Source organism: Sphingobacterium psychroaquaticum (genome assembly GCF_900177625.1).
GTDB lineage: Bacteria > Bacteroidota > Bacteroidia > Sphingobacteriales > Sphingobacteriaceae > Sphingobacterium > Sphingobacterium psychroaquaticum.
This window is the reverse complement of record NZ_FXAU01000001.1, coordinates 674,644-732,314: the sequence shown is the minus strand read 5'-3', so window position 1 is coordinate 732,314 and position 57,671 is coordinate 674,644. Positions and strand designations below refer to the sequence as shown.

Sequence of the window (57,671 nt, the reverse complement as noted above, 5' to 3'; positions counted from 1 at the left end):
AGATACAATCTCTAGTCTAACGGATTCTTCCAACAATCGTCTTTTAGCAGCTCTCCCGTGGAATGACTTTTTTGTAGACCCTGCCTTGAAAACACTGATTACCGATGCCGTTGCCAAGAACAACCAGTTACAACTCGCGCTTAAAAACCTGGAAATTGCACGGTTACAGTGGACGAAAGCCAAATGGGGCAATGTGCCGGAGGTACAGCTTGGCGTGCAGGCCAGCAGCAACAGTCCTTCTGAAAACAGCATGTTGGGCGCCAATCTCAACCAGGCGCTCCAACGTAGCCATATCGAGGAATATGCCCTCAACGTAGGCCTCTCCTGGGAGGCCGATATCTGGGGCAAGATCAAGAATCAAAAGCGCGTTGCCGAGACCAATTACCTGCAAACCGATGCGGCCAGAAAAGCGGTACAAACGGCATTAATCGCGGAAGTAGCACAGGGCTACTACAACTTGCTGATGTTGGACTACCAGTTGAATACGGCGAAGAAAAATGCAGCATTAACGCTACAGACACGAAAACTTATCGAATGGCAGTTCCAATCGGGACAGGTGAGCGCTTTAGCCATTGCACAGGCTGAAGCCCAACAGCTAAATGCAGAAAAGCTGATCCCGCTGTTCGAACAACAGATTACCGTGCAAGAAAACGCCTTGAGTATTTTGGCAGGTTCCTTTCCGAATGCAATCCAACGCAGTGTAGGGCTTGCTGTGCCAAGCACCAAAGAGAACCTATCTACAGGCCTACCATCGGCTTTGGTTGCCAACAGACCGGATGTTAAACAAGCCGAACTGGCTTTGACGCATGCAAATGCGGAAGTAGGTATTGCCAAAGCAGATTTTTATCCGGCATTGCGCATTGGTGCTAGTGCGGGCGTCAACAGCTTCGAACTAAGTAATTGGTTCACTCTACCCGCCTCGCTCTTTGGAACCGTTACCGGTGGGATTACCCAACCTATCTTGCAGGGCAAGCGTATAAAAACCAACTACGAGGTGGCGCTGGTCGATCGTGAAAAAGCGGTTATCAGCTTCCGAGAATCGGTTTTGGTTGCCGTAAACGAAGTGTCCAACGCCTTGGTATCTATCGAGAAGTTGCACAGTCAGCAAGATGTATTGGAGCGCCGTGCCCAGCAATTAGAGCAGGCCATCAGTAAAGCTGACCTATTGTTCCAAAGTGGTATGGCAACCTACCTGGAAGTGGTTATTGCCCAAGGACAATTGCTGGAAAGTGAACTGGAACTCGCAACAAATAAGAGAGATCAGCTGTCGGCGCGCGTTTCTTTATATCGTGCACTGGGAGGTGGATGGCAATAGCATCGCTATAAATATCAGGTATTTACATCCACTTTCACCGATGTAAATACCTGATTTAATGTCATCGAGCAACGAAACGCACATGTTCTAGAACAAACACAGGAGCTTTTCCGTACAAGAGTAGTTTGAAACATCTAGAACGCACTAACTGAATTAGCCTTGTTGACAGCAATATCCGTTAACAACCTATCCGTCTCTTTTTCCTCATCCAGCGTCTGCTGTAAAAGGTCCTCCGACTGTTTATGTCCCATCATATTCGCGTAGGTCACTAATGTACCATAGGTTGCCATTTCGTAGTGTTCCACTTTCTGTGCTGCAGCAATCAAGGCAGCATCCTTTATCGGATCGCCGTCAAAGTTAAAGCTTATTTCTTCGGCTTCTTCCAGTAGTCCCTGCATGGCTTTACAAGTCTTAGCCCGAGGCGCCAGCCCCAGGTGGTCAAACACTTGCTTTAATCGGTGAATATGCTCTTGCGTTTGTTCATGATGGTCTGCAAAAGCACCTTTCAGTTCTTCATTGGTCGCTTCTTGCTGCATTTTCTTAAGCGCTGTCAACAATTGTTTCTCCGCACTCAATGCATCCTTAAGCTCATCGACAAACAGCTCATGTAAATGTCCGTTTGGCATGTCATTTTTTTCTGTTCTTTTCATGGTAATTGTTTTTAAAGACGTATAGTCTCGTTTGAAAAATTGATTTAATCGGTGATGAAGTAATCCTTAAAAAAGAGGTAATACACCAGTCCTAACACAAGGATGACAATAAATATAGTTATCCAAATCCCACGTGCCGCTGGTTTGTCGTTGGCCTCCTCGAGAACTACCTTAGGTACTTCTTCGCTTTTCTTTCTTCGATATAGTTTCATCGTTGTTCATTTTAAATGTCCCTCCTCCTCTGCTACACTTTCTGTATTAATGAACAGCTGACCCTTCAGAGCGTTGTCTCCAAGTAAAAAATCAGTACTTCTATCAGAAAAAGGATCATCCACCCGTTTTTACCCCCACAACAACACCGTTCAAACACCTGATTACCAAGAAAAACCAACCCTATTAACCACAAAATTGTCCATGATAAAACAAAGATGGACTGACCATCGAATAGGGTCGGTTCAAGGTGAGGATTTAAACCATTAGACAAAAACAACGATGACTAAAGAACACAGAAAACAAATCAAAGACGACGCCACCTATGACGCCTTACGCCGTCAAGGGGCCAGCAAAGTGAAGGCTGCTAGAATAGCGAACAGCCCGGGAGCTAGCCGTCGTGGCGGGCTTGCCAGCAACCTAAACGAACGCAGCAGAATAGAGCTCCTGGAACAAGCAAAAAAGATCGGAATTAGTGGTCGCCACAGCATGCGTAAAAACGAACTAATTAACGCCATTAGAAATCACTAAACAGCCATAGGCATACTACTTTTTCTGCTATAAAAAAAATCATGGGTCGTCTGGCATCAAGCAGACGACCCAGTCTATTTACAAGCTACAAACCTGTTTTGCGTTGCAGCATGACCTCATCGGTCAAATCCAACCGCAAGGGCGTAATGGAAACCTTATTATGATCCACCGCCCATCGATCTGTGCCCTCTTCAGCCGGTTCCAAAGGTGCCACAGTGAACCAGTAATGCTTACGTCCCAATGGATCTGTTCCCGGTACAATGATACCATCATACAAACGCACCGATTGTCTCGTCCATAAAATACCTTCCGGATTCGGCGGAAAGTTCACATTGAATAAAGCCAATTCATCATCCGCCAAAAGCAGCTTTAAAGTTTTTTCTACATAATTTTCCAACTGCTGAAAATCAGGCTCCGTCTTCCCTACCGGGGTACTCAGCGCAATCCCCTTTATTCCCAGTAAGACCGCCTGTTTGGCGGCAGCTAATGTTCCAGAATGCCACATCGAATTTCCCAAATTTGGCCCCATGTTGATACCGGAGAGCACGACATCCACATTTTTCCAAAGGTGCGTACCCATCGCCACACAATCTGCCGGCGTACCATTCACCCGATGGGCTTCAATATCTGGGAAATCTATCGGTGACTTTTTATAGCTCAATGGCCTCGAATGGGTAACAGCATGCCCCATAGAAGACTGCTCGACATCGGGAGCAACCACACGAACCTCACCAAATTTTCTGGCAACCTGTGCCAAAGCAGCAATACCCGGACTATAGATACCGTCATCATTTGTAATTAATATTTTCATAGCATCGTCATAAAGAAGTTCTCAAATTTTAAGAACGTTTGAGCCTACATAAACGTTCATTCATAAAACAATATCTATGGAAAAGGCCATTATACTACACAACCCAAGGGCTGGAGATGAGGACCACAAGAAATCGGACCTTATTGAATTGATTGAAGAAAAAGCCTACAAGGTGGGCTACTTTAGTGTAAAAAAAACTAAAGGATGGAAGAAAAAACTTGAAAAGGCAGCTTTTGCTGTCGTGGCCGGAGGTGATGGAACTGTGCGACGTATCGCCAAAGAATTAACGAAAAGAACGATACTGCATAAACAAATCCCTATGGCAATCTTGCCCATGGGAACAGCAAACAACCTGTCAAAGACCTTAGCCATTCATGCCGACAGAGATTATAACAGCTATCTGTTAAACTGGCAAAAAAAGAATATACAACCCTTTGATATCGGTATTATCAAGGTAAAAAGAAAACTACAGTTCTTCTTAGAAGCAGCCGGTTTTGGTCTGTTTCCCTTACTCATGAAAACAATGGACAAGATAGACTGTAGTCAACTAAAGACCACACAGGATGAGTTGATCTTCGCCTTAGAGACATTACATCAGGTTGTCTTATCTGCCCCTACTCAAAAGTATGAGATAACGCGTAATGGCGAAATCTGCTATCGTGGTAAATCACTGGCTATTGAAGTGCTCAATACCCCCTACATTGGGCCAAATCTACATCTTGGGCCACATGCGAAAATAGACGATGGCTTATTGGATATCGTCTGTATCGAAGCTACACAACGCGCCGAATTCGCTGACTATATCCAACGACTCCTCCAGGGAAAAACGACAAATTTCTTTTGGAAAACATTCCAAGCCGAAGCGCTCACTTTAAAAACAAAAGACAAATGCTTACATATTGATGATGAACTCGTTGAGACGACACAAAAAAACTACGTTTTCGAAATAAGAAAGAGTGCCTTAGGGTTTCTTCGGTAAAAATGAACCTTTTGGGGTGCGAAACTGTTCGTATGTAACTATATGAAAATCATGAAAAAACAAGCAGGTAAAATACTAATCATTTCGAATAGACTCCCCATAAAGATCGAACGACAAGATGAAAAACTAGTGATCAGCGCCAGCGAAGGTGGGCTTGCAACGGGGTTAGGTTCCATTTATAATAAAGACAATAACCTATGGATTGGTTGGCCCGGTATCGTTCCAAAGGATCAAGCGGAGAAAGATTTTATAACAGAAACACTATCGTCGTTAAACCTTATCCCTATTTTCTTAACAGAAGAAGAGATTGCTGGCTATTATGAGGGCTTTTCGAATGAGGTATTATGGCCCATATCACACTACAGCCCCACCTACGCGAATTACAATACGGACAACTGGCATTGCTACCAAACTGTAAACCAAAAATTCGCCGACCTCGTCCAGTTACATTGCAGCAACGAAGACACGGTCTGGATTCACGATTACCAGCTCATGCTTCTTCCTCATATGATACGACAAAAGAAAGAGAATATTGCGATCGGCTATTTTCAACATATCCCCTTTCCCCCGGATGAAGTTTTTAGAAGCATACCATGGCGAGATGAACTCTTACGTGGTATTTTAGGTGCGGATCTCATCGCCTTCCATACCTTCAATGATACCCAACATTTTCTAGATGCCTGTACGCATATCCTTGGCTTATCCATCTTTAATAATAACTTGCAAGTTTCCGGACGAACAGTATATGTGGAGGTTTATCCTATGGGCATCGATTTTGAAAAATTCAATGCCCTTTCGAAGAAAAAAGCCATAAAAGCTCGTTCGAGAGAAATTAGGGAACACTTTTCCAATAGAAAGATCATCGTTTCGGTAGACCGACTTGATTACAGTAAAGGAATCTTACCACGTATCGCCGCCTTTGAAGACCTATTGCTTCGCCATCCCGAGTGGAAAGGTCAAGTGGTCCTCTATATGCTGGTTGTACCTTCGCGAGACACCGTGGACCAATACAAAAGGCTTAAAGATGAAATCGATCGAAAAGTTGGCAATATCAATGCAGCCTATGGCAATAATGATTGGACGCCTATTGTGTATTTTTATACCTCATACCCTGTCGAAGAGCTTGTTGCGCTCTACCGTGCTGCCGATATTTGCCTGGTGACCTCCGTACGAGATGGAATGAATCTCGTTAGCAAGGAATATATCGCGTGCAAGGAACAAACGGATGGTGTTCTCATTTTAAGTGAGCTGGCCGGAGCTTCCAAAGAGCTTATCGACGCCATACAGATCAACCCCCATTCTATCGATCAGATACGAGATGCCCTTTCTCAAGCTTTAACCATGCCCAAAGAAGAGCAACATGAGCGTATGGCAGCCAGCATCGCACTCGTTAAAAAGTTTAATATTCACCATTGGGTCGATCTCTTTTTCACCAAATTAAAAGAAATAAAAATGCAGCAGGGCAAAGATTTTGCACGTCGAATCCGGCCTGAAACCCAAGATGCCATTTTAAAATTGTATCAACTGTCCAAAAAAAGACTGTTCTTTCTCGATTACGATGGTACACTCATTGGCTTCAATAATGATGTCAACAAAGCTGCACCGACCAATGAGCTATATGATACACTGGATAAGATACAGGCGTCACCAAACAATCAGATAGTGATCATTAGTGGTCGTCCCCATCAAATCCTTGAAAAATGGTTTGCAAACAAAAACTATATTCTAGTTGGTGAACATGGCGTCTGGAAAAAATATCCCGATGGTGCGTGGAAAAGTAAGTCCGACTTATCCAATACCTGGAAGGCATCCATCAAGAAAGTAATGCATAAATATGCCAACAAGACGGCCGGTGCCTTTATTGAAGAGAAAGAGTATTCCTTAGCTTGGCATTACCGAAAAACACAAGAAGGATTGGGACAATTTCGTGCGCAGGAACTGATCGATAGTATGCGGTACCTTATCCCCCACCATGGCTTACAGCTGTTGCGCGGCGATAAAGTAATTGAGGTCAAAAATCGCGATGTAAACAAAGGTAAAGCAGCGTTATCTATTGTACGTCGCCTTCAACCGGATTTCATTTTTGCTATAGGCGATGATGCCACCGATGAAGATATGTTCATTGAGCTGCCTAAGAACAATACCATCAGTATTAAAGTAGGCAACAAAAAATCGGTTGCCAAATTTTACGTCGAGAACCAGCATGAAGTGGCGACCTTGCTACAGAGTATTTTCGTAGAAAAAGACAAAACAAATGTAACAGTAACAAAAAAAGAGCATGCCTATGGAATCTAGTCAAAGACATCGTTATAATAGTGGAATAATCGGAAACTGTGCCTATATCGCACACATAGGAATGGATTCCGACATCAATTGGTTGTGTTGGCCGACGTTTGAAGATTCATTTGTTTTCGGTTCGCTCCTCGATAAAAATAAGGGTGGTGAATTTTCCATCAAGCCAAGTACAGAAATAAAACAAAGCAGACAATTCTATGTTGAAAATACGAATATCCTATGTACCGAAATTTTCAGCACTGATGGCGGATACCGGATTACGGACTTCGCTCCTCGGTTTGAGCAATATGAACGTTATTACAAGCCATTGATCTTGATCCGGAAAGTAGAGCCTATCGAAGGATATCCAAAAATTCAGGTCACCTGTCGCCCTACATATGAATACGGTAAGCAGGAATTTGAAAAACAACGCGGGAGCAATCATGTACAATATTACCACGACAATCTCAGAATGCGATTAGTCACGACTATGCCGGTCAGTCATTTTTTTGAAAACAACACCCATTATGTGCTTTCCAAACCCATCTACTTGATTTTGACATTTGGAAGCGCCTTTGAAGCTCCGATCGAACGGACGGCAGAAGAGTTTTTATCGCGTACAGAAGCCTATTGGCAAAAGTGGATTAAGAGTGCCTCTATCCCCAATTTTTACCAAAAAGAAGTTATTCGATCTGCATTAGCGCTTAAGCTGCATCAATACGAGGATACAGGGGCTATTATCGCCGCTAGCACCACCAGTCTACCCGAATATCCTGGGTCGGGCCGCAATTGGGATTACCGTTACTGTTGGTTACGCGATAGCTATTATGTTTTGACCGCGCTAAGTCATATTGGACAGTTTGAAGAGATGGAAAAGTATGCGGCATATATTGCTAATATCAGCCATATGGATACGGGCCGACTGCAGCCATTGTATGGCATCTTTGGACAACAGAAACTACAAGAAAGCACACTCGATCATATCGATGGTTATTTGCAAAACAAACCGGTACGTATCGGTAATCAAGCCTATGAACATATCCAAAATGATGTCTACGGACAAGCACTAATCGCTTTACTCCCCTTGTTAACTGATAGTCGGTTTAACTACGAACTACAGATTAACGCACGGGAATGGACCTCTTACATCCTACAAAAAATTAAAGCCACTATTGACGAATATGATGCCGGCATCTGGGAATTTCGACAGTTTGAAAATAGACATTGCTATTCGAATCTCTTCCAGTGGGCCGGAAGCACTGCCGCGTTAAAGATTGCCAAAATGTATGGCATGGAAGATATTGCGCATCAGGCGCGCGTAATGATTGGCAAGGCCACGAAGCATATTGAGGACTGTTACGACCAAGAGCGACATGTATATACCAATTCGGCCGGTGGAGAGAATCTAGACGCCAGTACACTACAGCTGATTATGATGAACTATCTTGATCCCGCGAGTGAGCGCGCGAAGCTACATCTAAGTGCTATGGAGAAAGAACTAAAAGGGGAAAACGGTCTATTTTATCGATACCTGCATCGTGATGATTTTGGTAAACCTAAATCTACCTTTCTGGTATGCGCTTTTTGGTATGTGGAGGCTTTGGCCTGCGTTGGTCGAATCGAAGAGGCACAAGAAACCCTGAATAACCTCATCGGATATTCAAATCACTTACTTTTATTCAGCGAAGATGTTTGTGAGCAAACAGGTAGTCAATGGGGCAATTTCCCACAGGCCTACAGTCATGTCGGCTTGTTGAATGCTGCCTACCGGATTGCCGTTAAGTTAGATCAACCTACCTTTTTCGAGAAAGAATAGGCTTGACTATTAAACAGTTTTTAACTATTTTAGATATAGGTTTCTTTTTTGCATTGATCTCTATTTAAATGATAAACAGGTAAGTAAACCAGCTTCAGAAAAAAACTGGTTCTAAGCATAATTTGACAGGGCAATCCATTATGACTCAACGAATAGACCTTGAGACAGAAGCGATGCATCAAGCAGGTCTTCGTTACATTTCATCTCAAGACAAGGGATATCAGCGGATCCGGAAAGGTGATACGTTTTGTTACATTGACCACAAAGAAAGTATCATTCATAATCCAAAAACATTAGACCGGATTCAAAAGCTTGTTATTCCTCCCGCTTGGCAAGAGGTCTGGATTTGTCGTTATGCCAATGGACACATTCAAGCGACAGGAATTGATAGTCGCGGGCGCAAGCAGTATCGATATCACGCTTTATGGACAGCGCTGCGAACCCGTGACAAATTCAATAATCTATATAGTTTCGGTCAACATCTACCTCGACTGGAAAAACAGATTGTACGCGACCTTAAACAGAAAGAGCTAACTAAAGATCATGTATGTGCAGTAGCTTTGGCTGTTATGAGCCTGACCTACTTTAGGGTTGGAAATGATATTTACGAAAAAGAGAATAAGTCGTATGGTCTGACAACATTACGCAATCGGCATGTCAAACAGGTATCTACAGACAAAATGTTCTTTCGTTTTATTGGTAAAAAGGGCGTTCGTCAGCAAAGTTACTTAAAGCAAAAAGGATTAGTTGCATTACTTGCTAAGGTAAAAGAAATTCCAGGGCAACGACTCTTTCAGTATTATGATAAGAATAAAGAAATTACACCACTTGAATCGGGAGACCTCAATAATTACCTACGCCATTCTATGAACCTTGAGGTAACATGTAAAACAATGCGAACCTGGTATGCATGCATCTTAACCTTGCAATATCTATCGAGATCTGAAATCCCTACTACGGAACATGGGCGTAAAGATGAACTTCTACAAACAATTGATACGGTCGCGCAGCATCTTGGCAACACAAGAGCGGTTACGCGAAAACACTATATCCACCCTTGCCTTCAGGAGCTCTACCTATCGGGTAAACTGGATTCTTGGATTCGAAGAAATGCAACAAAACAACATGATCCCACCAATCCCGTGTATCGGAAAAAATTAATGCAAATTCTGCAACATTTCTCTCCGGCAGAATCACTTGCCCATTAACACGCAATAAATTTTATAACGAATAGCCAGAATCCTATAACGAACCAACGTCTGTATTCTTCTACATTTGAGGATATAAACATTGGCATGAAAAAAAAGATACTTATTGTTGGTGGTTACGGCGCTGTTGGACGGCAAATAGCGACCAATTTAGTTCATACATATCCAAACTTAATCTTGGTAGCAGGAAGAAACTATTCGAAAGCAGAAAAATTAGCGGACGAGCTGTCCTCTAAGGTAATTCCATATGCATTTGACTTAGCAAACTTTGAAGATGATCCAATACTGAATGAAGTTCAATTGGTCATCGTATGTTTAGACAGTCCAAATACAAAATTCGTTGAAGCCTGTATTACTAAAGGAATCAACTATTTAGATATATCTGCTCAATATGCAAGCCTGCAACTAATAGAAAATCTCGATGCCCAGGCGCGTACGCACAAAAGCACCATTGTATTGAGTGCTGGTCTTGCTCCAGGCATGACAAACTTATTAGCGCAGCACGCTTATAGTCAGCTACAAGCCCCCGTTATGGTAGAGATATCCATCTTACTCGGACTAGGAGAAAAACATGGGGAACAGGCATATCGATGGACATTTAATCATATAGACCACACTTATATGCTGGGTTCTATGCGTATGGACAGTTTTAGCGATCCAATCCGAACGGAACTACTTGGTACAAGAAAATTCTACACATTCGATTTCTCCGACCAGCATGTTCTACGAAAAACGCTACCACATACGACAGTACAAACACGAATGGCATTCGACAGTAATTGGTTTACATCCATAACAGCATTCCTTCGAAAATGTCGACTGACAAAGCTCTTTAAAAATAAAAGAATACAAGATTTCGCTATCACCCTATTCGACAAGTGGTCGTTCGGAAGTGCTGTTTTTGGCGTAAAAGTGGAGGCAAAAGATAAAAAAGGCGACTTGAAGACCTATACCTTCACGGGCTATAATGAAGGGAAAATAACAGCCGCCTTCACCACAGAATTAGCGCGTCACTTGTTGACCCTGCCACAGCAGGCATATGGGGTCTTCCACAGTCATCAAATCATTTCGAATATACCGGACTTTATTGAACGGGTACAGCGATATGATCCCAGTTTCGAAATGAAAGAGGTTTAAAAGTACATCCGCTTAGAAAAGAAAAAACGTACTTGTAAAGTTGCAAAACCTACAAGTACGCTTTATACTATGCAATAGATAAACGAACGATTTCTCTAACTTTATCGGGTGTTACAATGCCGTTTTCACCGAGCTTTGTCCATCCTCTTTTTTCAAAGCGATCATTTATTAATTCGATAATATCTTCGGTATCGGATGTATAAGATGAAAGTTTTCCTTCCATACCCATCTGATCAAAAAACTCGACCGTCTTGGCAATCGCCTCTACAGCAACCTGCTTATTATCTACCCCTTCAATATTCCAAACACGTCTACCGTACTGTGCCAGCTTTTCTTCTTTATGATCGATCATCACGGTATACAAGTTTGGTGCAATTATAGCTAATGTCCGCGCATGGTCGATACCATATAAAGCTGTTAATTCATGGCCAATCATATGAGTTGCCCAATCGGTCGGCACGCCCTTTTGTATCAGTCCATTCAAAGCCATCGTACACGACCACATAAAGTTTGCTGCTAGTGTATAATCTTTCGGATTTTCGACCACCTTTACGCCTATTTCAACAAGCGTCTGTAGAATACCTTCAGCAAAACGATCCTGCAAAGAGGCGCCAACCGGATAGGTTAGATACTGTTCCATAACATGCGTAAATGCGTCAATGACTCCATTTTGCAATTGTCTTTTGGGAAGAGACGAAATAACGGTTGGGTCACAGATCGAAAACTTAGGAAACAAAGCGGGCCCTCCAAAAGGCAATTTCTCCTGCGTAGCAGCAATCGTAACTACCGATCCCGAATTCATCTCACTGCCTGTTGCTGGTAAGGTAAGGACAGTGCCAAAAGGAACAGCATTCTCCTTAATAGACATCCGCTTGTAGAGAATTTCTTTAGGGTCATTATCAAAATTAACAGCCGCCGAAATAAACTTAGCTCCATCAATAACGGAGCCTCCCCCTACCGCTAAAATAAAATCTAAACCTTCATGACGTATGAGCTCTACAGCCTTCATCAATGTTTCAAAATGCGGATTAGGTTCAACACCACCAAACTCCGTCACCCGAACGCCATCCAGCGCTTCTTTAACCTGTTCGTAGACACCATTCTTAAAAATACTGCCCCCGCCATACAACATCAAAACCTTTGCATCCGCTGGGACCAACTCTTTCAATTTGGCAATTTGTCCTTCTCCGAAGACAATTCTAGTTGGGTTATAAAATTCAAAATTTATCATATTATTCAATTAAATATGTTCCACTACGCGTCCTGTGCCTACCTCCACGGATCCATTCCTCTTTTCGCACGCAATTGTCGTAAAACCTTTTACCATTAGGAATGTAAATGTACCGCTAAAGCCATTATTGTCACCTATGATTTTGTCATATTGAAAACACAAAATTTTCTGATCTGGCTATAAAAAACAAAAACTACGAAGACTGAGCTTCGTAGTTTCTTGCTAACTTATCTAACTAAAATCCCAATGAAGGCTTATCTCGCGTATCCATCATTTTGTGGGTAATCTGGTCCTAAGAGATTCATCTGCGCTCTCGGAATCACCCAATTCACCATATACGGGCGAATAATACGACGTGCATCATTCCGATATGGATAGGGATCCAACGGTGTATTGGCATGTCCTGTCGACTGGTTCGTGTCCGAACTCTCATCGCCCGGTTTTCCATACCCCGCATGTTCTTTTACAAAGTCATAGAGCTTTCCTGTACGCTTCAGCATATACCAACGCTTTCCTTCAAATGCCAGCTCGCGTGCCTGTTCATCCAAGATATCTTGGAAGCTTAAAGTTGTCAAACCAGCGGCGCCCGCACGCTTACGAATCGCATTGATTTGTCCTAAAGCAGTCTTTGCAGTTACCTGATCGGCAGCACTACCAATATTTCCAAGATTCAAATTCGCTTCGGCCGCGAACAATAACGTTTCAGCCAATCGATACATCATACGATTCATGGTATGTGCATCACTAACCGGGATCCCAGTCGTCGGGAAGAATTTCTTACAGCCCGTCGTTAAACGTACAAAGAACAAGTGACGATCATTACCCGACGCGCCAAACTCCTTCCATTGCGGGTGCTCTATCCTACTACCCAATGTTTGCCCAGCTGGTAATGTCGCTGGATCGTTGTAATAGTAATCTTTGATATAATATGTGCCTTTAATACGTGTGTCATTTGGATCTTTCAACAACAGATCACGTAAGTAGTTGTTAACGGTCAGCCAACCAAAACCTCTTCCTCCCTGTTCGATAGAATATTTCGATCCAGGAATTAGCTCTGCATAGTTTGGCATAAGATTAAAGTTCAGCTTATTCGGGTTGCCGTCAATAGACTCCTTATACTGTAAGGTCCATAAAGATTCTCTATGGTTTAAATCGCCGGCAAATACCTGTCCTGTCGTGGCAACCAAACTATACGTTCCACTCTGACTAATAACCTCTTCGGCCTGTGTCTTCGCTTCCTGCCAATCTTTCTGCCACAAGGCAACTTCTGCTTTTAAGTGGCGTGCCGTAGCTTGATTGACGCGGCCAATTTGATAACTTGCCCAAGGTAAATTGGCAATTGCATACGTCAGATCCTCATTGACCAGTTTGTAAATATCTGCCTCTGATGTTTTTTCATTGATCGTATTGAAGGCCGTTTCAAAGCTTGTCGGTTCGGTCGTTACGTAAATATTATTAAACGTACGGAATAGCGTAAACACGGCTGTTGCACGGAAAAATTTAGCTTCCGCCAAAACCAACTTGCGTTTACTTTCGTCCATCCCTACCAACTTATCAGCAGACGCAATAAGCGCATTTGCCCGGTCTACAATTTTATAGTAGCTGTTCCACCAGTAAGAATGCACGGAACTGCTTTCCGCATGGATCCCCTGTCGTAACAATCCATAGTTCGAGATCTCACCACCACGCGGAACGGTCAGATCATCTTTTGCATCTATAATTAAACTGTTCGATCCATTATTATCGTTATTATCAAAAAACGCACGTTGTAAATTATACAAACCAACAACCCCAGCCTCTAATCCTTCCGGTGTATTGTAAACAAAATCCGCGCTAAACTGCGTCGTTGGATTCTCTGTTAAAAAGTCTTTACAAGAACTTAGCGATAGTGTAGCCATCAATGCTAAACACCAAGCGGCTTTTCCTCTTTTATATAGATAAGTCATATCTTCTATTGTTATACCTGTAATTCTATTATAAACCTAAATTAATTCCAAAAGTGAATGATTTCGCATCCGGGAATTCATTCGGATTATTCTCTGGGTTATACGATTTATACTTCGTCGCTGTCCAAAGGTTTGTTCCTGTGAAATAAAAGCGTAAACTGCTTAAATTCGCTTTACTGACAAACGATTTCGGTAAGGTGTATCCAACCGAAAATGTGCGTAACCTAAAGTAAGAGGCGTCTGTCACACTTAAAGCTCCAATATTAGCCGGTGCCATATCAAAACTAGGACGTGGATACTCGTTCGACGGGCGCTCTGGCGTCCAATAGTCTACTTTAATACCGTTACGAACTGATTGGAACGTTCCGCCTTGGTTAAAATCACTCAAGTATGGATTTCGTTTCATGGCGCCTTTCACATAATAGAAGTCAGCTAGCAAATCAATCCCTTTATAAGAGAACGTCGTAGCAAAAGAACCGATCCAATCAGGTTGAGTTTTATAACGAACCTTATCATCGTCATTAATAATTCCATCACCATTTATATCCTTTAAACGTATCGCTCCAGCAATCAAAGAAGCCGGCGTTTGAAAATTAGGGGTGTTGGCTTGTGCTGAAGATTTCGCTTCTTCATCTGTCTGGAAGATACCATCAAAAGCATATGAATTAATGACTGTAATAGGACTGCCGATAAAACGACTATTGTTCTCATCATCACGCGGTCTTCCTTGTGCATCAACCAATCCAGTTTTTACAATTTCATTCTTGTTCTTCGCAAACGTCGCATTTATAGACCATTTAAAATCTTGATTCCGAATGATCGCATAATTCACGAGTGCCTCAATACCACTATTTTTAGATTCTCCACCATTCGCAATCGTACTTGTAAAACCGGTTAAGGAGTTAACAGGAACCGTTAACAACAGGTCTCGCGTACGGGTCGTATAATAATCGACCGATCCCGTAATACGATTTTCAAGTAAGCCAAAATCCAACCCCGCGTTGAGCGTCGTGGATGTTTCCCAGGTAATACCAGGATTAGGTAATTGACTGCCTGGCAAACTTCCTCCAACAATATTTCCATTGAAAACATAATTGTGCACATTGACTAATCCCAACGTTTGATAAGGACTCAAAGCTTGATTCCCTACAGAACCATAACTTACACGTGCCTTCAATTCATTGATTGCCGAAACTGGCTTCAAGAACTCTTCTTGGTGTATCTTCCACGCCAATGAGGCTGCAGGGAAGAAAGACCACTTATCATTTGCAGAGAAAACCGAAGCACCGTCCTGTCTCGCTGTTACCGTAACTAGATATTTATCCAGGAGACTGTAGCGTACCCGTCCCATATAGGACAACAACCGGCGACGATCGTCGTTGCGCAGCGTTTTAAAGTTGAGCGCACTACTGATACCTTTATATCCTAAAAGATCATTCGGGAAATTATTAGCTTGGGTGCTTGTCAATGAATTATCGATTTGATTGATAGATTGCACCGCCGTCACATCGATATCATGGATATCACCAATGTTTAGCTTATAGGTTAAGATATTCTCAATTAGATATTCTTGACGTTTAAGATCCGAAACCATTGCCTTTCCATTTACACTTCCCATTCCTTCTTGGTGAAGACGCGTACGGTAGGAACCTTCATCTACGTTTTTATTACTGAACAAGGCATTGATCTTGTAGGTCAAATTATCCAGGATCTTGTAATTACCAACTAGATTCAGATTATAGAAGTTAGACTTTACGTCATTGCTTGACTCCCGTATATTCCACAACGGATTGATGGTACTGCTACTTGCATTTACGCCCGCCACGTTATTCACCAAATTGCCATTGATATCGTAAGGACCGGTGAATGGATTAATCGTGATAAAATCTAAACCAGTAGATTCCTTTTTTTGCTCATCTAAAGCCGCATTCAAGTTCGCTTCGATACTAATTTTTTCGCTTACCTTATGATTAAGGTTTAATCGAAAATTTCCACGCTTATATCCCGAGGAAGGAATTAGTCCCGACTGATTAAAGTAATTTAAACTACTAAATACTTTTGTCTGTGCAGAACCACCATTGATACTCAAGGTACTATTACTGATTCGACCATTTTTTAGCACCGCATCTTCCCAATCTGCAAAATTACCGGCTATATAGTTCAAATATTCAGGCGCTTTCTCTCCACCAAAATTATCTGCATCCTTCGGTAAAAACACACCACCATTACTTGTTCTTTTTGCTTCACGGCGGAATTGTGCGAATTCCTCTGGCGAATACAGATCAAAGTTTTTTGTTAGTTTTTGACTCGTTAGGTAGGTGCTTGCGGCAATGGCTGTTTTACCTTCTTTACCCTTCTTGGAAGTAATCAAAATTACACCATTGGATGCACGCGCACCATAAATCGCTTGTGACGATGCGTCTTTAAGAATCTCAATCGATGCAATATCATCTGGATTTACATCATTAATATTCTCTATTGGGAAACCATCTAAAACCACGAGCGGTGCATTACTTCCTGTAATAGATCGCTGTCCACGGATCAGAATATTGGATGTTCCACCAGGGCGTGCTGACCCCAACGATACAGCGACCCCAGCTGCTTGTCCCCGAATCATCTCTGAGATATTGGTTGTTGGAATAGCTTTGGCCGTATTCACATTGATTGTGGACACTGCTCCCGTAACATCGCTCCGCTTCTGCGTACCGTAACCAACTACCACCACCTCGCTCAATGCTTGGTTATCGACCGTAAGTGACACATTGATCACGGTTTGATTACCAATCTGAACTTCTTGTTTAAGATAACCGATGAAAGAAAACGTTAATGACGTTGCTCCATCCGGAATAGGCAGCTCATATCCACCGCTTGCATCCGACGTGGTTCCAGCCGTGGTCCCCGCAGCGACAACACTTACCCCGCCTAACGGTTTACCCGTTTCATCAACGACTCTTCCTTTAACTGTACGGACCTGCTTCTCCAAACGAGATTCTTCCATCTCCGTGCCTGCAGGTTTTGCATAAAGAATAACTTTATTTTCGTGAATTTTATAATCTATACCATACGGTCTTAATGCATTCTTTAAAAAGAATGCTAAAGATTGATTTTCTAGTTTAGAACTTATTTTTCTATTGGCATCAATCGCAGTCGGGCTATAAACAAACTCAATCTGATACCGGTTGGAAATATTCTTTAGGGTATTTTTTATCGTATTGTTTTCTGCCGAGACACTGATTTTAGCATCTAAAACAGCTTGCCCCACCGCAGGGCTTGCCATACCTACCGTATTACCTAGGGCAAGTAGTAAAATTTGTGCAACGGAAATTCTCATCACAGTCTTTGAGTGGACAATAATTCGCTTTTTTTTCATAAATTCGGTTTTCGTTCGTTTTGCTTAATTCGGACATTTTTTGCCGGCAGTCTCGTACACTGTCGGCATCTTTTTTAATTGGATGTAAGAATATTTTACATAGGCTACATGTTTTAAGGTTACGTAATTAATTCACGATTAACACCCCTCTCCCTCAATAATTATAGTACTATCATGAATGCTATATTTTGCCCCCAACGTGGCACATAGCAATTTTAGTTTCTTAAATAAATCTTCGTCATTTAAATTTCCCGTGAAGGTACAGTCCTTCATTTTTGAATTTGTAAATGTGATCTGAATGCCATACATCCCCTCTAAAGCATCCACGACATCCTGTATCGGTGTATCCATAAACGAAAAACTATACTGTGCCGCATGACTTTCCATATCCGCGTTCATTGGCCTTGGCGATGAAACAATAGCTTCTTTAAAATCTGACAATTGCGCATTATAAACAAAGCGTTTGTTTGGTGTCAAAACAACAGTATTCTGCTGTTTTTCAGAAGAAAACAACGTGTTTTTCCGTGGACTGACCTTTACCTTCCCGGTACGAACTTCAACAAAATTCGCTGCGATATCGGGTGTTGATTGGACCATAAAACTGGTGCCAACCACTTGTATATCGTGATGGTAGTTATGCACAATAAAAGGTTTCTTTTTATTCTTAGCGACCTCGAAGAAAGCCTTTCCTTTTAGGAATACTTCTCGTTTTGATCCTTCAAATATTTTAGGAAAGCTAAGGCTTGCTCCTGGATACAATTGAATTTTCGTACCATCACTCAGTAATAGTTTCTTAATCTCTAAACTATTGTTTTCTAAACTCTCGGGTTGACCAACCGAAATGCGATAAGACAAAGGTATAATACTGGTTTTCTCATAATAAAACCATGAAAATCCTAAAACTAACGATGCTGCCACTGCCACTTTGAAAAAGGGTGCAAATGACCTTTTCTTTTTACGCTGCAAGGTGGCGTCCGCCACGACCTCCCATATATTGGTTCCGATTCTTTTCAGTTCCGTTCCTTCGGGCGAAGCCTGTTGTTGTGCATTGAGGACATCCAAACCATCATACCAGTTCTGGAGCAGCTTTTCTTCTTCAGGGCTACATTGTCCATTTAGGTATTTTTCTAATAGCTTTTTGTATTGTTCCGTATCCATTTACGTATCGTTTCTATAGATAAGTAAACGAACAAGCTATTACCCCTAAAAAGAATTTAAGAAAAAATATATAAGAAGCACCACATAGTCTTTTAGGTGCCGACGTAAGGTTTTTATCGATTGGGTGATATGGTATTCGACCGCTTTTTCACTTATTTGAAAATCCTGGGCTATCTCTTTATTCGTGCGACTTTCAAAGCGGCTTAACTTGAAAATATCTTGCGTCTTTTGTGGTAAAGAAGCAATTCCTGCTTCAATACAGGCATTTAGCTCTTTTAAATTATATGTCGTTTCAATCGATGGGTTAGGGTTCCCATGAAGTTGTTCATGCTGCTTGTATCGCTCTTGAACCAGTTGATTTTTAATATAATTAATTACAGCATAGCGTACAGACATTCCTAAATAAGAACGCAGATTACTGATTTCTTTTCGATGTCTGTTTTCCCATAGGTCGATGAATATATTCTGCACGACTTCTTCTGCAACAACAGTCTTACCTGTCTTCTGCAAAGCTATAGCAAACATAAAGGACCAATACCGATCATAAATCGCCTTAAAAGCATGCTCATCATCATGCTTTATCTTTTCGAGAAGCGTTTCATCAAATTGCATAGGTATTGGCATCAAATTGAACCAAATTAAAGAAACAAGTTGAATTTACCAAAAGAAGGAACAAGATTAAGTGCAGCAGCGGTACACACAAAGGTCAACTCATCCATAGCCTGTATATATAGTATCCTACAAAAAAAGGAAAATAGCATTAAGAAATTGCTAAGAAGGTTTTAAATTTACATGTAACACGGCTACAAAATGATATTTCTTTTGAAAGCGCATCCCAGTTCAATAATAGAATCTGTTTTCGCAATCCCAGGAATCGTATCTATTTTCTCATACAAGACCTGGCGCATATGTTCATGATTTTTAGCAACCAGCTTTATATATAAGGTATAGTTACCGGTAATAAAATAGCATTCTGTTACTTCAGGAATCTTTTTCAGCTCTTCGATGACCCGTTGCGAATCCCCATCCTTTTCTAAAGTAATACCCGTAAATGCCCCCCAGTCATAGCCTAAAGCCTTCTCATTGAGAACAGGTCGCACCCCCAGCAGTAGCCCTTGGTCCAACAAACGCGTAACACGCTGGTGTACCATGGTATTCGAAACCTCCAACTCTGTTGCGATCGCAGAAAATGCTATTCGTCCATCCCGTTCAAGGATTTTCAAAATCCTGACATCAAAATCGTCCAATCTATTTAATGTATCCATCTAATATTTGTAAAAAAGTCAAATTAAACCCAAAACAACTAAAAAAAAGTTAATTTTCATCACAAATAGAGACCCAAGAATAAAATAACCTATTTTTGTATAACAAAACATAGATCTAAAAAACATGAACACAAAAGATAAGTCATACAGCACCGAAGAATACATAGCGCGCGAAGCGCAATATGGAGCACATAACTACCATCCCCTTCCCGTTGTTTTAGAACGTGGCGAGGGTGTTTATTTATGGGATGTGGAAGGCAAAAAATACTTTGATTTTCTATCGGCCTATTCGGCCGTTAACCAGGGCCACTGCCATCCTCGTATCATCGATGCGTTAAAAAAGCAGGCCGAAAAACTAACATTGACTTCTCGTGCATTTTACAATAATAAACTAGGCGAGCTTGAAGCATTCTTATGTGACCTATTCGGTTTTGATAAGGCGCTGGTAATGAATTCTGGTGTGGAAGCCGTAGAAACCGCCATGAAGCTTTGTCGTAAGTGGGGTTATGAGGTAAAAGGGATTCCCTCCAATACAGCCAAGATTGTTTTTGCCAAAGATAATTTCCACGGTCGTACGCTATCCGTTATCTCCGCCTCAAACGACAGCACAGCTACCACGAATTTTGGGCCCTTCTTGGAAGGGATTATCCTGGTACCATACAACGACCTTGAAGCACTGGAAACATTGTTTGCAGCAGACAGTAGTATTGCCGGCTTTATTGTTGAACCTATCCAAGGTGAGGCAGGTATCATTGTACCAAGCGAAGAATACTTAAGTAAAGTACGCGCATTGTGCACCAAATACAATGTCCTATTCATTGCCGACGAAATCCAGACGGGTATTGGCCGTACCGGGAGTATGTTAGCTTCTTACGAAATCAACGACACGGCCTCCGAGAGTAAACCAGACGTATTAATCCTAGGGAAAGCTGTCTCTGGTGGAGTTATGCCTGTTTCAGTTGTTCTAGCCAACGATGATGTAATGCTTACTATTCGTCCGGGAGAACATGGATCTACCTATGGTGGAAATCCTTTGGGTTGCGCCGTTGCTTTGGAAGCGATGAAAACATTGATCGATGAAAAACTAGCGGACAATGCTAAAGAGATGGGCGATCTTTTCCGTGCAGGACTCGAAGATATTGCGACACGCTGTAAACTGATTCGTTCGGTGCGTGGTAAAGGTCTTTTAACAGCCATTGTTATTGACGCCGAAGAAGATGATGATCTGGCTTGGAATATCTGTGTGACATTTATGAAAAATGGTCTTTTGGCGAAGCCTACCCACGGGAACAAGATTCGCTTGGCGCCACCTTTGGTTATCACCAAAGAAGAGATTGCGCAAAGCTTGGCGATTATTGAAAAATCACTACGTACATTCTAAAATCTTATGAAAAGGTCTATCGAACTCATTAAAAACAGATCAGATATTGGCGCAGGGACACGAGGAGCAGACCTTGGAATCGATGCCATGGAGATAGCGGCCATTAATAAAGGGAGTTTATTTTTTAAACAGTTCCCGCACGTTGATGTCCCGACACGGAATGAAACAGTATATGAGAATAATCCCTCTCCCTATGCAAAACATATCAAAGAGATCTATCAACAGTGTAAGCACCTGTCCTTTGCTGTAGAGACCAGCCTCTCCAAAGGTAGTTTCCCCGTGGTTTTCTCCGGAGATCACTCCTCCGGTATCGGAACGGTTTCCGGTATCTCGGCTGCTTTTCCTGAAAAAGTAATCGGTATTATCTGGATCGATGCGCATGCGGATATACATTCGCCCTATACGACTCCTTCTGGAAATATGCATGGTATGCCTTTGGCCGCTGTTTTGGGTTTAGACAACCTCCAGGATCGCATAAATGATGTTGACCCAGAGACACAAAAATATTGGGAAAAATTAAAAGCCTTAGGCAAGAGCGAATCAAAGCTTGATCCCGGTCACCTGATATACTTTGGTGTCCGCGATACCGAAATACCAGAAGATAACCTGATTGCTGATTTAGGCATAAAAAATTTTAAGGTCGATGAAGTCCGCCAACGTGGCATCCAAGCATGCATCGACGAAAGTTTTTCCCGGTTGAAAGATTGCGATTTCATCTATGTATCTTTTGACGTAGATAGTATGGACAGCGATTTAGTCTCTGAAGGCACAGGGACACCGGTGCCAAAAGGTTTTGAGCCTACAGAAATTATTCAGTTACTAGATGGGTTCCTGGTCAATGAGAAAGTTTTATGCTTAGAAATCGTGGAGGTAAACCCACTGTTGGATAAGCAAGGAAATAAAATGGCTGAAATTGCATTTGACATCGTAGAAAAGACAATTGTTTAGTCATTTTCTCTACAAATAAAAGAATGCATACTTTTACTATGTATGCATTCTTTTATACTTCATCAATATACAAGCTTTTAAACAATGTTCGCTCAATCCAGCACCACTCTTGGTATTCGGATTCATCCCAGTTCTTTCTGATTTTCAGTAAAAGAAAATAATAACGTTCCAGCAATAAATTTCTGCTGAAAGTCGTGTCTTCAAAACTAGACTCTAATTCCATATGATCTAAAATATAAAAGTGACCCCCAGAAACACTACGGTAAAGAAAAGGAACTTATTTCGAATGATACAACACTTTATGTGTGAAACTTCAAAAAACAACTTTGAAGCGTCCGAATGTAACACCAAACCGTTCCGTTCATTTTCAAATCACTTCATATGTTAGAACTTATATGTCAGTCCGGCACCAAAGATCTGTCTTACCTGCAAACCTTTTCCAATGTGGCCATCCGATTTTGGCACATCAACATCATCATCATAAATAAGCTGTACACCCGCATTGACCGACACGTAGCTATTCACTTTCATAAATAGATTAGCAGTATAATCGACATCTACATTTTTGGGGTTATCCAAATAATTAGAGTATAGCTTCAATATGTTTTCAAAAGATACATTTTCCATGAGCTTCACTTTGTAATAGGCATCCAAAGAGGCACCAAACTCGGCACGGGCAAATTTATCTTCATCTACGCCATATCGACTTCGAAGCATCTTATCCTCCACCATAACAAACCGGGCGGCGACGGGCGAAATATTTACGCGAAAATCATCCGATTTCTTATAAGCTACCCCTGGACCAAAGGTTAGGTAAGCTGGTGCGAAAAAGCGCGAAATCGCCTTTCCATCATTGCCTAAGGTATTATCCGATTTATAATCATATCCGTTCGTGAATTGTGTGTTAAAGTTCATATAGAACGTATACAACCAGTATTCGCTCGCCTTAAGTCCCAACAAACTATTTAGTATCAATCGGTCGTCATTCTTACGCCATTTGGTTGCGTCTTGAAATGTTCTTCCATACGCCAATATCACTTTATTATCCCAACTCCAGCGGTCCTTTTTGTAGTTGAAATCATAGTTTACGCCTAAATTACCTGCAAATGAGTTAATACCTCCGGCAGACCAGTTAGAAAAGGCACTTTGATTAATTAAGAAAGTATTTTCCCCCTTAATCGTCCATTTCTTCGTTTCCGCAGGTTCCTTTTCTGCCGCTTTATCCTGCGCATTCGTTTGGAGTCCACCGACTAATAATAATCCAAAAAAAAGTGTCTTAAATCGCATAAATTAAGTAATTAAAAAGTAGACAATTAGTTTAGTATGAACGGAAAACCGCATATATTATTAAACAATAAAAATATAATCTTGTTTAGCGTAATTCAAAGTTTATTTCATACGGGTTTATTTTCTTTTACGGCCCGGACCTCCGCTCATAAAAAATCCTCACCAAAAATGATGAGGACCTTACACAATGCTAAAAAGCTTCGAAAATATGCTACTTTTTAGGTTCTACGCCTTGGTCACTAATTTTAGGTGCCACTGCGGGCGAAGGTGCCTTTTTCGCAGCGTTTTCTAAGACCGCACGACTAGAGACCAAATCACTTGCTGAGCCTTTGCTTTCGGCAGGATTTACTTTTCCTGTACCTGTATTTTTGATTGTCCCTTGTGGGGTTGAAAATGCTTGTTTAGGAGCAGCACTCTCCTGCTTAAAAGGAAGCTTATTCTTTCCTCCCGAAGTCACAATCTGTTCCCACCTTGCCTGCTCCGATTGCGCTTGTGCTTGCCCATGCGCTGCCACGCCAACAAGAAACAATACCAACAAACCTATTTTAATTTTTTTCATAACTCGTCTATTTAACGTTTACCAATACTTTTATCTTCTCCACTTTGGAACCCTTATAGGGTTCCAAAGCCTTCCCAATCACCTGACCGACTTTTACCTTATCCACATCCGCTTTCATCGCAACCCCTGGAATAGAAGAAGTCACCAAAAGATCTCCACGCTCAATTGCTCCTCCTTCCAGACACACCTTCGTTGGAATCACCCCAACCACGCCCATCGGTACTTTATCTGATATATCCGTGTCCATACTCTCCTCCGTCAACAAAACCCCAGGTTTAGTAGCATAGACCCCCACCACCAGCGTAGAATACGGAGAGGCAGATTTTTCTACGGTTCGATCTTCATCCTTGGAGATCACCAATACATCCCCCGCTTCGTAAGTGGATAAACCACCGATCACGTCAAAAGCCTCTGCAATATCGGCACCACTGTTTTGGGTTCCGCCATTAAAGAATGCCCTCCCACTTTTATTAATCCGTGCGACATTGGCACCACCACTTTGAAATACAACTAAATTACCTTCCGAACCTGTATGGTTTACCAATAAGGTTGCGCCTTTTCCCTCGGATTCAATATCAACCGTAGCTTGCGTATTGGATTCATTAAAATTGGCAAATTTTGCCGCCTTTCCAAGGCCAAAAGAAGGAACCCAACCGTAAACCGCTGTTCCAGTTCCTTGCGTGCTAGCTTCAATAGCATTTCCATTTTTCGCAGCATTGGTCGTTATGGCGTTACCATTACCATCAGCCTTCACCACTAAGGCGGTCCCATTACCGTTTACATTTGCCGCATGAAACAATCCGGCATAGCCACCCGTTCCCGAAGACTTTCCAAACACTGCGGCAGCACCGAAATTCCCAAAAATGGTGTTCACCTCAGCCCGAACGGCAGCAGCTACACTATTCGTATTATCAACGATGAAGGAAGCTGCATTTCCCTTGCTGTTATCCGGAATATTACCATTTCCATTTGTTACCACTTCTAGGGTATTGGCATCTATATTTTGCATGTTATAGTTTTCAAAGCGTCCAGCGCGACCGGTACTATTGTTGAGTCCCACTTGTCCGAACACGCCTATCGCTTTTCCTGAAGAATTGGTTGAAATAAATCCGCGAACGCCATAACCACCACCATCATTTCGCCCCACCACGGCACCCGCAATATCGCTGGTTGTTAATCCCACTACGGCTTCTCCTCCTCCACTGTTTTGCCCAAGAATTCCTGCCGAAGTCTGTGCTGTTGTAATTCCTTTGATTGAAATTCCACCATTTGTATTCGCTAAAACCCCACCACCAGTACCCGTTGTTTGAACATTAATTACCGTTCCGTTCCCAACAGTACTCACATCCAATACATTACTATTATTCGAATTATTAAAAATACTTATATTAGCCGCCCGGCCATTATTGCTCGTTGCCGTTAAGCCTACCCCTGAGGTACTATTTGCATAGACACCAGTTCCATTCGCAGTAGCATTACCATAAACTCCCAATCCATTGGGCGTAACCCCATATAGGCCCCAACCAGAACCAGCATGGCTTCCCCAAACACCGATACCTAGGCCACCCGTGCCGTCATTCATTCCGCGTACACCCGTAGAAAATCCGCCTGCGGAAGTACTTTCAATACGTCCTTGAACAGCGGATACACTAGAGCTTGTGCTTGTTATCGTGCCAGAAACGGCTGTTCCATCGCCAGCATTGCGAAGGGAAAACAATTTATCTCCACTATTTTCGTCTGCCGTATACGGTAACGTGAATCCGCCTGATGACGCAGAACTAGGTGCCCATTGCGTTCCATCAAAACGAAGGATATTATTCGTTGCAGGAGTAGCACTACTCATTGGGACGCCTTGTAATTTAACAACTTTCGGATCGGGATAGGCACCTGTTAAGTCGCCTCCCGCAGTCACACCATTAATACTCGCATCCGATCCAGCAGGCCCAGCAGGTCCCTGCGGACCAACGGCACCTTGTAATCCCGTATCTCCCTTCTCTCCTTTAGCGCCAGCAACTCCTTGCGGACCAACGGCACCTTGTAACCCCGTGTCTCCCTTTTCTCCTTTAGCGCCAGCAACTCCTTGCGGACCAACGGCACCTTGTAATCCCGTATCTCCCTTCTCTCCTTTAGCGCCAGTAATTCCTTGTGGACCAACGGCACCTTGTAATCCGGTATCTCCCTTTTCTCCTTTAGCGCCAGTAATTCCTTGTGGACCAACTGCACCTTGTAATCCGGTATCTCCCTTCTCTCCTTTAGCGCCAGTAATTCCTTGCGGACCAACTGCACCTTGTAATCCGGTATCTCCCTTTTCTCCTGTAGCACCAGTAATTCCTTGTGGACCAACTGCACCTTGTAATCCGGTATCTCCCTTCTCTCCTTTAGCGCCAGTAATTCCTTGCGGACCAACTGCACCTTGTAATCCGGTATCTCCCTTTTCTCCTGTAGCACCAGTAATTCCTTGTGGACCAACTGCACCTTGTAATCCGGTATCTCCCTTCTCTCCTTTAGCGCCAGTAATTCCTTGCGGACCAACTGCACCTTGTAATCCGGTATCTCCCTTTTCTCCTTTAGCGCCAGTAATTCCTTGTGGACCAACTGCACCTTGTAATCCGGTATCTCCCTTTTCTCCTTTAGCGCCAGTAATTCCTTGTGGACCAACTGCACCTTGTGATCCGGTATCTCCCTTCTCTCCTTTAGCACCAGCAACTCCTTGTAACCCCGGATCTCCCTTCTCTCCTTTCGCCCCAGCAATACCAGGTGTTCCAGCAGGACCTACACTTCCTTTTAAGGATGCAATAAAATCAGAAACAGTGCCTTTGTTTCCTGTCTGTAACCAAAGATCATAGGCCGACGAATTGGCTACCCATTTCTGACCATCGTTATAATAAATCCCAACTTGGACATCACCAACAGCTTTTGTATTAAACACCATAATCCCGGCCTCGTGCGCTGTCAACGGGTATGGATTCGCGGTAGCCTTCAGCTCTACACGTGCATGTAGCAAGCCTCGCTTCGTACTGTTTAGCTCCAAAATAGCGTTCTTACTTGGCAATGCATTTGTTCCACTATCATCTGAAACCTTTGACTGTGCCATCACACTTCCCTGTGCCAATAAGAAACCAATGAAAATACTGTATTTATGTTTCATACTTACTTGTTCAAAATTCTATTTTGTTAATAATACCCATCCTTTGAATACCGTCTTGCTACCTCCTTCATGCGCGGTAATAACATAAAAATAAGTGCCGGCAAGCTGTCCGATTCCAGCCCAACTGTTATCGTATCGCGTATGATGATAAAGCTGATTCCCCCATCGGTTAAATATCTGAACTTCAACATGGTCAAAAGCTTCGATTCCTATTAAGACAAATTGATCGTTAATGCCATCTCCATTCGGAGAAAAGGTATTCGGAATAAAAAAGTCTTTTGTTGAGGTACTAGCTTTTGTAAGCCACGCACTATTGTCTTCTTTATTTGCGGCCAGTGCAAGAGGCCCAATCTGGTGCAGGCCAAGGCTAATTCTCTTTGTCAAAAGTTTATCTAGATTTTCAGTCCCATTAAATTGATAAATGAACGCCTTTTCATCTATATATTTTTCATTATTAACGTCAGCAGGTTGCTCCAACGTTATCACGGCACTTAGCAGCTCCGGGCTATAGATATTCCAATCTAGGTTTATGCCGAATCGGGGATCTTTGGGACGTACAGGGCTACTGAATCTATCGGACGCGCGTACATACACCGTTCCTTCAGTCGTGACAGCGCTGATTGTAACAGGCGCATAATGAAGATCCCCACTCGCCACAGGATAAGTAAACGTTGCACCGGGCGAAAGGAGCTTCAATACATGCCCCCTATCTGTATCCGTAATCAACCGCCGTTGACCGCTATAGTTATTAATCACGGCGTTTCGCGCCAACCCTAGGTTGTAACCATTTAACCGAACATCTGCACCATTCTTCGCCAGGTGTAGCTCTGATCCTATATTTAGCCGTGCCGCATCGGAACCTGCCGGATTCTGGATGCTATATCCAGGATCGTTGATATCTTCCAATACAATCCCCGTGCTGTTGTGGTGCTCTACAAGTACTTGAATAAAATTACTGTTGTTGCCGTCGACTATGGTTGCCTTCTTTTTGGAGTTCGGGAAATACGGACTGTCACCTGGGTTATAGATGATCAACCGACCCGACCCTTTGATTGCAGCATTTGGAGCTATCCATATTTTCTGCGACCAGATCTCTACAGTGCCATCGATTATCCAGTCGGCTTCTGGACCAAAGTAAATAGTTTCAGAAAATAGTTGGTGTATATTTCCTTGTCCAATCTGTACACTTGAATTCTCCATTAAAACACCTCCCGGCATTTCTTGTCCCGATGAAGAACAAATGCTCAAAACGAATAAAAAGAAAAGTAATATCTTTTGCATAGTAAATTCTACCAACACGATTTCTAAACGTTGAATTTAAGTAACCCTAAAAGAGCTATCGTCGAATATGATTTAGTCGTAAAAGTAAGAACAGCACTGTCCCCCAACAAACTTTATAGGGGGACAAAAGGGGGACACACACTCTAAATGCTGTTATCGCATATAAAAATTACATAAAAGGATGTTATAAAGTCGATTTTTCACTTTAAGGCTTACGATACTTTTAATTTCAACTATGGCTATTGAATAAAAAACTTATAGACACTAGTATATATTATTAATCAACCAAGAGGATAGCCACCAATAGATCTGTTATAAAATTTACAAGTTTCAGCATAAAAACCACAATAGCGTTCCCCTTGCTTCCATGATATTTGTATAAAAATATACAACGATGAAACACCTAAAAAAAATGACTTTCGGCCTTTTGGTCGCCTTGATTGGTATCACACTTTTCAGCTGTGATAAAGACGACCATGTTGTTGAAGACAAATTGACTCCAAGTGAGATCCTAGCCCATACGCCTTGGGTTACTTCCAATGCGAAAAACAACAAAGGCGAGAATGTTGCATTGAGCGATGCGAATGTATCCAATTTCGTGGGTTATGCGTACTTCAAAACCAACGGAACATTCACCATGTTCAACTTGGACGATTCACCTAAGATGCAAGGAGATTGGTCGGTGCCTCTTGATGGTAAGACGCGCACTATTGTTGCCAAAAATGACGCTGGTATGGTCTTGTTTACGCGTGTGGTGGATATTACTGTTTTAACAAAACAGGAGTTTACGTATCGAATTTATCCAAACAATAACGATAAAACGTTGTTCTTCGATATTATTCATACACCAACCAATCACAAAGAGCCTTCGGCTAAAAAATAGTAGCCTCAGATACTCGGGCAAATGGTGGTCATACCACTTGCTCGAGTGTTATTTTGAGAACTCGTTCTGGTGAGTTCCCCTATAAACCATCTATATATTGAGTAAAAGGTTGAATACTTCTTTCAATCCATTCCTCCGTTGAATTGATTTCAATATCATAGTAAGCAAAGAAAGAACCATACGTGGCTTTTATGTAAAGGATGGTTACTTCAAAAGGTCTTAAAAGCTCTTCGATGGTATACTTGTACTGTCCATTGGGGCCATATTCTGCTTCACTAATCCCCACAGAAACCGCAAACCCAATGATTTTATTGGATAGCTTATATCCACTTTTGCTTCCATAGGCCCACCCATAGGTTAAAACTTCGTCTACATACTTTTTTAAGAACGGAGGGCAGTTAAACCAATAAAGAGGGAATTGAAATACAATTTTATCAAATTCCTCCATGATTTGTTGTTCAGCTCGTACATCTATTTTCTCATCAGGGTATAGTGCATGCAGATCCCGAACGACATACTTGTCTGGAAATTTTTCCAATTCTTGTTTCCATCTTTTATTAATCACAGATTGACCCATATTTGGATGAAAAATTAATACCAATGTTTTCATTTTATACTATTTTAAAACTTCTAGGTAAAATTACATCTTATACTTACGATTTAGTATATTTATACTAATTGTAAGGTACTATCAAAAATGTAAGTATGGGAAAGATTAAAGAAACATCTACACACTTTTCGAATAAAGAAGCCCTGGAGAATGACTGTCATGAGGTATATGCTTCTAATATTATCGGTGGTCAATGGTCTATAGCCATATGCTGTTACCTCATTGCTGGAAAGCATAGGTTTGGCGAGCTGAAGAAACGTTTGCCGAATATAACCGAAAGAATGCTGACCTTACAGCTGCGAAAGTTGGAGGAAAATAAAATTGTTAAGCGAACCGTTTATGCGCAAGTTCCGCCAAAGGTAGAATATGAGCTTACGGAAATCGGACTTGAGTTGGGACCAATAATCAAAGAGCTGGGTAAATGGGGTGAAAAGCATAAAGTTGTATGTGATTCAACAACTACGTGATCTAAAGGAACATATAACGATTTCTTTAAATCAAATATGTCCATCACGAGGTTTAACTTTAAAAGTTTATTAACCTGCAGTTACGTTAACCAAAAATCCATTTTCCAGCCAAATAATCGAGAGGAGACCACTTACTTTTATGAACCATCTTAATTACTATCAATTTCTTGATGAGATTAAGGCAAACTATTTTCGAAAAAATCTCCTATTCTTTCCACATTTCCAAAATGGAGCTCGGAGCGGTCTTATCGATATTTTCGTCAAACTGGATAAAAAAGGTGCTGTTATAGTAGATGTATGTGGCCGAGGTAGAAACCTACAATTAAATGACTTTATAGAAGATCCTTATGATAAATTATTTTTTAATGACTATTTTTCAATTGAAACGAGCCTTATCTCAAATATGGTCGATATTCATATTATAATAAAAACTACAGTAGAGAACTAATTGTAAAACAATTAACTTAGCTCAATCACTATTTTATATCATTTTTCGTTTTATACAGGACACATGTCCTAAGTCTGTTATTTTTAATCAATAAAGGATGTTCAAATTCATATTGCTTCACTAGCCCAATCTTTGTCATAATATGTTCAGACTTTCTATTAATTTTCGGTGCAATGGCATACACATTTTCGAGCTTCAGTTCATTCAAAGCATAGTCCAAACATCTTGCTGCTCCTTCTGAAGCAAACCCGTTGTTCCATTCCCTACTTTTTATTCTCCAGCCAATGTCAACACAAGGTGTAAAATCAGCCTCATACGTTTGCTCAGAAAGTCCGATAAAACCAATAAACGCTTCATTATCTAGCCTCTCAACAGCAAAATAACAAAATCCTTTATCCCGAAATTGCTTTCTCATTCGCTCAATAAACTCTGTGGTCTGTTCTTTTGTCGGAATACCAGGAAAAAACTCCATAACTTTTTCGTCAGAATTTATCGCGTGCATTTCATCGATATCGGATAAATCCCAGTTTCGAAATCCCAGTCTTTCTGACGTAAATTCATATTTTTTCTTGCTATCCATTTTCTACAGTTTATTTGAATAAATGACGATTAACAATGAATTATTAAAAATAACATTTCCAACCTAACCCATAATTGTGGGTCTCTGTCCTAAAAACTTTATAAACATGTTTAAAACAAAAAAAATCCTCCTATTGCTAGGAGGATTTTCCAGTGCGCCCACCTGGGCTCGAACCAGGGACCAAAAGATTATGAGTCTTCTACTCTAACCGACTGAGCTATAGGCGCGGTTTGTTTTTTTGACGGAGAATTCCGTTTTGATGATGCAATTATCGATATTTGGGGCGAGAAAACAAAATTTTAGATGCAAAAAATTGAAAATATTATTCTCGATTACGGCAATGTCATTTTCATGATCGACTTTAATCGAGCGCGCCAAGCTTTTATCACATTGGGTATCAAAAATGTAGACGATTTCTTTGGACATAAAGCACAAGATCCCCTTTTTGATGCATTTGACAAAGGAGAAATCACCCCAGCCGAATTCCGCACAGCGATTCGTGAAAAAACAAATAGCCCCGAGCTAAGCGACCAACAAATTGATGACGCATGGAACGCCTTACTCATCGGTGTACCCCAAGGAAAACATGAGGTCCTTCTTGCACTAAGAGAAAAATATCGAACCTTCCTGTTGAGCAATAACAACGAAATACATTACGCATACTGTATGCAACATATTCAAGAAAAATACGGCATCCCGAACAATGATATTTTCTTTGAAAAAGCATACTATTCCCACCAGATGGGTATGCGGAAACCCAACGCAGAAATTTTTGAACAAGTAGTAACCGAGACCGGTATCAACCCCGCGACAACCTTATTTATTGACGACAGTCCACAACACCTCGCTACAGCAAACCAGTTAGGGTTTCAAACCGCATTATGCACCAGTGAAGACACATTGGAAATACTGGTGGAACGCTACAGGCTACTATAACCCGTACTTACAAACAACTACTCTACCCACCACTTCTTCGGTGCAGCCGCAGCAGTTTCGAGGTAGAGTGGTTCACCAATCATCGGCGTCACCAAAGGCAAAGAATCCCGCTGTGCCGAGCTGTAAATATTTTCCAACGGTTCATACCACGCATGCTTGCCCAACGCATATTTCGAGTTATGCACCGTAAAGAAGCGCTTAGGCTTAAGATCTTTCACCGCCTGTACTAAGTCCTCCGGCATCATATGGATGTATCGCCAATCAGCATTATACTGACCATTCTCCATTATAGCAAAGTCAATCTCGCCAAAACGCTCCCCGATGGCTTTAAAATGCGCCTCATATCCCGTATCCCCAGAAATATAGACCTTACCTGCACTAGCACTTTCCAGCAGATAAGAAGCCCAAAGGGTTTTGTTCGGTTGTAGACCACGTCCCGAAAAATGTCGTGCCGGCAACGTATTAATTTTGAGATGTTCATCCAAAACTACACTGTCAAACCAATCGTGCTCCACAATACGAGCAGGATCAAAACCCCAATATTCTAAATGTGAAGCCACGCCAAGCGGACACACGACCTTCCCTACCCGATCCTTCAGCACCACCATCGTTTCATAATCCAAGTGATCCCAGTGATCGTGTGTAATCAATAAATAATCAATATCAGGTATATCTTGTGGATGATACGCATCCGCACCTCGGAATGCTTTGTTGACAAAGGAAATGGGCGAAGCCGTCAGCAAGACAGGGTCCACCAAAAAGCGCTTACCATCCAACTGCATATATAACGAAGAGTGCCCTAACCACACCACCAGGTTATCCTTTCTGTTTAGCGCTTTTAGATCCGTTTTTATAGCCGGCACATCCTTGGTCGGACGCAAGTCTTTGATCTTCTGAAAGAAGAATTCGGTAAACAAAACAAATTTAGACTTATCGGTCGCTAAATTCGGTGTGATCGTTTGATTTTGAAAAATCCCATTTTTGAAATTTTCAGACTGCTGAATACGCGCTAAGCGAGCACCTTCAGGTAGCTTTCCAAAGCTGGGCTGTTGCAAGAAAAGGTATGTACCTACGGCAACCACGGCAAGCAATATAAAAAGTGTATACAAAATTCGTTTGATTAAAATTCTACGTTTAGACATGTCGATTATGCATTTTATGCATCCACGGTAAAAATACACAAGTTCCAGGGTACAACTATACGACTACGATCTGAAAGACACATTTTTACGTTTTTCTTACAGAAATAAAGCCCCTTACTTTTAGCACGATACAAACAAAAAATACTTATGCATTGTTAATTCCGTATGTGCACGCACAAACTAACCCTTATTATGTTTAAGTATTACAAAAATATTCGCTTATATTGTTTCTGTCTTACCTTACTTATAACAGTAAATGCTTGCTTAAATCCAAGTGGGACAGATCAAACACAACATACCGAAAAGCAGCAGCAAATGAATAACTCAACTCTTGCAGATTCTGATATTTCCTTCGAAAAAATTGGTAATGCCCGTGATTTAGGCGGGCTGAAGGCTTCCGATGGGCGGACTATAGTTTATAGAAAACTCATCCGAATGGGAAACCCCGGCTTAGCCACCACAAAAGATATACAATACATAAAAAAACAAATAAACCCCGATGTAGTCATTGACTTTAGAACAGAATCAGAAAAAAATCCTGCTGAACAAACCTTTGCCGAATCGTTCGTCTGGGTAGCGGATCCCATTGATGCAGGAAACTTACAAGCGGTCGGAATTGAAGACTGGCTTAAAACAGCAAACGTAGATAGTTTGGAGCATATGATGATAGAAATATATCGACAGTTTCCTGTTCGCTATCAAGCACAATATAAACGCTTCTTAAAGTATGCCGAAGATGATAAAACGATTATGTACCACTGTACAGCAGGAAAAGATAGAACAGGATTTACAACACTGCTCCTCTTGGCGGCACTCGGTCTAGATAAGCAAACTATCTTTGATGATTACCTCAAATCTAACCGCGCTATAAATAACCTACAACGAAGTATGGGTGAACAGCTGAAAGATGTTCCAATTGATGTGGAAACGCTGAAACCCCTGCTAGGTGTCAAAGCATCATATCTTCAAGCATCATGGGATATCATTAATAGTAAATATGGTGGTATGGATAATTACTTGACGAAAGTATTAGAGATTGACGTTGATAAAATTAGAACCAACTATTTACAATAAAACATCCATAACAACTTCAATCTCATTGAATATTATCGATAGTCAATAAATAACAAATGGTTCTGTTGTTTTGCATTTAAACGCTATTTTTTCTAAGTTTGACACATGACTAGAAAGACATACAATGGGGAGAAAAACAACAAAGAGCGGACGATGAATAAACTCATTCAAGCCGTTGGTGTTGTTTTGGAAAAAGAGGGGTATACCGGTTTAAGTATTGCTAATATAGCGCATGCCGCGGGTGTAGACCGCAAATTGATTACCGTTTATTTTGGATCGGTCAACCATCTCATTGAAACTTACATCAAAGGAAAAGATTACTGGATTGGCATCACAGAGAGTGTCGAAGCTCGTTTACAAGGATACGAGGATGCCAGTACGCGTGTATACCTAGAGACCATGATCTTAGAGCAAATGGCACATTTCTCTAAAAATGAGGAAATGCAAAAAGTAGTCACCTGGCAAATCAGTGAACAGTCAGATATTATGTCGCATGTTACACAAGAACGTGAACGGATTAGTTCCATGTTCTTTCCAATCGCCGACAAAGAGCTCGCTGGGCGTGCGGTAGATCTTCGTGCTGTAAGTAGTATTCTTATTTCCGCTATTTACTATCTAGTCTTACATGCGAAATATACCGATAGCACTGTTTGCGAAATTGACATCAGAACGGAAGAAGGCATGGCACGTATACAAGAAGCTGTAAAATTTATTCTAAAAGCAACATACGGAGAGTAGCGGAAAGGATTCGCAAAACTAATCAGACACAAAAATTCGCTGCTTTGAGCCCTCCGCGGATTGTATCTCACTAAGGGAACTTCCAACAATAAACTACAATCTAAAGACTCCCTAAGACGAACAACGACAAAGCTACCCGTTTAACAAAGCGTGTTGTGTAGCGGTAAATATATTCCGAAATACCATATTGATTTCATTATCCCGTTGTGCTCCATCGATCCCCGTGCGTGGGAACAGTTCCGTTGTCTTTTCACGTATAAAAAGAACCACCTCTTTCGCTAACTCCGATATCCGTTCCAATGAGATCGCGTCAGGACTTTCCTTCCCCCAAGTCTCCGTCATCAGCGTATACAATTCCTCGCTATGCGTTTCAAATGTGGTCAAAATAATATCCAATTCCTTAAAGTATCCTTTCCCTTTTCGCGTATTCCACACCGTATCTGCTGATTTTTGATACAGCAGTTTTTCGTAAAGCGCAACGAACTTCCGGAACATTCCCATATAATTAACCACCAATGTACAGGCGGCAAACGCCATAAAAGGATAGTAGTATAAGGCGGTATTTATAGTGCGTTGTTCTGGAATCAAATTGAACGATCTATTGGCCGGTACAAATAGACCTTCGACAGAGAAACTATGACTGGCGGTTACTTCCAATCCAAAAGTATCCCAATCATAATGAATCAATACATCAGCGCGGTCCACAAAAAAAGAAGCATAGACAGGCTCTCCTTCATCCGATAATATCGGTTGTCCCTCTTTATAAAGCCAAGCATTCAACGTAAAATGTGTGAGATGTGGAGCACCTGTAGCATACTTCCACATACCTGAAATAACATAACCACCTTCCGTTATATCGGCTCTTCCGGCCGCTTTCCCACTCCCGCCCCAGCAGACATCATGTGCTTGAAAAACGCTTTCTGCTAATTGCGGTTCCAAAAAACCGGCAAACATATTGGCACCCGAGCACAAGGTTACCGTCCATCCTAATCCGCCATCCTGAAAAGCTAACTCTTCTAATAACTGACACCCACTCTTCAGGTCGTACTCCAATCCGCCATACACCTTTGGCACCCACAAGTTGAACCACCCTTGTTCATAGATCATAGCCAACTGCTCTGCTGTCAGCTGCTTCTTCGCAACAGCCAAATGCATGTTATCTTTTATAATCGATTCTATAAATGCACTAAACATAGGTTGTATTTTTCTGATTAGCCATAATCCGCTTCCACTCCAAGTAACCGAAAATAGCAATAATAAACAGGACAAGAGTTAATAACGCAAAGAGAAATAGCCCCTTATAAAACAAGAGTGGTATCGCTATAATATTACTAATATTCAGCAGAATCCAATTTTCAAGCTTACGTTTTGCTAAAAGCCACATCCCTGCCCATGCTGTACTTGACACGATCGCATCCATCATCGGTACATCCGAATTAGTGAAATATCGCAACACCAGGTATAACGCAAAATACCCCACCACCACAATAGCCGACACAATCTTCCATTCACTCGGTGTACTGCGCGTAATCTGCACCGGAACAGCAGTCCGTTGTCCCCGCCAATACCACAATCCGTATACGCTCATCACCAGATAATACATATTAAGAAGAATCTCGGCATAGAGTTTTGCTGAGTACAAAACAGAAATCGTCAGTAAAATAGAGATGATGCCGAAGAAATAGTTGGAAATCTTATTTCGTTTGGATAACAGCACTTGCGTTACCCCAAAAAGAACAGCAATACGTTCCAACCAAGATGTTTGTTGCAAACCTTGGTACAGCTGTTCAAAAAGATCATTTACTTGCATAGATAAGTGTGTATTAATAATACGCACTTATGGAAGATGGCTTAAAAAAAGAAAATTTATCCCTACGCCAGCATTACCTGGATCAGGTTCCTCTTACGTTACCGCAAGATTGGGTATATTCTCAGCCTCTATCGTTTCAGCTAAAAAATTGCTGAACGAGAGCACCCCATAAGTATTTTAATATATTATGATAATTTCAATGCCTCTGCAGAGCGACGACGTACATCGTTACAAAGCGTTGCATCATCATTTAATTTTTTCCCCCACGAAGGAATCATCTCCCGTAATTTCTTACGGTAATCATCCGATTTCGCACGTTCAGGGAAACATTTTTTCAATAAATTAATCATGATCGGCACCGATGTAGAAGCACCCGGCGAAGCACCAAGCAATGCCGCAATCGAACCATCTGCACTAGAAACAATCTCTGTTCCAAACTCTAAGATACCACCATGTTTAGGGTCTTTCTTGATGACCTGTACCCGTTGTCCTGCGACCTCAATTCCCCAATCCTCCATCTTTGCAGACGGCATAAATTGCTTCAAAGCATTAAGCTTATCCGCGGGACTCTTCATCACCTCCGTGATCAGGTACTTCGTTAGATCCATATTATCTAATCCTGCCGATATCATCGGACGAATATTCGACAATTTAATCGAAGCCGGTAAATCGAAGTACGATCCTTTTTTCAAAAATTTAGTAGAGAAACCTGCATAAGGACCAAACAATAACGCTTGTTTACCATCGATATACCGTGTGTCCAAGTGAGGAACAGACATCGGTGGCGCACCCACAGAAGCTTTTCCATATACTTTCGCGTGATGCTGTTTGATGATGGCATCGTTCTTACAACGCAACCATTGTCCGCCTACCGGAAAACCACCGTATCCTTTTGCTTCTGGAATACCTGATTTTTCCAATAACAATAAGGAACGCCCACCTGCACCAATAAACACAAAACGTGCCTTGATTTCGCGTTTTTCGCCCGTTTTAAGATCTTTCACCTCAACCTCCCAACGACCATCGTCCTCACGTTCGATATCGCGCACCTCGTGGTTCAGAGAAAGGGTAATGTTCTCTTTTTCTTGTAAATGCTTAATTAATTCCTTCGTTAAGGCACCAAAGTTCACATCCGTTCCGATTTCCATCCGCGTAGCAGCCATTGCCTCTGTTTCATCGCGGCCATCCATCATCAAAGGAACCCAGTCTTTCAACGTTTCCTTATCCTCGGTGTAGATCATTCCTTTAAAAAGGTTCTCTTTCTGTAGTGTCTCAAAACGTGTGCGCAAGAACTTCACGTCCTTTTCGCCGAATACCGCACTCATATGTGGAACCTGACGAATAAATTCAGCAGGTTTCGTTAAAATTCCTTTTTCGACTAAGTGTGTCCAAAACTGCTTGGATATTTCAAACTGCTCTGCAATATTTATAGCCTTATCAATCTTAACTGTGCCGTTTGCCTGCTCTGGCGTATAGTTCAACTCACATAATGCAGAGTGGCCTGTGCCCGCGTTATTCCACGCATCGGAGCTCTCTGCGGCAACAACATCTAGTCGTTCTATAATTTCAATATTTATATCCGGACTCAGTTCATTGATTAGTGTTCCCAATGTAGCGCTCATAATACCTGCACCAATCAGAACAACATCAACTTCAGATTTTTTCGTTTTTTTACCCATGGTCTTAAAATTCGGTACAAAATTAACATTCACAACTCTTTTAACCGAATCAAAATGTCAAAATTCTTTCATTATTGCTATGATTTTTTCAACACAATCCGCCATTTCGTAAAATCAAATTACAAACTGGCCATTTCAGATAAAACCACGCCTAGAGAAATCCTGAATTAAATTGTGATATCTAATGAATATTTAACATTTTTGTTGCCAACTTCCTTCCTAAAAATCGAATGGAGAGGATGGTTTGAAAACTATATACACAACAGCATGAAACTATTAGAAGGCAAAACGGCTCTTGTTACGGGAGCATCTAAAGGCATAGGCAGAAAAATTGCAGAAGTATTTGCGCAGCATGGCGCCAATGTAGCGTTCACCTATTTATCTTCCGTAGAAAAAGGTCAAGCCCTTGAACAAGAGCTCCAAGCATTTGGCACGAAAGTAAAAGGATACCGTTCGGATGCATCTCAATTTGCGGAAGCGGAGAAGCTTATTGAAGATATTGTGTCCGAATTCGGAACGATCGATGTTGTGGTAAACAATGCCGGTGTCACAAAAGACGGTCTTCTGATGCGTATGACGGAAGAAAACTGGGACGATGTGATGAATGTGAATGTAAAATCGGTGTTCAATGTTACAAAAGCAGCTTCCAAAGTGATGATGAAAAACCGTAAAGGGTCATTTATTAATATGAGCTCTGTTGTTGGTGTGCAAGGTAATGCGGGTCAAGCAAACTATGCTGCATCCAAAGCAGGTATCATTGGTTTCTCTAAATCTGTAGCACGCGAATTAGGTTCACGTAATATCCGTACAAATGTGATTGCTCCAGGCTTCATTCGTACCGAAATGACGGAAGTATTAGACCCGAAGGTTGTTGCTGGCTGGGAAGCTAATATCCCATTAAAACGTGCTGGCGAAGCCGAAGAAGTTGCTAACGCATGTCTTTTCTTAGCTTCTGATCTTTCTTCGTATGTAAACGGACAGGTTCTTCCCGTTGATGGCGGAATGTTATAAGATATTTTTTGAGGCTGTCTAAGAAGAGTAGGTCGTCATTACGTATCGGTATCAGGTCATTGCGAACCTGAGGAACGAGGGTGCGGCAATCTTCAGGAGATACATACATAAAGATTGCCGCGTCGCTTCGCTCCTCGCAATGACGAAAAAACTGCTTTTTAGAGTAAATCTTCTTTGCGTATAGGTACCTCGTCATTGCGAACTTGAGGAACGAAGGTGTAGCAATCTTCAGGAGACCTTTTTAGACAGCCTTATTTTTAACAAAGTACGCACCCGTTGTACATTTTTCATGTGTTGAATATGCTTGATAAAATCTTTTCCATTACGAATGAAAACGACTTCAATACCGTATGTATTGAGATATTTCATTTCCAGTATCAACAAAATCCAATCTATCGAAATTACGTTGATCTACTCGGGAAAAGAACAGATAGCATCACACACTATACGGAAATTCCATTCTTACCGATCGAATTTTTCAAAACGCAGCGTATTACCTCCACCGAGAGCATTCCCGCTATCACTTTTTCGAGCTCGGGCACTACAGGGATGTCAACCAGCAAGCATCATGTGGCTGACCTCGACTACTATGAGCGGAGCTTTCGGCAGTGTTTCGAGATGTTCTATGGATCGGCAGCAGATACTGTCTTTCTCGCTTTACTCCCCAATTATCTTGAACGCACAGGTTCTTCACTGATCTACATGGTTGATGACCTGATAAAACAAAGCAAACAACCGGAGTCAGGGTACTTTCTATATAACCATGGCGATTTGTTTACGACCTTGGAGCAGCTTAAGCAACAAGGCAAAAAGACCATTTTAATTGGTGTTACCTATGCACTACTTGATTTTTGCGAAGCCTATACTACCGATTTCCCGGAGCTTATCGTCATGGAAACGGGAGGCATGAAGGGACAACGGAAAGAAATGATCCGCGAGGAGCTACACCACATATTATGTTCAGGTTTTGGAGTTCCTAAAATTCATTCGGAATATGGCATGACGGAGTTGCTTTCGCAAGGTTATTCTAAAGGAGATGGTTTATTTGACACTCCCCCATGGATGAGAATCCTGATTCGTGACACAAATGATCCACTTACGTTAATCGACCAACAAAAGACTGGTGCTATCAATGTAATTGACTTAGCGAATTACTATTCTTGTGCTTTCATTGCCACACAGGATCTGGGCAAACATCACCCTGGCGGCTTATTCGAAATACTAGGTCGCTTTGATAACAGCGATATTCGTGGTTGCAACCTTTTGGTTCAGTAAAAACCGATTAACTCAAAATAAAATTAGCGTTAGGTTCTGTCACCTGCGGAAGTGGTTTACCCACCAGTTCGCATAAGCTGTATTCAATATTCTGACTCATATTATCGAGTGCCAGATCATTTTCCTCATACCCAAAAGGCTCGGCAATTTCTGCCACAATAGCATCCAAAGCGATAAAAGAATACGCCACAAAGGTTACAAAGAAAGGCATGGCCCAGCTAATGGTATCAATCAACCCAAAAGGCAACAGAAAACAATAAAGATAAACGGTACGGTGTAATAAAACGAAATAAACAAAAGGAATGCGCGTATGTAAAATCCGCTCACAGCCCCCTAATATAGACGATAGTTCATTGATATTTTGGTCGATTCGTACTTTCTCTATAGAATCGATGTAGCCAGCTTTCTGTTGGTCCTGTAGCCACCTGGTGAGCTCATTCAGGATCACTGCGGGTTTATATCTTTTGGTCGCTAACGTATCACAAAACTCTGCCGGTAGTAAGCGACGCATCTCTGTCATCATATCCTTGCTGCGAAGTTGCCCATTGAGTGCATAGGTGAATGCAATAATCAGGTCAATGCTATACCCCTGTTCTCTTTTGGAAGTACCACAATAGTTTTGAATCTGGAAAGCTAAAGAACGGGTATGTATAACGAGACTTCCCCATAGTTTACGTCCCTCCCAAAAGCGATCATAAGCAGCAGAATTACAGAAACCCAAGAATATAGCCAACGAGATTCCCATCAGGGTGAACACCGTCACATTCAAAGGAAAATCGGTATTTGGGGTGTATTTATGGTAAAAGTAAACACCCCAAGAGAATGCAAACAAAAGCAATAAATTGGGGTAAATCTTTTTGAGAACAGATCCCTTCCAAGAAAACAACATCCGTAAAATGGTACCTCTAGATCGAACAATCATTGCATAACAATTTTCACAAAGTTACGAACATCGCAGATCAAAAGACAGGCTTTTACTGTAAACTTCGGTCCCCGAAAGTATTCCCTGCGTTCACATCCCCCGTTTCATATCCTTTTTTAAACCAATATACACGTTGCTCTGACGTACCATGTGTAAAGGATTCAGGATTTGACTTACCGTATGCTTGCTCTTGTAAGTGGTCATCCCCTACTGCCGCCGCGGCGCGCATACCATCTAAAATATCATCGTAGGTAATCTCAATCTTGGTTTGTTTTTGCAAGTGGTGTGCCCATACACCCGCATAAAAATCAGCTTGCAATTCAGTCATAACCGACACTTTATTATACTCCCGTTCGCTCATCTTTGCGCGTAATGCATTCGTTTGATCGAGTACACCTAACACATTCTGAATGTGGTGACCTACCTCATGCGCAATAACATATGCTAATGCAAATTCCCCCTTTGCACCATATTTCTGAGTTAGCTCTTTATTAAAGCTTAGATCTAAGTATATCTTTTGATCGCCCGGACAGTAGAAAGGTCCAAAATGCGCTTGTCCGGTACCACAACCCGCGGTCTCTATAGCCCCATTGTAGACGGTAAGTTTAGGGATTGGGTAGTTCTTTCCGCTTTGCTTAAAAATGCTGCTCCAAACATCTTCTGTACTTGCTAAAACGACATCCGTAAAGGCGAGTAAATTGTCTTCCTCAGGGCTTGATACATACTCACCTTGCGTAGCCGTGGATCCCAAACCACTTTGCTGTGCCTGGTTAAGTAACTGCATGGGATCGCCCCCCATCAGGAAGCCAATGATTAACACGATAATCCCTCCGATACCACCAAAGGCCAATTTCTTGCCTCCACTCATACCTCGTTTATCTTCAACATTACCGCTTCTGCGGGCGCCTTGCCATTTCATAATTCCTTGATTTAGTACGTCAGTTACTTGTCTAGTATTTTCTTTCAATATTACAAATTTTTCGTCAAGAATCAAGCCATAGAGACAAAATCGGCGTTGTCGTTAATTTTTAGTACCTTCGGGCTTTAATCAATACATGTATAATGTCTTTAGAATCTCAACTTTTAGAACGCGGAAATCAAGCATGTGAGCTCTGTTTGGGTGGAAATAATCTATCAGTTTATAGTGTTCCTCCGGCGGAACAAACAACAGCAGACAACGCTATCTTAGTGTGTAGCACCTGCCTGGATCAGATTGAAAAGCGGGAACAAATTCAAGCGGATCACTGGAAGGTGTTAGGTGAAACAATGTGGTCAGAGAATGCTCCTGTGCAGGTGGTGGCTTGGCGGATGTTAAATCGCTTCCGTAATGAAGGCTGGGCGGCTGACAATCTGGATATCCTTTATTTGGATGACACGCTTTTGGAATGGGCAAAGAAAACAGGTGATCACGAGCAAGATGGTACCGTGTCATTTCACCAAGACAGCAATGGAACACGTCTCTATGAAGGCGATACCGTTGTTTTAATTAAAACATTGGATGTAAAAGGATCCTCTATATCAGCAAAATTGGGTACGGTGGTTAAAAATATCCGCCTCGTCCCGGATAATATCGAGCAAATTGAAGGAAAAGTAGAAGGACAAACCATTGTTATTCTAACCAAATATTTGCGCAAAGGCTAGCGTAAATATTTAGGGTCGCCCATCAAGAGCGACCCTAAATATTTTATTTTAACACCAACTGTCTCGAGAGATCATTCAACAGTTTTTTTGCTTCATTTAAGTTTTCATTCCACCCCGCTTTCCGCTCTGCGGTATTTAACTTTGAAATCGCCTCGTTAAGCTTCGCTAAGTTGTCCGCATCCCCTTTTTTCAAGAGCGCTTTTTTCACGAGCTGTACCTTCTCATAATCTTGGATACCCTCTAACATTCTTTCATAACGGATAGAGCTACGATCATGCGGGTATACAATATAGGTATCGCCCGCTGGCCACGTCCTAAAGCGTGAGTCCTGCACCGGATTTTCAACCCATGAATTGTAGGCCCACCGCAACAGTCCATCGAAATTAGCGGCCTCTGCGTACCAAGCTAAATAAGTAGATTCTGCCGGGTCAGAAAAAGTAAACTGATTTGGAAACCCATCACTACAACAGATATAAAAGGATGTGTTTAGCCCTCTTGCTTTACGATCCACCAAATCTTCCTGCGAAAAGGGATGGTTTGCCGCAATGCTGATATCGTCGCTATTGGGATAACGCTGGTAGGTTTTTTGATTATCCGCATACGACACTCCCAGTTCTGGAGCTACACGTTGAATAAGCGCTAAAGCACCATCCATCTCTTCGCGCGAACGCTCGTCAACCGCAATATTTGTTCTTTCTAGCCATCCTTTTTGTTTCAGGTGGTTAACAAAATCCTTTAAGAAAGGTGTCCAAAGCTCTTCGAATATCGGCGTACCAGGTTTTGCAACAACATTGATTACCTTACTCTGCCCTGCATCGGTATAATGGATTTCATTATTCCACGGCACAATGGAATAGCAATTGATCATTTTGGTAATTCCAAGATCCATCATAAACTGCACCCATTTGTCAAACACCGTATAATCATAGGACCATTTCCCATTGGCGTCTTTCTTCCAGGTAATCATATCGGCATACGGATCATAGGTTTGCACATTCCAAGGATCTTTGTTCAATGTCGCTGTAATAACCTTTTGACCTGCATCAGCCAACATTTTCATCGTTGGTTGCATCGCATCGAAATGAGCTTTGCTCCATACCGGTACACCTAATACACGCGCGACAGCTGACGGATGTTGCCATTGATCCAAGTGAAATGACCACGCCTGAGGTGCTGGTAATGACTGACCGATAACCTCGACCTCAAGATTCAGCTTCTGCATGGTTTCTCCTTTTGCTGACACTTCGACATCCGCTTTATAAACACCGGCTTTGGCTGTTCGAGGGATATCGATAGTCACCCATACCGGACGAACTTTCTTACCTTCTAAATCAAATGAAGACAGATTATCCAACATATCCGGAGCAAGTGAAGCCGCAAAATCTTGCGGTTTACGATACCCGCACCCCGGTCCAAATTCATCGGTCATCACATACCTTACGAAATGGGTCGAAGCAATGGATTTAGGTAGTGTAGCATCCTTTGACTTAAATGACGTTACTGCAACCTGTGCTCCTTGAATCGGACTGCTTGTCCACAGCAAAACCTGAACTGAAACACGTTCGCCTTTCCATCCAGATACACTTTGTGTTGCTTGCGGTCTAAAATTGGGTGCTACAGATTTTGGAAAACGTTTATCTATAGTAACAAAGGAGGAATGAAGTCCTTTTTCTATCGCCGACCAATCTGACAACGTATCTACGGTTGGATCAGGTAGCTCTTGAAATCGTTCAGGTACGGTAGGTCTTACTTGGGCATAGCTCAAGGACGTTGTTGAAATAAGTCCAAAAAACAAAAAATGACGCCACAATCGATTTTTACTTCGCATAAAGAATAGGTTTAGTTGCTTCTGTCTTACAAGCTTACCAAATTTCTTATGTATCAGCAAGGTACAAACATAAGCAATCGATTGAGTAAAATATTGATAGATCATAGAGAGGATTTGTTACTTATTCCTCTATGCCGGAAGGGCATGTTACTTTTTACCGAAAAAGTAACCAAACCTCGTCGCTAGGAATTTTTGCAAGGAATGGACAGTGCCTGGGCAAATCACTACAGATCGCAAATATTCCTCAGGCGACATCTAGCTGTTAAGGGAAGCCAGAATATAAGTACTAACTACCAACGACCAACTAACCCCTACTAACTACTAGTAACAAGATTTACTTGCGCTGAGCCCTCCAAGGTTTATGGCTCTACTTTCGACCAACTACCCACTTCGTCATGTCGACTCTGGAGACATCTAAACACTATAAGTACTTATTCCAAAAAGGTACAAACATAAACAATCCATTCAGTAAAATGTTGATAGATCATAGAGAGGATTTGTTACTTGTTCCTCTATGCCGGAAGGGCATGTTACTTTTTACCGAAAAAGTAACCAAACCTCGTCGCTAGGAATTTTTGCAAGGAATGGACAGTGTCTTGCCAAATTACTACAGACTGCAAATATTCCTCAGGCGACATCTAGCTGTTAAGGGAAGCCAGAATATAAGTACTAACTACCAACGACCAACTAACCCCTACTAACTACTAGTAACAAGATTTAGTTGCGCTGAGCCCTCCAAGGTTTATGGCTCTACTTTCGACCAACAAGCTACTCTCTACTAACGACCAACTACCCACTTCGTCATGTCGACTCTGGAGACATCTCAACACTATAAGTACTTACGCTAAAAGAGTGAGACAGTACGCTCCGCCCAGAAACACGAAGCTACGTCACTGCGAGAAGTGCAACGACATGGCAATCTTTGTTTATTTATCTCCAGACGATTGCCACACCTTCGTTCCTCAGGTTCGCAAAGACGTTTTATAATCATTAGCCACAAAATCTTGTGGCTCTACTAACCTACAAACTATTTCCTACAATCTACCAACTACTAACAACCAACTACAAACTACAAACTCCCCCTACTATCTACTCCGTTCCTTCGCTATTCTTCGGTCGTTTTGGACGATTAAAGCGACGCTTAGGCTTCGTTGATTTTGCAACCTCACCTCCATTTGCTTGCGCCTCTCCTGTTACAACAGAAGCCACAACAGGTGCTGCTGTTGCTGCTACGCCATGGGCACCACCGTGCTCTCCTGTTGGCTTACGGTTCGGCTTTTTCTTTTTGAAAGAATTACGTTTTTTCTTTCCACTTTTCTTCGGATCATAAACCGGTCCCGCTTCAAAACCTTCCGGTAACGGCATCTTTGGCACCTCACTTTCAATTAGCTGCTCAATACGGGCAAACCGATGTTGATCCTTATCGTTGATAAAAGTAATTGCCGTACCTGTTGTAGCTGCCCGTGCGGTACGACCAATCCGGTGTACATAATCTTCCGGATCTGGCGGTACATCATAGTTGACAACCAAGCTGATCCCTTCAATATCGATACCGCGAGAAATCACATCGGTACCGATCAATATACGAAGTTGTTTGGCGCGAAAGCGAGCCATAATCGCTTCCCGCTGCGCTTGATCTAAATCGGAATGAAATCCTTCTACCGATACCTTTTTGCGCTGGAGTTCTGCTGCAAGCTTCTTCACCATATCCTTCTTCGAAGAGAAGATAATAATACTGCTGTAGGTATCATTGCTTAGGATATGTTTCAACAAAGCTGCTTTCTGCTCATCATACACCAGGTATGCCTGCTGATCAATTCCCGCCGAAGGCTTCGATATCGCAATATTTACCTCCGAAGGATCTACCAATATCTTCTTTGCTAACGTCCGGATTTTAGGCGGCATGGTCGCCGAAAACAAAAGCCCTTGCCTTTCTTGTGGCAACGCCGTAATAATCCGCATGATATCCTCATGGAATCCCATATCCAACATCCGATCTGCTTCGTCCAGCACCAGACATTTAAGCTTACTAAAGTCCACCTTACCACCAGACATATGCGCCAACAAACGTCCCGGTGTCGCTACCACGATATTGGCGCCCTCTTGAAGTGCACGTCTTTGCTGCTCATAGCCCATACCATCCCCACCGCCATACACGGCAATGGATGTTGCTCCTGTAAAGTAGCTCAATCCCATAATCTGTTGATCAATCTGGAGCGCTAATTCTCTTGTTGGAGCAAGGATAAGGGCATAAATATGTTCTTTTGGATTTTCTCCTATCATATTTAAGATAGGTAACAAATAGGACGCTGTTTTTCCAGTTCCCGTTTGCGCACAGGCAATAAGGTCTTTTTTTTCTAATACAACAGGAATCGCCTGTTCTTGAATTGGAGTAGCCTCCACAAAGCCCATACTATCAAGACCTTCTTCCAGTGTTGGAATAAAGCCAAATTCGTTGAATTTCAATCTATTGCAGTTCTATTTCATGTAATCATAAGGTCCCTCGCCTATCAGGCAGTAATGTTTCTCCCTATAAACGAGAACCTTAGCACCTACAAAAGTGCAGGATTTTGATAAAAATAACGGAATATATCCAAATCCGCAAGGGGTCAACAGAAATTATCGGTTGGCTAACCTGTTAGATACACACCGTTTATGTGTGCGATAGCAAAGGCACCATCAACTTTTCGTGGGTAAATAACCCGACCAATCGTTCCGTCACAAACAACGTCAAATCCTCTTCTTTGTACTGTTGGAGGTCGACAGGAAGATCAGTCTGCGGGGTGAACCCAAAAACTACCCGACGAGTTTCACGAGTAGCGAGTATTTGTATCACCTCCCTAAGCGACACCTCCTGTTTCTGAAAAATCTCAAACACATGGAGTGTGTCATCCTCATATTGTGCTACGACAACGGTATCTAGCTGTGGGAGGAAGTATATAGCGTCCTTAAAGCCAAAGTCAGGGTACGCATAACAATAAAAAAAAGTAAGTCCAAAATTACGGGTATAGAAACGAGATGTCGCCTTGGTATCCGTAACATAACGTTCAAACAGCAAACGATCTGTCTCCAGATCCAGATTCAATCTCGTCGCTTTGTTGGCCGGAGTGTTCCCCAAAAGGATCGATAAGGTCGGTTGATATTCCGCTACGGGTGTAAAGCCAAACTTCGGATAAAAATCCAATACCGTCTCGTTCGCAAATAGAAAATAACCATCCAAAACATCCTGATAATCGTGTTGAATCTCTTCCATAAGAAAACGTGCAAGACCTTTTCTTTGGTAATTAGCAGCCGTCATTACCGTACCAATTTGCCCCAACTGTAACACCTCACCACCTGTTGTTGTTTCTAAGATACTTAAGGTTGTATGTGCGACCATCTGGTCGCCATCAAAAAGCGAATAAAGAATACAGGTGTTATCCCAATATCCGGATTGATAGTAATTCTCGAAATCGAATCCCCAAAAGTCCATACTCATCCGATTGAGTTCTGCACGCAAATGGTCGACCTCCTGATACCCAATACGCAGGTTATATTTATCGTTCGAGATATAAACTTCTTTTTCTATCATCAATGTTATTACACGCTAATTATCATTAGTTTGAAGGTTCCTTAATTAAGGAACGGTCCAGATGAACATAGCCCCCATCGACATGAATAAGTTGCCCCGTGGTATGGCTCGATTTATCGGACAATAAAAACACCGTCGTATCCGCAATCTCCTCTGCTGTTGTCATTCTATTTTCCAACGGTATGCGCGCCGTTATTTTCTCCAATACTTCTTCCGGATTATCCAAGGTTTGTATCCAGCTATCATATTGCGGTGTAGCACACTCCGCCACCACGATTGCATTAACGCGGATCTGGAAAGGTAAAAGCTCTACCGCCCATTCCCGAGTAAGGGCATTTCTTCCGCCATTCGATGCGGCATAGGCAGACGTCCCCCCTTGTCCTGTCTCGGCCGTTTTGGAACTGATATTTACAATACTCCCCTTACTACTTTTCAACGCATCCAGTGCATGATGCGCCATCAGGTAATAATGAATTAGATTTTTGTGCAACGATGCAACAAAGCCTTCATAATTACCAGAGGCAAGTCCTACTCCATCATTGTGTCCGGCATTATTCACCAAACCATCGATACGCCCAAATACAGCCAACGTCTCCTTAACCGCGTATGCACTCGCTTCGGGATCAGACAGCTCAGCTTCAATACTTAGTGCCCTTCCACCCAATGCTTCTACTTCGGCCTGCACCAACAGGTTGTCGGCTTGTTTACGTCCGACAATAACAGGAATAGCTCCCTCTTTTGCGAGCGAAATAACAACAGCACGACCGATACCTTTAGCACCACCGGTCACGATAAATACTTTGTCTTTAATATTTAGGTTCATTATGAATTCTTAAACTTGTAAAAATGTGCCGCATTGCCGCCCCAAAATGCGAACTGTTCTTCCGGTGTAAATCCCTTTAACGCATGATCCGCAATGGCGATACTCTCAGCATAGCTTGCCGCCACCAAACTGACGGGCCAGTCGGAACCATACATCAAGCGATCCTTACCAAAAGTAGCAACAGCATGGTCAATATAGGGAACAAAATCATCCAGTTCCCAGCCCGGCCATTGCGCTTCTACGGCCAATCCCGAGACTTTACAATAAACATTAGGAAACGCAGCCAGCTTTTCCATAAAGGATGCCCATGTATCAAACGCTTTATCTCTGATATTTGGCTTCGCCATATGATCCAAAACAAACTGTTGATTTGGATTGGCCTCGACACAAGCCAGTGTACTCGCGTAATGTCGAGGCGCAATTAACAAATCGTAGGTATAGTTGTATTCGGTCAATTGCTTGATTCCATTTAAGAAGGACGGTTGCATTAAAAAATCAGCATCCGCTTCCGCTTCAATAATATGGCGGTACCCTTTAATTATTTTATACTGACTGAAGTATGCAAGCTGTTCGGCGACTTGTGGCGAACGCAAATCGACCCAACCTACCACACCTTTAATCATGGCATACATCGTTGATAGATCCACCAAAAACTGAGTTTCGTCGGTCGACTGATCCGCTTGCACGGCAATCACGCCATCGATCCGATTTTCCTTCAAAGCGAATGATAAATCGGTCGGCAAAAAGTTACGACGAATAGCCGACATCTTTTCCGTAATCCAAGCGTCACGAACCGGGTCGAAAATCCAAAAATGTTGGTGGGCATCTATCCGCATATTCTTATCCTTGTGTGTACGCGATAACCTCTTGACGAGATACGCCTAAATAATCAGCCCCCAGCTCTACTACATCACCAGGCTGCAAGTAAATCGGTGGGTTGAAGCCTAAACCAACACCTGCTGGTGTTCCCGTAGAAATTACATCCCCCGGTAAAAGGGTCATAAACTGGGATACGTACGATACGATATGCGGTACCGAGAAAATCAGGTTGCTGGTATTTCCATCTTGGTACATTTTACCGTTTACTTTTAACCAAAGACGTACATTATTAATATCTGGAATTTCATCGGCTGTTGCCATAAATGGTCCCATTGGTGCGAAGGTATCACAACCTTTACCCTTATCCCATGTACCACCTCTTTCAATCTGGAATTCACGTTCTGACACATCGTTGTGTAACACATAACCCGCTACATAATCCAATGCTTCTGCCTCCGTTACATAAGAAGCTTTCTTACCGATCACAATACCGAATTCTACTTCCCAGTCTGTTTTTTGCGAATTCTTAGGTATAACAACCTGGTCGTTTGGTCCAACAAGCGCTGTGGTGGATTTCATAAAGATGATCGGTTCCTCCGGAATCTTTGCTCCCGTTTCAGCAGCGTGATCTTTATAATTCAATCCGATACAAACAATTTTCGAAGGGCGAGCAAATGGTGCTCCCAAGCGAGTTCCCGTAGGAACAACCGGAAGTTTACCGGCATTTTCTGCAACAAAAGCTTGCAGACGCTCCAAGCCTCCTTCTTCAAAAAACTGCTCGTTGTAATCAACTCCTAAAGCTGATACATCGTAGTTTACATCGTCAATCTGTACACCAATTTTTTCCTTTCCGAAGGTACCAAAACGTATTAATTTCATAGTGTTGTTTTTCTTTTCCCTACATCCCGACATTTAAGCGGATCATGCGGATTATTTTATTAGTCTAGTTGTTCAATTTTATAAAACCTCCATCTATCGGGTAATCATTCCCCGTGATGAAAGCCGCATCCTCGCTGCAAAGGAACAGTGCTAATTTAGCAATTTCTTCAGGTTTCGCCATGCGGCCGATGGGTTGTGAGCTCGATAATTTAGCAAACATCTCTTCTTCCTTTCCGGGGTAGTTTTTAGCAATAAAACCATCCACAAAAGGCGTATGTACGCGTGCGGGTGAAATCGAGTTTGAACGGATATTATGCGCCATATAATCACGTGCCACCGACATACTCATCGCATAGATGGCGCCCTTACTCATGGAATAGGCAAACCGATCACTAATACCGACCACCGCAGCGATAGACGCTAAGTTCAAAATCGCTCCTCCGCCATTTGCTTTCATTCCGGGAACGACCGCAAATAAGGTGTTGTATGCCCCTTTTACGTTCACCGCAAAAACCTTCTCAAAATCTGCTTCTTGGCAGTTTTCCAAATTTCCGACATGCGCAATACCGGCATTGTTGACCAATACATCTACCCGACCGATAGCGCCTACAATGGAAATAACCTCTTCCTGATTTGCAACATTACAAGCATGTACTTTTGCGTTTCCGCCTGTATTCTGTATCCCATCAACAACTGCTTGCGCACCGCTGACATTCAGATCTAAAATATGTACAAATGCCCCTTCAGCAGCAAAAAGTTCCGCAATCGCGCGACCAATTCCACTGCCTCCGCCTGTAATAATAGCTACTTTATTTTCTAATTTCAACATTATTTTCTAATTAATACGTTCTTACAAAGACACTCCACGACGCCATGGAATGAAATCATCCTGTCCCAATTGCACCGCTTTAGGTTGTTCCTCTCCACTCGCTACACGAATTACATAGTCTAAAATACGATGAGCAGCCTCCTCTATCGTTTCTTCGCCATCGATAATCGTACCACAGTTAATATCGATAATATCAGGCATTCGCTCGTAAACTGGCGTATTGGTTGATAGCTTAACAACTGGCGTAATCGGGTTTCCTGTAGGTGTTCCCAGTCCTGTTGTAAACAAAACGATAGTAGCACCGGCAGCCACTTCGGCTGTTGTACTTTCCACATCATTACCCGGCGTACACAACAAATTCAGCCCAGGCGCATTGGCCAACTCCGGATAATCTACGACAGCGGTCACCGGCGAAGTTCCTCCTTTTTTTGCTGCGCCAGCTGATTTTATTGCATCTGTAATCAAACCATCACGAATATTCCCTGGCGAAGGGTTCATATAAAATCCGGAACCATCGGCTTCTGCCTTCGCATTATACACCTGCATCAGAGACATAAATTTCTGCGCTGTATCTTCATCGATACAACGATCGCTAAGCTCTTGCTCCACACCACAAAGCTCTGGAAATTCAGCCAGTATAACGGAGCCGCCAAGTGTTACAAGGATATCCGACAAGAACCCTAGTGCAGGATTGGCCGATATACCGGAGAAGCCATCCGACCCACCACATTCCAGTCCGATGCATAGTTTATCGAGCGTTGCGGGCTTTCGCTCCTGTTGATTTGCCTGCGCTAGTCCCGCAAAGGTTGCTTTTATTGCTTTATGCATGAGCTCTTGCTCAGTTCCTTCCAACTGCTGCTCAAAAACATATAGCGGTTTATCAAAATTAGGATCTCGCTTTGCAATCTCATCGCGTAAGATGGAGGCTTGTGCGTGCTGGCAACCAAGGCTTAAGATGGTGGCTCCTGCGACATTTGGATGCGTAACATAACCTGCTAATAGTCCGCAAAGGGCATCCGAGTCCATACGTGTCCCGCCGCATCCCATATCGTGGTTCAGGAATTTCACACCATCCACGTTGGGGAAAAGCTTGCTTTTTTGTTTTCCTTCAGCTGAATTGGACAAATCGATCTGAAGCAGATCATCCACAGATGCTCCGGCTTGATATTTCTGAATCAAAGTGTCGACTTCATTCGTATAGTCCTTGGACGCCACTTGATAGCCGAGTTTTTCCTCTAACGCTTTTTTTAGGGTCAACACGTTTCTGTTCTCACAAAAAACCAACGGTATAACAAGCCAATGGTTGGCGGTACCGACGGTGCCATTACTACGGTGGAACCCGTTGAATGTTTTACCGACAAAAGCTGACACATCGGGCTTATCCCATTCGAGTTTCCGTGTTCCCAAGTGAAAATCATCTGCCGCATGACGCAAATTTTCGGTTGAGATCAACGCTCCAGCATCTAACGCATAGTTTAACTTGCCTACAAGTACACCATACATATATACCGGTTCGTCCTTTGGCATTGCAGCAATGGTAAACTTGTGCTTGGCCTTCACCTTTTCCCGAAGAACAAATTCTTGTCCAGCAAAAGAAATAGCTGTTCCCTCGGCTAAATCACGTAAGGCAACGAGTACATTGTCTTTCGGATGAATTTGTAAATAAGCTAACTTCTCTCTTCTCATATTTCTATTTTTCGATAAACACAACCCCCGAAGGGTTCATCGCAGTTAGATCTACTGTCTCTACAAGGGTCTCTTCAATCTACCAATTAATCCCTTCCAAGTAGCCACAAAACCTTGTGGCTCTACAACAAACTACTATCTACGGACTAATCAGACACAACACCTTGTGTTTTTACAATTCAAAAATCTGTTTCATTAAAACCCACTTCTCTCCTGGTTTTGCCCCTGGAATCGCTTGTTGATATTTCCACATCAGCTTTTCCCATTCCTGCACTTTAGGATTATTAGCATCCATTTCACTCTTTTTATCAAAACTAAAGTCCTGATCAACATCCATAATCATAAACAACCGATTTTCAAACCGATATATTTCCATATGAAGAACACCAGCATCACTGATTGATGCCTTGATTTCTGGCCAAACATTTTGATGGTAGTCTTCGTACTCCTGGATTAATACAGGATCGTTTACTAAATCTAATGCGAATGTATATCTATGCATTTTATATTATTTTAACACTTTATTTGCACGTTTTCATTTTCATATGCTAATCTTAAACAGGTAAGCAACAGATGTTTTATGTCTCTATAACTCATTACGTGTACTGGAAACCGATTCCGGAAGTACCGCTACACTTTTGTTGCGCCAAGCAAAAAACAGGACTACAATAAAACAGAATAGTGGCACGTAATATGACAAGTGCACGTTTCCACTAAAATCAGTTACCTTACTGGCCAACGGTGGAATGATCGCTCCGCCGACGATGGACATAATAATCAAGCTCGATGCCGATTTTGTATCGGCTCCCGTACCTTCCAAGCCCATCGCAAAAATCGTTGGAAACATAATAGACATAAAAAAGGCAATACCGACCAACGCATATAGCGTTACGATACCTTCGCCGTAAATAACCAATACACATAGTAGAACTGCAAAAACACTATACAACATCAGCAACTTATAAGGTTGTATGAATTTCATAAAGAAGGAACCTACGAATCGACCAATCATAAAAGCTAGTCCCGCTGCACCCGCGTAGTATTTCGCATCCTGTCCATGCATTTGTAACGCATCTTCAGCAAAAACTAATAAGAAACTTAACACATAAACCTGCGCACCTACATAAAAAAACTGCGCTACAACAGCCCATGATACATTCTTATGTCTGAACGCACCAAAGAATCCTTTTGAAGCAACCGCATCCTCCTCCTCTTGAATTTCAGGTAATTTCGTTACGATAAACAACACGGCGACAAGCAGGATTATTAAGCCCAACACAAGATATGGACCTTTCACCAAAGCGGTTTCGGCCTGTATGTAAGCGAGACGCGCTTGCTCCGTCATATCAGCAATTTCACCGGCTGACTTAGGTTCATCAGCAAGAATGACATACCCTCCGACAATTGGCGCTACGAACGCCGCTAAACCATTGAATGATTGTGCAAAGTTAAGGCGCTGTGTTGCCTTCGCAGGATCCCCTAGTACCGTGATATATGGGTTTGCAGCAGTCTCTAAAATGGTTAAGCCGCAAGAAAGGACAAATAGTGCACCGAGAAAAAAGGCATAACTCATGGTGTTAGCTGCCGGAATAAAAAGGAAACAACCTAATGCAAAAAGCAAAAGCCCAACGACGATACCGACCTTGTATCCAAATCTTTTCATAATGATACCTGCAGGAATAGCCAATACGAAATAGGCAATAAAAACAGCGGAATCTACGAGAGACGCTTGAAAATGGGTTAAACTAAACGCACTCCTTAAATGCTTGATGAGGATTGGGTCTAGGTTATGTATAAATCCCCAAAAGAAAAAAAGGGATGTTATCAGAACAATAGCCAAGCCGTAAGTTTTTGTTTTTGTCATATAGGATTATATTGGAATTGTAAAAATAGGTTGTGGTGAATAGGAATCATTGAACTATTTTACCAAAAAGATAAACAATATTACCACACAACTGATATATTTACATTTTACAACGAATATATACGTTATCACAATGCATATTCAGCGTCTCAATCATATCCAGGAAGATCAGGGGGCCATCTTAATTCGCCACGATCGCGCGCCACAGAATCATAATGTGTGGCACTACCATGATGAATTGGAATTTATCCAGATCACCAAAGGAAAAGGAACTTTCGTTGCAGGGGATCGCATTTTTAAGTTTAGTGACGGAGATTCCATGCTTATCGGTTCCAACATCCCCCATTACTGGCTTTTTGATGAGGAGTTTTTACAGACGGATGCTGTCGCTAAAGTGGATATTAGGGTGATCCACTTTAAACCGGATTTTATGGGGAATGATTTCTGGTCCCTCAAGGAATCTTCCGCTATAAAACAAGGATACCAACGGGCTAAACGCATCCTTTATTTTTCAGAAGATGATGCCTGCATTGCTGATTTCTTTCGTCAATTATCACCGCATTCCTCTTTCAAACAATTACTTAGCTTGCTGGACACCTTAGATTACATTGGACAGAAGACGGACGCACAACTTCTTATTAGTGAAAGTCACAGTAATTTTCAACAAGAAGAGGACTACCTTCGTATGAATAAGATCCTAGACTATATACGACTCAATTACAAGCAAAAAATTCAGCTTCAATATGTCGCCCAACTGGCTGGATTAACTGAAAACTCCTTCTGCCGATATTTTAAACAAAAAACGGGTAAGACATTAATTCAATTTATCAATGAGTTGCGTATCACGCACGCCTGTAAACTTCTGATGGAAGAAAAGATGGCTATTAAGGAAGTTTGCTTTGAATCAGGGTTTCAGAATTTTGTCAGTTTCCATAAAACATTTAAAGCAATTGTAGGGCTTACGCCTGTACAGTATCGGGTTGGTAGGGAGTAGTTACGTAGTTGGTGGGGAGTAGTTTGTTGTTCTTAGTTAGTAGATAGTAGTTGGTAGGTAGTAGTTGGTAGAGACACCCCTCCGCGAAGGACTCAGCGCAACTATATTTTGTATCTGATTAGTTCGTAAGGATTTTCCTAAAAACTAAAAACGTCTTTGAGAACCTGAGGAACGAAGGTGTGGCAATCTCCTGGAGATAAATAAACAAAGACCGCCACGTCGCTACGCTTCTCGCAGTGACGCATCTCCGGTATTTGGGGAGGAGCATACTATCTATTCATCCTTTTAGTATAGATGTTGTTTTTATAGTGTTTAGATGTCTCCAAAGTCGACATGACGAAGTGGCTAGTAGTTTGTTGTTAGTAGATTGTAGGGAGTAGTTGGTACATGGTAGTTAGTAGAGCCATAAACCGCGAAGGGCTCAGCGCAGCTATATTTTGTGTCTTTTAATTAAATCCTAAATTGTAGCTTCTGGCTCCCCTAAACAGCAGAATGTCGCCTGAGGAATATTTGCATCTGTAGAAATTTGCCCATGCACTATCCCACCCTGCAAAAATTCCTAGCGATGAGGTTTGGTTACTTTTTCAGCAAAAGTAACATGCCTCTCCGGCGTAGAGGAGAACGTTTCGACAGCACTTCGACAGGTCCAGAGTGACA

General features: G+C 42.1%; 50 protein-coding genes and 1 tRNA gene (1 of these 51 running past the window's edge). 18 read left to right on the top strand and 33 right to left on the bottom strand.

All coding sequences use genetic code 11. The annotated features are described in order from the left end of the window. Nucleotides 1-1,315, top strand: partial view of an efflux transporter outer membrane subunit gene (locus tag B9Y69_RS02845; RefSeq protein WP_085471481.1) — the 3' portion only. The gene continues 125 nt to the left of window position 1, outside the view; the window shows 1,315 of its 1,440 coding nt (coding positions 126-1,440); the start codon falls outside the window, past its left edge; it ends in the stop codon at nt 1,313-1,315. Between the two features lie 134 nt (nt 1,316-1,449). On the opposite strand, the gene B9Y69_RS02840 is transcribed toward B9Y69_RS02845, so the two are convergent. Together B9Y69_RS02840 and B9Y69_RS19170 are read right to left on the bottom strand one after the other, a co-directional pair. After that, nucleotides 1,450-1,965 carry a YciE/YciF ferroxidase family protein gene (locus B9Y69_RS02840; protein WP_085471480.1) on the bottom strand — a complete coding sequence of 172 codons (516 nt, stop codon included), beginning with the start codon at nt 1,963-1,965 and terminating at the stop codon, nt 1,450-1,452. A 44-nt stretch (nt 1,966-2,009) separates the two neighbouring features. Continuing rightward, a complete protein-coding gene (locus B9Y69_RS19170) occupies nt 2,010-2,177 on the bottom strand; it encodes a hypothetical protein (RefSeq protein WP_159451796.1) in 168 nt (55 codons plus the stop codon). Between the two features lie 280 nt (nt 2,178-2,457). Between B9Y69_RS19170 and B9Y69_RS02835 the strand changes: the two genes are divergently transcribed. Then, nucleotides 2,458-2,706 carry a DUF7218 family protein gene (locus B9Y69_RS02835; protein ID WP_085471479.1) on the top strand — a complete coding sequence of 83 codons (249 nt, stop codon included), beginning with the start codon at nt 2,458-2,460 and terminating at the stop codon, nt 2,704-2,706. Nucleotides 2,707-2,791: 85 nt separating this feature from the next. Here the strand turns inward: B9Y69_RS02835 and surE are convergent, their stop codons facing one another. Then, the gene (gene surE / locus B9Y69_RS02830) at nt 2,792-3,517 is read right to left on the bottom strand and encodes a 5'/3'-nucleotidase SurE (protein WP_085471478.1); all 726 of its coding nucleotides are present in this window, start codon (nt 3,515-3,517) and stop codon (nt 2,792-2,794) included. Nucleotides 3,518-3,593: 76 nt separating this feature from the next. Here surE and B9Y69_RS02825 point away from each other — a divergent pair, with 76 nt between their 5' ends. The 5 genes from B9Y69_RS02825 to B9Y69_RS02805 all read left to right on the top strand — a co-directional run bounded on the left by B9Y69_RS02825 (nt 3,594) and on the right by B9Y69_RS02805 (nt 10,931). Next, nucleotides 3,594-4,496, top strand: coding sequence for a diacylglycerol/lipid kinase family protein (locus B9Y69_RS02825; protein WP_085471477.1), 903 nt, complete (start codon nt 3,594-3,596; stop codon nt 4,494-4,496). 51 nt (nt 4,497-4,547) lie between these two features. Continuing rightward, the gene (locus B9Y69_RS02820) at nt 4,548-6,791 is read left to right on the top strand and encodes a bifunctional alpha,alpha-trehalose-phosphate synthase (UDP-forming)/trehalose-phosphatase (RefSeq protein ID WP_085471978.1); all 2,244 of its coding nucleotides are present in this window, start codon (nt 4,548-4,550) and stop codon (nt 6,789-6,791) included. Next, the gene (locus B9Y69_RS02815) at nt 6,781-8,586 is read left to right on the top strand and encodes a glycoside hydrolase family 15 protein (protein WP_085471476.1); all 1,806 of its coding nucleotides are present in this window, start codon (nt 6,781-6,783) and stop codon (nt 8,584-8,586) included. The genes B9Y69_RS02820 and B9Y69_RS02815 overlap by 11 nt, the downstream gene beginning before the upstream one ends. Nucleotides 8,587-8,726: 140 nt before the next feature. Continuing rightward, nucleotides 8,727-9,794 carry a DNA topoisomerase IB gene (locus B9Y69_RS02810; RefSeq protein ID WP_085471475.1) on the top strand — a complete coding sequence of 356 codons (1,068 nt, stop codon included), beginning with the start codon at nt 8,727-8,729 and terminating at the stop codon, nt 9,792-9,794. 87 nt (nt 9,795-9,881) lie between these two features. Further along, the gene (locus B9Y69_RS02805; RefSeq protein ID WP_085471474.1) at nt 9,882-10,931 is read left to right on the top strand and encodes a saccharopine dehydrogenase family protein; all 1,050 of its coding nucleotides are present in this window, start codon (nt 9,882-9,884) and stop codon (nt 10,929-10,931) included. A 67-nt stretch (nt 10,932-10,998) separates the two neighbouring features. Here the strand turns inward: B9Y69_RS02805 and B9Y69_RS02800 are convergent, their stop codons facing one another. From B9Y69_RS02800 to B9Y69_RS02775, 6 genes are all read right to left on the bottom strand, one after another. Then, the gene (locus tag B9Y69_RS02800) at nt 10,999-12,162 is read right to left on the bottom strand and encodes an iron-containing alcohol dehydrogenase (protein WP_085471473.1); all 1,164 of its coding nucleotides are present in this window, start codon (nt 12,160-12,162) and stop codon (nt 10,999-11,001) included. A 254-nt stretch (nt 12,163-12,416) separates the two neighbouring features. Continuing rightward, entirely contained in the window at nt 12,417-14,108 is a 1,692-nt protein-coding gene (locus B9Y69_RS02795) for a RagB/SusD family nutrient uptake outer membrane protein (protein ID WP_085471472.1), read from the bottom strand. Between the two features lie 28 nt (nt 14,109-14,136). Further along, nucleotides 14,137-17,439: a TonB-dependent receptor gene (locus B9Y69_RS02790; RefSeq protein WP_234991062.1), complete on the bottom strand. Its 3,303-nt coding sequence runs from the start codon at nt 17,437-17,439 to the stop codon at nt 14,137-14,139. Nucleotides 17,440-17,616: 177 nt separating this feature from the next. After that, a complete protein-coding gene (locus B9Y69_RS02785) occupies nt 17,617-18,636 on the bottom strand; it encodes a FecR family protein (protein ID WP_085471470.1) in 1,020 nt (339 codons plus the stop codon). Nucleotides 18,637-18,681: 45 nt separating this feature from the next. Next, nucleotides 18,682-19,248, bottom strand: a complete 567-nt coding sequence (locus B9Y69_RS02780) for an RNA polymerase sigma-70 factor (RefSeq protein ID WP_159451795.1) — start codon at nt 19,246-19,248, stop codon at nt 18,682-18,684. A 191-nt stretch (nt 19,249-19,439) separates the two neighbouring features. Further along, nucleotides 19,440-19,901 carry an Lrp/AsnC family transcriptional regulator gene (locus B9Y69_RS02775; protein ID WP_085471468.1) on the bottom strand — a complete coding sequence of 154 codons (462 nt, stop codon included), beginning with the start codon at nt 19,899-19,901 and terminating at the stop codon, nt 19,440-19,442. A gap of 124 nt (nt 19,902-20,025) precedes the next feature. Between B9Y69_RS02775 and rocD the strand changes: the two genes are divergently transcribed. Both rocD and B9Y69_RS02765 read left to right on the top strand, forming a co-directional pair. Continuing rightward, nucleotides 20,026-21,282 carry an ornithine--oxo-acid transaminase gene (rocD, locus tag B9Y69_RS02770; RefSeq protein ID WP_085471467.1) on the top strand — a complete coding sequence of 419 codons (1,257 nt, stop codon included), beginning with the start codon at nt 20,026-20,028 and terminating at the stop codon, nt 21,280-21,282. A gap of 6 nt (nt 21,283-21,288) precedes the next feature. After that, nucleotides 21,289-22,230 carry an arginase gene (locus tag B9Y69_RS02765; RefSeq protein ID WP_085471466.1) on the top strand — a complete coding sequence of 314 codons (942 nt, stop codon included), beginning with the start codon at nt 21,289-21,291 and terminating at the stop codon, nt 22,228-22,230. 52 nt (nt 22,231-22,282) lie between these two features. Here the strand turns inward: B9Y69_RS02765 and B9Y69_RS19165 are convergent, their stop codons facing one another. The 5 genes from B9Y69_RS19165 to B9Y69_RS02745 all read right to left on the bottom strand — a co-directional run bounded on the left by B9Y69_RS19165 (nt 22,283) and on the right by B9Y69_RS02745 (nt 28,505). Beyond that, nucleotides 22,283-22,453 carry a hypothetical protein gene (locus B9Y69_RS19165; protein ID WP_159451794.1) on the bottom strand — a complete coding sequence of 57 codons (171 nt, stop codon included), beginning with the start codon at nt 22,451-22,453 and terminating at the stop codon, nt 22,283-22,285. Nucleotides 22,454-22,614: 161 nt separating this feature from the next. Continuing rightward, nucleotides 22,615-23,517: a DUF3078 domain-containing protein gene (locus B9Y69_RS02760; protein WP_085471465.1), complete on the bottom strand. Its 903-nt coding sequence runs from the start codon at nt 23,515-23,517 to the stop codon at nt 22,615-22,617. A 211-nt stretch (nt 23,518-23,728) separates the two neighbouring features. Beyond that, a complete protein-coding gene (locus B9Y69_RS02755; protein ID WP_085471464.1) occupies nt 23,729-24,076 on the bottom strand; it encodes a hypothetical protein in 348 nt (115 codons plus the stop codon). A 7-nt stretch (nt 24,077-24,083) separates the two neighbouring features. Then, nucleotides 24,084-27,224 carry a collagen-like protein gene (locus B9Y69_RS02750; protein WP_144036488.1) on the bottom strand — a complete coding sequence of 1,047 codons (3,141 nt, stop codon included), beginning with the start codon at nt 27,222-27,224 and terminating at the stop codon, nt 24,084-24,086. A gap of 18 nt (nt 27,225-27,242) precedes the next feature. After that, entirely contained in the window at nt 27,243-28,505 is a 1,263-nt protein-coding gene (locus B9Y69_RS02745; RefSeq protein WP_085471463.1) for a T9SS type B sorting domain-containing protein, read from the bottom strand. A gap of 394 nt (nt 28,506-28,899) precedes the next feature. Here B9Y69_RS02745 and B9Y69_RS02740 point away from each other — a divergent pair, with 394 nt between their 5' ends. Beyond that, complete coding sequence (locus tag B9Y69_RS02740; protein ID WP_085471462.1) at nt 28,900-29,388, top strand: DUF4822 domain-containing protein; 489 nt, start codon at nt 28,900-28,902, stop codon at nt 29,386-29,388. Nucleotides 29,389-29,467: 79 nt separating this feature from the next. On the opposite strand, the gene B9Y69_RS02735 is transcribed toward B9Y69_RS02740, so the two are convergent. After that, complete coding sequence (locus B9Y69_RS02735; protein WP_085471461.1) at nt 29,468-29,998, bottom strand: NAD(P)H-dependent oxidoreductase; 531 nt, start codon at nt 29,996-29,998, stop codon at nt 29,468-29,470. A 95-nt stretch (nt 29,999-30,093) separates the two neighbouring features. Here B9Y69_RS02735 and B9Y69_RS02730 point away from each other — a divergent pair, with 95 nt between their 5' ends. Continuing rightward, a complete protein-coding gene (locus B9Y69_RS02730; protein ID WP_085471460.1) occupies nt 30,094-30,465 on the top strand; it encodes a winged helix-turn-helix transcriptional regulator in 372 nt (123 codons plus the stop codon). Between the two features lie 476 nt (nt 30,466-30,941). On the opposite strand, the gene B9Y69_RS02720 is transcribed toward B9Y69_RS02730, so the two are convergent. Both B9Y69_RS02720 and B9Y69_RS02715 read right to left on the bottom strand, forming a co-directional pair. After that, the gene (locus B9Y69_RS02720) at nt 30,942-31,493 is read right to left on the bottom strand and encodes a GNAT family N-acetyltransferase (RefSeq protein ID WP_085471458.1); all 552 of its coding nucleotides are present in this window, start codon (nt 31,491-31,493) and stop codon (nt 30,942-30,944) included. Nucleotides 31,494-31,646: 153 nt separating this feature from the next. Beyond that, a tRNA-Ile gene (locus B9Y69_RS02715) sits at nt 31,647-31,720 on the bottom strand. Between the two features lie 76 nt (nt 31,721-31,796). On the opposite strand from B9Y69_RS02715, the gene B9Y69_RS02710 reads away from it, so the two are divergent. Next, nucleotides 31,797-32,429, top strand: a complete 633-nt coding sequence (locus B9Y69_RS02710; RefSeq protein ID WP_085471457.1) for an HAD family hydrolase — start codon at nt 31,797-31,799, stop codon at nt 32,427-32,429. Between the two features lie 17 nt (nt 32,430-32,446). Here B9Y69_RS02710 and B9Y69_RS02705 read toward each other — a convergent pair whose 3' ends face one another. Then, on the bottom strand, nt 32,447-33,571 hold the full coding sequence (locus B9Y69_RS02705) for an MBL fold metallo-hydrolase (protein WP_085471456.1): 1,125 nt from the start codon (nt 33,569-33,571) through the stop codon (nt 32,447-32,449). 315 nt (nt 33,572-33,886) lie between these two features. On the opposite strand from B9Y69_RS02705, the gene B9Y69_RS02700 reads away from it, so the two are divergent. Together B9Y69_RS02700 and B9Y69_RS02695 are read left to right on the top strand one after the other, a co-directional pair. Next, on the top strand, nt 33,887-34,645 hold the full coding sequence (locus B9Y69_RS02700) for a tyrosine-protein phosphatase (RefSeq protein ID WP_159451793.1): 759 nt from the start codon (nt 33,887-33,889) through the stop codon (nt 34,643-34,645). 105 nt (nt 34,646-34,750) lie between these two features. Continuing rightward, the gene (locus B9Y69_RS02695; protein ID WP_085471454.1) at nt 34,751-35,383 is read left to right on the top strand and encodes a TetR/AcrR family transcriptional regulator; all 633 of its coding nucleotides are present in this window, start codon (nt 34,751-34,753) and stop codon (nt 35,381-35,383) included. Between the two features lie 132 nt (nt 35,384-35,515). Here B9Y69_RS02695 and B9Y69_RS02690 read toward each other — a convergent pair whose 3' ends face one another. The 3 genes from B9Y69_RS02690 to B9Y69_RS02680 form a co-directional block, all read right to left on the bottom strand. Further along, nucleotides 35,516-36,577: an acyl-CoA dehydrogenase family protein gene (locus B9Y69_RS02690; protein ID WP_085471453.1), complete on the bottom strand. Its 1,062-nt coding sequence runs from the start codon at nt 36,575-36,577 to the stop codon at nt 35,516-35,518. Beyond that, nucleotides 36,570-37,193 (bottom strand): nicotinamide riboside transporter PnuC, encoded by a 624-nt coding sequence (gene pnuC / locus B9Y69_RS02685; RefSeq protein WP_085471976.1) that lies wholly within the window; start codon nt 37,191-37,193, stop codon nt 36,570-36,572. The genes B9Y69_RS02690 and pnuC overlap by 8 nt, the downstream gene beginning before the upstream one ends. Nucleotides 37,194-37,378: 185 nt before the next feature. Continuing rightward, nucleotides 37,379-38,872 carry a malate:quinone oxidoreductase gene (locus tag B9Y69_RS02680; protein ID WP_085471452.1) on the bottom strand — a complete coding sequence of 498 codons (1,494 nt, stop codon included), beginning with the start codon at nt 38,870-38,872 and terminating at the stop codon, nt 37,379-37,381. Nucleotides 38,873-39,139: 267 nt separating this feature from the next. Between B9Y69_RS02680 and fabG the strand changes: the two genes are divergently transcribed. Beyond that, nucleotides 39,140-39,883, top strand: coding sequence for a 3-oxoacyl-[acyl-carrier-protein] reductase (gene fabG, locus B9Y69_RS02675; RefSeq protein WP_085471451.1), 744 nt, complete (start codon nt 39,140-39,142; stop codon nt 39,881-39,883). A gap of 300 nt (nt 39,884-40,183) precedes the next feature. After that, nucleotides 40,184-41,158 carry a LuxE/PaaK family acyltransferase gene (locus B9Y69_RS02670; protein WP_085471450.1) on the top strand — a complete coding sequence of 325 codons (975 nt, stop codon included), beginning with the start codon at nt 40,184-40,186 and terminating at the stop codon, nt 41,156-41,158. 7 nt (nt 41,159-41,165) lie between these two features. Here B9Y69_RS02670 and B9Y69_RS02665 read toward each other — a convergent pair whose 3' ends face one another. Together B9Y69_RS02665 and ypfJ are read right to left on the bottom strand one after the other, a co-directional pair. Next, nucleotides 41,166-42,080: a bestrophin family protein gene (locus tag B9Y69_RS02665; RefSeq protein WP_085471449.1), complete on the bottom strand. Its 915-nt coding sequence runs from the start codon at nt 42,078-42,080 to the stop codon at nt 41,166-41,168. A gap of 52 nt (nt 42,081-42,132) precedes the next feature. Then, a complete protein-coding gene (gene ypfJ / locus B9Y69_RS02660) occupies nt 42,133-42,999 on the bottom strand; it encodes a KPN_02809 family neutral zinc metallopeptidase (RefSeq protein ID WP_085471975.1) in 867 nt (288 codons plus the stop codon). Nucleotides 43,000-43,142: 143 nt separating this feature from the next. Here ypfJ and B9Y69_RS02655 point away from each other — a divergent pair, with 143 nt between their 5' ends. Then, nucleotides 43,143-43,721 carry a PhnA domain-containing protein gene (locus tag B9Y69_RS02655; RefSeq protein ID WP_085471448.1) on the top strand — a complete coding sequence of 193 codons (579 nt, stop codon included), beginning with the start codon at nt 43,143-43,145 and terminating at the stop codon, nt 43,719-43,721. A 43-nt stretch (nt 43,722-43,764) separates the two neighbouring features. Here the strand turns inward: B9Y69_RS02655 and B9Y69_RS02650 are convergent, their stop codons facing one another. The 10 genes from B9Y69_RS02650 to fucP all read right to left on the bottom strand — a co-directional run bounded on the left by B9Y69_RS02650 (nt 43,765) and on the right by fucP (nt 56,020). Continuing rightward, nucleotides 43,765-45,549: a DUF4091 domain-containing protein gene (locus B9Y69_RS02650; RefSeq protein WP_085471974.1), complete on the bottom strand. Its 1,785-nt coding sequence runs from the start codon at nt 45,547-45,549 to the stop codon at nt 43,765-43,767. Nucleotides 45,550-46,638: 1,089 nt separating this feature from the next. Then, a complete protein-coding gene (locus B9Y69_RS02645) occupies nt 46,639-48,015 on the bottom strand; it encodes a DEAD/DEAH box helicase (protein WP_085471447.1) in 1,377 nt (458 codons plus the stop codon). Nucleotides 48,016-48,202: 187 nt separating this feature from the next. Beyond that, on the bottom strand, nt 48,203-49,120 hold the full coding sequence (locus tag B9Y69_RS02640; RefSeq protein ID WP_085471446.1) for a GNAT family N-acetyltransferase: 918 nt from the start codon (nt 49,118-49,120) through the stop codon (nt 48,203-48,205). 25 nt (nt 49,121-49,145) lie between these two features. Beyond that, the gene (locus B9Y69_RS02635) at nt 49,146-49,943 is read right to left on the bottom strand and encodes an L-fucose dehydrogenase (RefSeq protein WP_085471445.1); all 798 of its coding nucleotides are present in this window, start codon (nt 49,941-49,943) and stop codon (nt 49,146-49,148) included. Further along, nucleotides 49,943-50,779, bottom strand: a complete 837-nt coding sequence (locus B9Y69_RS02630; RefSeq protein ID WP_085471444.1) for an amidohydrolase family protein — start codon at nt 50,777-50,779, stop codon at nt 49,943-49,945. Before B9Y69_RS02630 ends, B9Y69_RS02635 begins: the two co-directional genes overlap by 1 nt. A 4-nt stretch (nt 50,780-50,783) precedes the next feature. Further along, nucleotides 50,784-51,641, bottom strand: a complete 858-nt coding sequence (locus B9Y69_RS02625; RefSeq protein WP_085471443.1) for a fumarylacetoacetate hydrolase family protein — start codon at nt 51,639-51,641, stop codon at nt 50,784-50,786. Nucleotides 51,642-51,705: 64 nt separating this feature from the next. After that, entirely contained in the window at nt 51,706-52,470 is a 765-nt protein-coding gene (locus B9Y69_RS02620) for an SDR family NAD(P)-dependent oxidoreductase (protein WP_085471442.1), read from the bottom strand. Nucleotides 52,471-52,491: 21 nt separating this feature from the next. Further along, complete coding sequence (locus B9Y69_RS02615; protein WP_085471441.1) at nt 52,492-54,156, bottom strand: UxaA family hydrolase; 1,665 nt, start codon at nt 54,154-54,156, stop codon at nt 52,492-52,494. A gap of 172 nt (nt 54,157-54,328) precedes the next feature. Continuing rightward, a complete protein-coding gene (locus tag B9Y69_RS02610; protein WP_085471440.1) occupies nt 54,329-54,658 on the bottom strand; it encodes an L-rhamnose mutarotase in 330 nt (109 codons plus the stop codon). An 84-nt stretch (nt 54,659-54,742) separates the two neighbouring features. Beyond that, nucleotides 54,743-56,020, bottom strand: coding sequence for an L-fucose:H+ symporter permease (gene fucP / locus B9Y69_RS02605; protein WP_085471439.1), 1,278 nt, complete (start codon nt 56,018-56,020; stop codon nt 54,743-54,745). 133 nt (nt 56,021-56,153) lie between these two features. Between fucP and B9Y69_RS02600 the strand changes: the two genes are divergently transcribed. Beyond that, nucleotides 56,154-57,014, top strand: coding sequence for an AraC family transcriptional regulator (locus tag B9Y69_RS02600; RefSeq protein WP_085471438.1), 861 nt, complete (start codon nt 56,154-56,156; stop codon nt 57,012-57,014). The last annotated feature ends 657 nt before the right edge of the window (nt 57,015-57,671 follow it).

What these genes read in the sequence shown, in the direction of transcription:
- B9Y69_RS02640 (WP_085471446.1), bottom strand. Translation starts at nt 49,120, where the DNA reads ATGATAGAAAAAGAAGTTTATATCTCGAACGATAAATATAACCTGCGT.
- surE (WP_085471478.1), bottom strand. Translation starts at nt 3,517, where the DNA reads ATGAAAATATTAATTACAAATGATGACGGTATCTATAGTCCGGGTATT.
- B9Y69_RS02825 (WP_085471477.1), top strand. Translation starts at nt 3,594, where the DNA reads ATGGAAAAGGCCATTATACTACACAACCCAAGGGCTGGAGATGAGGAC.
- fabG (WP_085471451.1), top strand. Translation starts at nt 39,140, where the DNA reads ATGAAACTATTAGAAGGCAAAACGGCTCTTGTTACGGGAGCATCTAAA.
- B9Y69_RS02805 (WP_085471474.1), top strand. Translation starts at nt 9,882, where the DNA reads ATGAAAAAAAAGATACTTATTGTTGGTGGTTACGGCGCTGTTGGACGG.
- B9Y69_RS02680 (WP_085471452.1), bottom strand. Translation starts at nt 38,872, where the DNA reads ATGGGTAAAAAAACGAAAAAATCTGAAGTTGATGTTGTTCTGATTGGT.
- B9Y69_RS02615 (WP_085471441.1), bottom strand. Translation starts at nt 54,156, where the DNA reads ATGAGAAGAGAGAAGTTAGCTTATTTACAAATTCATCCGAAAGACAAT.
- B9Y69_RS02815 (WP_085471476.1), top strand. Translation starts at nt 6,781, where the DNA reads ATGGAATCTAGTCAAAGACATCGTTATAATAGTGGAATAATCGGAAAC.
- B9Y69_RS02700 (WP_159451793.1), top strand. Translation starts at nt 33,887, where the DNA reads ATGAATAACTCAACTCTTGCAGATTCTGATATTTCCTTCGAAAAAATT.
- rocD (WP_085471467.1), top strand. Translation starts at nt 20,026, where the DNA reads ATGAACACAAAAGATAAGTCATACAGCACCGAAGAATACATAGCGCGC.
- B9Y69_RS02840 (WP_085471480.1), bottom strand. Translation starts at nt 1,965, where the DNA reads ATGAAAAGAACAGAAAAAAATGACATGCCAAACGGACATTTACATGAG.
- B9Y69_RS02690 (WP_085471453.1), bottom strand. Translation starts at nt 36,577, where the DNA reads ATGTTTAGTGCATTTATAGAATCGATTATAAAAGATAACATGCATTTG.
- B9Y69_RS02750 (WP_144036488.1), bottom strand. Translation starts at nt 27,224, where the DNA reads ATGAAACATAAATACAGTATTTTCATTGGTTTCTTATTGGCACAGGGA.
- fucP (WP_085471439.1), bottom strand. Translation starts at nt 56,020, where the DNA reads ATGACAAAAACAAAAACTTACGGCTTGGCTATTGTTCTGATAACATCC.
- B9Y69_RS02600 (WP_085471438.1), top strand. Translation starts at nt 56,154, where the DNA reads ATGCATATTCAGCGTCTCAATCATATCCAGGAAGATCAGGGGGCCATC.
- B9Y69_RS02695 (WP_085471454.1), top strand. Translation starts at nt 34,751, where the DNA reads ATGACTAGAAAGACATACAATGGGGAGAAAAACAACAAAGAGCGGACG.
- B9Y69_RS02790 (WP_234991062.1), bottom strand. Translation starts at nt 17,439, where the DNA reads ATGAGAATTTCCGTTGCACAAATTTTACTACTTGCCCTAGGTAATACG.
- B9Y69_RS02780 (WP_159451795.1), bottom strand. Translation starts at nt 19,248, where the DNA reads ATGCAATTTGATGAAACGCTTCTCGAAAAGATAAAGCATGATGATGAG.
- B9Y69_RS02665 (WP_085471449.1), bottom strand. Translation starts at nt 42,080, where the DNA reads ATGATTGTTCGATCTAGAGGTACCATTTTACGGATGTTGTTTTCTTGG.
- B9Y69_RS02730 (WP_085471460.1), top strand. Translation starts at nt 30,094, where the DNA reads ATGGGAAAGATTAAAGAAACATCTACACACTTTTCGAATAAAGAAGCC.
- B9Y69_RS02610 (WP_085471440.1), bottom strand. Translation starts at nt 54,658, where the DNA reads ATGCATAGATATACATTCGCATTAGATTTAGTAAACGATCCTGTATTA.
- B9Y69_RS19165 (WP_159451794.1), bottom strand. Translation starts at nt 22,453, where the DNA reads ATGGAATTAGAGTCTAGTTTTGAAGACACGACTTTCAGCAGAAATTTA.
- ypfJ (WP_085471975.1), bottom strand. Translation starts at nt 42,999, where the DNA reads ATGAAATGGCAAGGCGCCCGCAGAAGCGGTAATGTTGAAGATAAACGA.
- B9Y69_RS02635 (WP_085471445.1), bottom strand. Translation starts at nt 49,943, where the DNA reads ATGAACCTAAATATTAAAGACAAAGTATTTATCGTGACCGGTGGTGCT.
- B9Y69_RS02810 (WP_085471475.1), top strand. Translation starts at nt 8,727, where the DNA reads ATGACTCAACGAATAGACCTTGAGACAGAAGCGATGCATCAAGCAGGT.
- B9Y69_RS02775 (WP_085471468.1), bottom strand. Translation starts at nt 19,901, where the DNA reads ATGGATACATTAAATAGATTGGACGATTTTGATGTCAGGATTTTGAAA.
- B9Y69_RS02755 (WP_085471464.1), bottom strand. Translation starts at nt 24,076, where the DNA reads ATGAAAAAAATTAAAATAGGTTTGTTGGTATTGTTTCTTGTTGGCGTG.
- B9Y69_RS02795 (WP_085471472.1), bottom strand. Translation starts at nt 14,108, where the DNA reads ATGACTTATCTATATAAAAGAGGAAAAGCCGCTTGGTGTTTAGCATTG.
- B9Y69_RS02765 (WP_085471466.1), top strand. Translation starts at nt 21,289, where the DNA reads ATGAAAAGGTCTATCGAACTCATTAAAAACAGATCAGATATTGGCGCA.
- B9Y69_RS02705 (WP_085471456.1), bottom strand. Translation starts at nt 33,571, where the DNA reads ATGTCTAAACGTAGAATTTTAATCAAACGAATTTTGTATACACTTTTT.
- B9Y69_RS02710 (WP_085471457.1), top strand. Translation starts at nt 31,797, where the DNA reads ATGCAAAAAATTGAAAATATTATTCTCGATTACGGCAATGTCATTTTC.
- B9Y69_RS02720 (WP_085471458.1), bottom strand. Translation starts at nt 31,493, where the DNA reads ATGGATAGCAAGAAAAAATATGAATTTACGTCAGAAAGACTGGGATTT.
- B9Y69_RS02650 (WP_085471974.1), bottom strand. Translation starts at nt 45,549, where the DNA reads ATGCGAAGTAAAAATCGATTGTGGCGTCATTTTTTGTTTTTTGGACTT.
- B9Y69_RS02625 (WP_085471443.1), bottom strand. Translation starts at nt 51,641, where the DNA reads ATGAAATTAATACGTTTTGGTACCTTCGGAAAGGAAAAAATTGGTGTA.
- B9Y69_RS02740 (WP_085471462.1), top strand. Translation starts at nt 28,900, where the DNA reads ATGAAACACCTAAAAAAAATGACTTTCGGCCTTTTGGTCGCCTTGATT.
- B9Y69_RS02760 (WP_085471465.1), bottom strand. Translation starts at nt 23,517, where the DNA reads ATGCGATTTAAGACACTTTTTTTTGGATTATTATTAGTCGGTGGACTC.
- B9Y69_RS02785 (WP_085471470.1), bottom strand. Translation starts at nt 18,636, where the DNA reads ATGGATACGGAACAATACAAAAAGCTATTAGAAAAATACCTAAATGGA.
- B9Y69_RS19170 (WP_159451796.1), bottom strand. Translation starts at nt 2,177, where the DNA reads ATGAAACTATATCGAAGAAAGAAAAGCGAAGAAGTACCTAAGGTAGTT.
- pnuC (WP_085471976.1), bottom strand. Translation starts at nt 37,193, where the DNA reads ATGCAAGTAAATGATCTTTTTGAACAGCTGTACCAAGGTTTGCAACAA.
- B9Y69_RS02670 (WP_085471450.1), top strand. Translation starts at nt 40,184, where the DNA reads ATGCTTGATAAAATCTTTTCCATTACGAATGAAAACGACTTCAATACC.
- B9Y69_RS02820 (WP_085471978.1), top strand. Translation starts at nt 4,548, where the DNA reads ATGAAAAAACAAGCAGGTAAAATACTAATCATTTCGAATAGACTCCCC.
- B9Y69_RS02630 (WP_085471444.1), bottom strand. Translation starts at nt 50,779, where the DNA reads ATGCGGATAGATGCCCACCAACATTTTTGGATTTTCGACCCGGTTCGT.
- B9Y69_RS02745 (WP_085471463.1), bottom strand. Translation starts at nt 28,505, where the DNA reads ATGCAAAAGATATTACTTTTCTTTTTATTCGTTTTGAGCATTTGTTCT.
- B9Y69_RS02620 (WP_085471442.1), bottom strand. Translation starts at nt 52,470, where the DNA reads ATGTTGAAATTAGAAAATAAAGTAGCTATTATTACAGGCGGAGGCAGT.
- B9Y69_RS02735 (WP_085471461.1), bottom strand. Translation starts at nt 29,998, where the DNA reads ATGAAAACATTGGTATTAATTTTTCATCCAAATATGGGTCAATCTGTG.
- B9Y69_RS02800 (WP_085471473.1), bottom strand. Translation starts at nt 12,162, where the DNA reads ATGATAAATTTTGAATTTTATAACCCAACTAGAATTGTCTTCGGAGAA.
- B9Y69_RS02655 (WP_085471448.1), top strand. Translation starts at nt 43,143, where the DNA reads ATGTCTTTAGAATCTCAACTTTTAGAACGCGGAAATCAAGCATGTGAG.
- B9Y69_RS02835 (WP_085471479.1), top strand. Translation starts at nt 2,458, where the DNA reads ATGACTAAAGAACACAGAAAACAAATCAAAGACGACGCCACCTATGAC.